The 57,671-nt window shown below is 68.7% G+C and carries 48 protein-coding genes and 4 pseudogenes (2 of these 52 cut by a window edge); 22 read left to right on the top strand and 30 right to left on the bottom strand.

Features of this window, described 5'->3' with window-relative positions; all coding sequences use genetic code 11:
* A protein-coding gene (locus tag PGN37_RS11030) for a YceI family protein (RefSeq protein ID WP_335331067.1) crosses the window boundary here: on the top strand, window positions 1-221 show its final stretch. The gene continues 322 nt to the left of window position 1, outside the view; the window shows 221 of its 543 coding nt (coding positions 323-543); the start codon falls outside the window, past its left edge; it ends in the stop codon at window positions 219-221.
* Window positions 222-238: 17 nt separating this feature from the next.
* Here PGN37_RS11030 and PGN37_RS11025 read toward each other — a convergent pair whose 3' ends face one another.
* Window positions 239-1,384 (bottom strand): NAD(P)/FAD-dependent oxidoreductase, encoded by a 1,146-nt coding sequence (locus PGN37_RS11025; protein ID WP_335331066.1) that lies wholly within the window; start codon window positions 1,382-1,384, stop codon window positions 239-241.
* Window positions 1,385-1,447: 63 nt separating this feature from the next.
* Here PGN37_RS11025 and PGN37_RS11020 point away from each other — a divergent pair, with 63 nt between their 5' ends.
* Complete coding sequence (locus tag PGN37_RS11020; protein WP_335331065.1) at window positions 1,448-2,122, top strand: DUF6766 family protein; 675 nt, start codon at window positions 1,448-1,450, stop codon at window positions 2,120-2,122.
* Here the strand turns inward: PGN37_RS11020 and PGN37_RS11015 are convergent.
* Entirely contained in the window at window positions 2,119-3,420 is a 1,302-nt protein-coding gene (locus PGN37_RS11015) for a DEAD/DEAH box helicase (protein ID WP_335331064.1), read from the bottom strand. The two genes, PGN37_RS11020 and PGN37_RS11015, sit on opposite strands and share 4 nt — an antisense overlap.
* 271 nt (window positions 3,421-3,691) lie before the next feature.
* Here PGN37_RS11015 and PGN37_RS11010 point away from each other — a divergent pair, with 271 nt between their 5' ends.
* Complete coding sequence (locus tag PGN37_RS11010) at window positions 3,692-4,621, top strand: GGDEF domain-containing protein (protein ID WP_335331063.1); 930 nt, start codon at window positions 3,692-3,694, stop codon at window positions 4,619-4,621.
* Between the two features lie 12 nt (window positions 4,622-4,633).
* On the opposite strand, the gene speB is transcribed toward PGN37_RS11010, so the two are convergent.
* Together speB and PGN37_RS11000 are read right to left on the bottom strand one after the other, a co-directional pair.
* Complete coding sequence (gene speB, locus PGN37_RS11005; protein ID WP_335331062.1) at window positions 4,634-5,581, bottom strand: agmatinase; 948 nt, start codon at window positions 5,579-5,581, stop codon at window positions 4,634-4,636.
* A 3-nt stretch (window positions 5,582-5,584) separates the two neighbouring features.
* Window positions 5,585-7,108: a purine-cytosine permease family protein gene (locus PGN37_RS11000; protein WP_335331061.1), complete on the bottom strand. Its 1,524-nt coding sequence runs from the start codon at window positions 7,106-7,108 to the stop codon at window positions 5,585-5,587.
* Between the two features lie 185 nt (window positions 7,109-7,293).
* Here PGN37_RS11000 and PGN37_RS10995 point away from each other — a divergent pair, with 185 nt between their 5' ends.
* Window positions 7,294-8,181, top strand: a complete 888-nt coding sequence (locus PGN37_RS10995; protein ID WP_335331060.1) for an Lrp/AsnC family transcriptional regulator — start codon at window positions 7,294-7,296, stop codon at window positions 8,179-8,181.
* Window positions 8,182-8,283: 102 nt separating this feature from the next.
* Here the strand turns inward: PGN37_RS10995 and PGN37_RS10990 are convergent.
* From PGN37_RS10990 to PGN37_RS10980, 3 genes and pseudogenes are all read right to left on the bottom strand, one after another.
* A pseudogene (locus PGN37_RS10990) lies at window positions 8,284-9,307 on the bottom strand (threonine aldolase family protein).
* 11 nt (window positions 9,308-9,318) lie between these two features.
* A pseudogene (locus PGN37_RS10985) lies at window positions 9,319-11,656 on the bottom strand (AAA family ATPase).
* The gene (locus tag PGN37_RS10980; protein WP_335331059.1) at window positions 11,656-12,339 is read right to left on the bottom strand and encodes a TVP38/TMEM64 family protein; all 684 of its coding nucleotides are present in this window, start codon (window positions 12,337-12,339) and stop codon (window positions 11,656-11,658) included. Before PGN37_RS10980 ends, PGN37_RS10985 begins: the two are co-directional and overlap by 1 nt.
* A 96-nt stretch (window positions 12,340-12,435) precedes the next feature.
* Here PGN37_RS10980 and PGN37_RS10975 point away from each other — a divergent pair, with 96 nt between their 5' ends.
* The 3 genes from PGN37_RS10975 to PGN37_RS10965 are packed head-to-tail and all read left to right on the top strand — an operon-like array spanning window position 12,436 to window position 16,933.
* On the top strand, window positions 12,436-12,993 hold the full coding sequence (locus tag PGN37_RS10975; protein ID WP_442932910.1) for a hypothetical protein: 558 nt from the start codon (window positions 12,436-12,438) through the stop codon (window positions 12,991-12,993).
* Window positions 12,993-16,124, top strand: a complete 3,132-nt coding sequence (locus PGN37_RS10970) for a helicase HerA domain-containing protein (protein ID WP_335331057.1) — start codon at window positions 12,993-12,995, stop codon at window positions 16,122-16,124. Before PGN37_RS10975 ends, PGN37_RS10970 begins: the two co-directional genes overlap by 1 nt.
* Window positions 16,121-16,933, top strand: a complete 813-nt coding sequence (locus tag PGN37_RS10965; protein ID WP_335331056.1) for a sulfurtransferase — start codon at window positions 16,121-16,123, stop codon at window positions 16,931-16,933. The genes PGN37_RS10970 and PGN37_RS10965 overlap by 4 nt, the downstream gene beginning before the upstream one ends.
* Here PGN37_RS10965 and PGN37_RS10960 read toward each other — a convergent pair.
* A complete protein-coding gene (locus PGN37_RS10960; protein WP_335331055.1) occupies window positions 16,904-18,286 on the bottom strand; it encodes an APC family permease in 1,383 nt (460 codons plus the stop codon). The genes PGN37_RS10965 and PGN37_RS10960 overlap by 30 nt on opposite strands.
* Before the next feature lies 1 nt (window position 18,287).
* On the bottom strand, window positions 18,288-19,913 hold the full coding sequence (locus tag PGN37_RS10955; protein ID WP_335331054.1) for an amidohydrolase: 1,626 nt from the start codon (window positions 19,911-19,913) through the stop codon (window positions 18,288-18,290).
* A gap of 95 nt (window positions 19,914-20,008) precedes the next feature.
* Here PGN37_RS10955 and PGN37_RS10950 point away from each other — a divergent pair, with 95 nt between their 5' ends.
* Window positions 20,009-20,605 (top strand): TetR/AcrR family transcriptional regulator, encoded by a 597-nt coding sequence (locus PGN37_RS10950; protein ID WP_335331053.1) that lies wholly within the window; start codon window positions 20,009-20,011, stop codon window positions 20,603-20,605.
* 8 nt (window positions 20,606-20,613) lie between these two features.
* On the opposite strand, the gene PGN37_RS10945 is transcribed toward PGN37_RS10950, so the two are convergent.
* Both PGN37_RS10945 and PGN37_RS10940 read right to left on the bottom strand, forming a co-directional pair.
* On the bottom strand, window positions 20,614-21,366 hold the full coding sequence (locus tag PGN37_RS10945) for an SDR family NAD(P)-dependent oxidoreductase (protein ID WP_335331052.1): 753 nt from the start codon (window positions 21,364-21,366) through the stop codon (window positions 20,614-20,616).
* A 13-nt stretch (window positions 21,367-21,379) separates the two neighbouring features.
* Entirely contained in the window at window positions 21,380-22,393 is a 1,014-nt protein-coding gene (locus tag PGN37_RS10940; protein ID WP_335331051.1) for an acetamidase/formamidase family protein, read from the bottom strand.
* A 48-nt stretch (window positions 22,394-22,441) separates the two neighbouring features.
* Here PGN37_RS10940 and PGN37_RS10935 point away from each other — a divergent pair, with 48 nt between their 5' ends.
* Both PGN37_RS10935 and PGN37_RS10930 read left to right on the top strand, forming a co-directional pair.
* Window positions 22,442-22,873 (top strand): nitroreductase family deazaflavin-dependent oxidoreductase, encoded by a 432-nt coding sequence (locus PGN37_RS10935; protein ID WP_335331050.1) that lies wholly within the window; start codon window positions 22,442-22,444, stop codon window positions 22,871-22,873.
* Window positions 22,874-22,927: 54 nt separating this feature from the next.
* Window positions 22,928-23,788, top strand: coding sequence for a DUF4344 domain-containing metallopeptidase (locus PGN37_RS10930; protein WP_335331049.1), 861 nt, complete (start codon window positions 22,928-22,930; stop codon window positions 23,786-23,788).
* On the opposite strand, the gene PGN37_RS10925 is transcribed toward PGN37_RS10930, so the two are convergent.
* Window positions 23,789-24,769: an esterase family protein gene (locus PGN37_RS10925; RefSeq protein ID WP_335331178.1), complete on the bottom strand. Its 981-nt coding sequence runs from the start codon at window positions 24,767-24,769 to the stop codon at window positions 23,789-23,791. It lies immediately after the preceding gene.
* 164 nt (window positions 24,770-24,933) lie between these two features.
* Window positions 24,934-26,145 (bottom strand): multidrug effflux MFS transporter, encoded by a 1,212-nt coding sequence (locus PGN37_RS10920; RefSeq protein ID WP_335331048.1) that lies wholly within the window; start codon window positions 26,143-26,145, stop codon window positions 24,934-24,936.
* 64 nt (window positions 26,146-26,209) lie between these two features.
* On the opposite strand from PGN37_RS10920, the gene PGN37_RS10915 reads away from it, so the two are divergent.
* The gene (locus PGN37_RS10915) at window positions 26,210-26,653 is read left to right on the top strand and encodes a MarR family winged helix-turn-helix transcriptional regulator (protein WP_335331047.1); all 444 of its coding nucleotides are present in this window, start codon (window positions 26,210-26,212) and stop codon (window positions 26,651-26,653) included.
* 55 nt (window positions 26,654-26,708) lie between these two features.
* Here PGN37_RS10915 and PGN37_RS10910 read toward each other — a convergent pair whose 3' ends face one another.
* Window positions 26,709-29,144 (bottom strand): glycogen/starch/alpha-glucan phosphorylase, encoded by a 2,436-nt coding sequence (locus PGN37_RS10910; protein ID WP_442932909.1) that lies wholly within the window; start codon window positions 29,142-29,144, stop codon window positions 26,709-26,711.
* A gap of 201 nt (window positions 29,145-29,345) precedes the next feature.
* On the opposite strand from PGN37_RS10910, the gene PGN37_RS10905 reads away from it, so the two are divergent.
* Window positions 29,346-31,184 carry a sensor domain-containing diguanylate cyclase gene (locus tag PGN37_RS10905; protein WP_335331045.1) on the top strand — a complete coding sequence of 613 codons (1,839 nt, stop codon included), beginning with the start codon at window positions 29,346-29,348 and terminating at the stop codon, window positions 31,182-31,184.
* On the opposite strand, the gene PGN37_RS10900 is transcribed toward PGN37_RS10905, so the two are convergent.
* From PGN37_RS10900 to PGN37_RS10880, 5 genes are all read right to left on the bottom strand, one after another.
* Complete coding sequence (locus PGN37_RS10900; protein WP_335331044.1) at window positions 31,170-32,192, bottom strand: NAD(P)/FAD-dependent oxidoreductase; 1,023 nt, start codon at window positions 32,190-32,192, stop codon at window positions 31,170-31,172. The genes PGN37_RS10905 and PGN37_RS10900 overlap by 15 nt on opposite strands.
* A complete protein-coding gene (locus PGN37_RS10895) occupies window positions 32,189-32,692 on the bottom strand; it encodes an isoprenylcysteine carboxyl methyltransferase family protein (protein ID WP_335331043.1) in 504 nt (167 codons plus the stop codon). The genes PGN37_RS10900 and PGN37_RS10895 overlap by 4 nt, the downstream gene beginning before the upstream one ends.
* 3 nt (window positions 32,693-32,695) lie before the next feature.
* Window positions 32,696-33,766, bottom strand: a complete 1,071-nt coding sequence (locus PGN37_RS10890) for a type III polyketide synthase (protein WP_335331042.1) — start codon at window positions 33,764-33,766, stop codon at window positions 32,696-32,698.
* A complete protein-coding gene (locus tag PGN37_RS10885; RefSeq protein ID WP_335331177.1) occupies window positions 33,763-36,018 on the bottom strand; it encodes an MMPL family transporter in 2,256 nt (751 codons plus the stop codon). The genes PGN37_RS10890 and PGN37_RS10885 overlap by 4 nt, the downstream gene beginning before the upstream one ends.
* Before the next feature lie 113 nt (window positions 36,019-36,131).
* Entirely contained in the window at window positions 36,132-36,836 is a 705-nt protein-coding gene (locus tag PGN37_RS10880; RefSeq protein WP_335331041.1) for a M15 family metallopeptidase, read from the bottom strand.
* 149 nt (window positions 36,837-36,985) lie between these two features.
* Between PGN37_RS10880 and PGN37_RS10875 the strand changes: the two genes are divergently transcribed.
* Window positions 36,986-37,198, top strand: a complete 213-nt coding sequence (locus PGN37_RS10875) for a hypothetical protein (protein WP_335331040.1) — start codon at window positions 36,986-36,988, stop codon at window positions 37,196-37,198.
* Window positions 37,199-37,205: 7 nt separating this feature from the next.
* On the opposite strand, the gene PGN37_RS10870 is transcribed toward PGN37_RS10875, so the two are convergent.
* Entirely contained in the window at window positions 37,206-37,769 is a 564-nt protein-coding gene (locus PGN37_RS10870; protein ID WP_335331039.1) for a TetR/AcrR family transcriptional regulator, read from the bottom strand.
* Between the two features lie 72 nt (window positions 37,770-37,841).
* On the opposite strand from PGN37_RS10870, the gene PGN37_RS10865 reads away from it, so the two are divergent.
* Window positions 37,842-38,474 (top strand): FMN-dependent NADH-azoreductase, encoded by a 633-nt coding sequence (locus PGN37_RS10865; protein WP_335331038.1) that lies wholly within the window; start codon window positions 37,842-37,844, stop codon window positions 38,472-38,474.
* Between the two features lie 32 nt (window positions 38,475-38,506).
* Window positions 38,507-39,274 (top strand): lysophospholipid acyltransferase family protein, encoded by a 768-nt coding sequence (locus PGN37_RS10860; RefSeq protein WP_442932908.1) that lies wholly within the window; start codon window positions 38,507-38,509, stop codon window positions 39,272-39,274.
* A 3-nt stretch (window positions 39,275-39,277) separates the two neighbouring features.
* Here PGN37_RS10860 and PGN37_RS10855 read toward each other — a convergent pair whose 3' ends face one another.
* The 6 genes and pseudogenes from PGN37_RS10855 to PGN37_RS10830 all read right to left on the bottom strand — a co-directional run bounded on the left by PGN37_RS10855 (window position 39,278) and on the right by PGN37_RS10830 (window position 47,189).
* Complete coding sequence (locus PGN37_RS10855; protein WP_335331036.1) at window positions 39,278-40,834, bottom strand: MlaD family protein; 1,557 nt, start codon at window positions 40,832-40,834, stop codon at window positions 39,278-39,280.
* Window positions 40,835-40,836: 2 nt separating this feature from the next.
* Window positions 40,837-41,974 (bottom strand): annotated as a pseudogene (locus PGN37_RS10850) (MCE family protein).
* Window positions 41,971-43,509, bottom strand: a complete 1,539-nt coding sequence (locus PGN37_RS10845; RefSeq protein WP_335331035.1) for an MCE family protein — start codon at window positions 43,507-43,509, stop codon at window positions 41,971-41,973. The pseudogene PGN37_RS10850 and the gene PGN37_RS10845 overlap by 4 nt, the downstream one beginning before the upstream one ends.
* 4 nt (window positions 43,510-43,513) lie before the next feature.
* Window positions 43,514-44,941, bottom strand: coding sequence for an MCE family protein (locus PGN37_RS10840; RefSeq protein ID WP_335331034.1), 1,428 nt, complete (start codon window positions 44,939-44,941; stop codon window positions 43,514-43,516).
* Window positions 44,938-45,978, bottom strand: a complete 1,041-nt coding sequence (locus tag PGN37_RS10835) for an MlaD family protein (RefSeq protein WP_335331033.1) — start codon at window positions 45,976-45,978, stop codon at window positions 44,938-44,940. Before PGN37_RS10835 ends, PGN37_RS10840 begins: the two co-directional genes overlap by 4 nt.
* Window positions 45,975-47,189 (bottom strand): MCE family protein, encoded by a 1,215-nt coding sequence (locus PGN37_RS10830; RefSeq protein WP_335331032.1) that lies wholly within the window; start codon window positions 47,187-47,189, stop codon window positions 45,975-45,977. Before PGN37_RS10830 ends, PGN37_RS10835 begins: the two co-directional genes overlap by 4 nt.
* A 215-nt stretch (window positions 47,190-47,404) precedes the next feature.
* Here PGN37_RS10830 and PGN37_RS10825 point away from each other — a divergent pair, with 215 nt between their 5' ends.
* From PGN37_RS10825 to PGN37_RS10805, 5 genes are all read left to right on the top strand, one after another.
* Window positions 47,405-48,613: a cytochrome P450 gene (locus PGN37_RS10825; RefSeq protein WP_335331031.1), complete on the top strand. Its 1,209-nt coding sequence runs from the start codon at window positions 47,405-47,407 to the stop codon at window positions 48,611-48,613.
* Between the two features lie 79 nt (window positions 48,614-48,692).
* Window positions 48,693-50,045: an extracellular solute-binding protein gene (locus PGN37_RS10820; protein WP_335331030.1), complete on the top strand. Its 1,353-nt coding sequence runs from the start codon at window positions 48,693-48,695 to the stop codon at window positions 50,043-50,045.
* Window positions 50,042-50,911 (top strand): carbohydrate ABC transporter permease, encoded by an 870-nt coding sequence (locus PGN37_RS10815; protein WP_335331029.1) that lies wholly within the window; start codon window positions 50,042-50,044, stop codon window positions 50,909-50,911. The genes PGN37_RS10820 and PGN37_RS10815 overlap by 4 nt, the downstream gene beginning before the upstream one ends.
* Window positions 50,908-51,699, top strand: a complete 792-nt coding sequence (locus PGN37_RS10810) for a carbohydrate ABC transporter permease (RefSeq protein ID WP_335331028.1) — start codon at window positions 50,908-50,910, stop codon at window positions 51,697-51,699. Before PGN37_RS10815 ends, PGN37_RS10810 begins: the two co-directional genes overlap by 4 nt.
* A complete protein-coding gene (locus tag PGN37_RS10805; protein ID WP_335331027.1) occupies window positions 51,696-52,769 on the top strand; it encodes an ABC transporter ATP-binding protein in 1,074 nt (357 codons plus the stop codon). The genes PGN37_RS10810 and PGN37_RS10805 overlap by 4 nt, the downstream gene beginning before the upstream one ends.
* On the opposite strand, the gene PGN37_RS10800 is transcribed toward PGN37_RS10805, so the two are convergent.
* Complete coding sequence (locus PGN37_RS10800; protein WP_335331026.1) at window positions 52,766-53,965, bottom strand: acyl-CoA dehydrogenase family protein; 1,200 nt, start codon at window positions 53,963-53,965, stop codon at window positions 52,766-52,768. The two genes, PGN37_RS10805 and PGN37_RS10800, sit on opposite strands and share 4 nt — an antisense overlap.
* Before the next feature lie 99 nt (window positions 53,966-54,064).
* Here PGN37_RS10800 and PGN37_RS10795 point away from each other — a divergent pair.
* Window positions 54,065-54,631: pseudogene (locus PGN37_RS10795) on the top strand (acyl-CoA dehydrogenase family protein); the annotation flags it as partial.
* A 367-nt stretch (window positions 54,632-54,998) separates the two neighbouring features.
* Window positions 54,999-55,256 carry an acyl-CoA dehydrogenase family protein gene (locus tag PGN37_RS10790; RefSeq protein WP_335331025.1) on the top strand — a complete coding sequence of 86 codons (258 nt, stop codon included), beginning with the start codon at window positions 54,999-55,001 and terminating at the stop codon, window positions 55,254-55,256.
* Window positions 55,257-55,261: 5 nt separating this feature from the next.
* On the opposite strand, the gene PGN37_RS10785 is transcribed toward PGN37_RS10790, so the two are convergent.
* The 3 genes in view from PGN37_RS10785 to PGN37_RS10775 are tightly spaced (at most 13 nt apart) and all read right to left on the bottom strand, a layout consistent with a single transcriptional unit that may run on beyond the window.
* Window positions 55,262-56,458, bottom strand: coding sequence for an SfnB family sulfur acquisition oxidoreductase (locus tag PGN37_RS10785; RefSeq protein WP_335331024.1), 1,197 nt, complete (start codon window positions 56,456-56,458; stop codon window positions 55,262-55,264).
* A complete protein-coding gene (locus tag PGN37_RS10780; RefSeq protein WP_335331023.1) occupies window positions 56,455-57,624 on the bottom strand; it encodes an LLM class flavin-dependent oxidoreductase in 1,170 nt (389 codons plus the stop codon). The genes PGN37_RS10785 and PGN37_RS10780 overlap by 4 nt, the downstream gene beginning before the upstream one ends.
* Before the next feature lie 13 nt (window positions 57,625-57,637).
* A protein-coding gene (locus PGN37_RS10775; protein WP_335331022.1) for an LLM class flavin-dependent oxidoreductase crosses the window boundary here: on the bottom strand, window positions 57,638-57,671 show its end. 1,418 nt of this gene lie beyond the right edge of the window; 34 of the gene's 1,452 nt are visible here — the last part of the coding sequence; its start codon lies off the right edge, out of view; the stop codon is at window positions 57,638-57,640.

Here is a 57,671-nt window from a genome sequence, read left to right as displayed (position 1 = left end):
GCGGCTACCAGCTCAACGGCACCCTCGAGATCCACGGCAAGACACAGCAGCGATCGGTGGACCTTCGCGTCCACGATCTAGGCTCGGCGTGGCGCATGACGTGCGACGCCGCGGTCAGCCATGAAGACTTCGATCTCACGCCGTACTCGCTGATGATGGGCGCCGTGAAAGTCGCCGATCCTGTCACCGTGTCGTTCCGCGCGGAGTACCCGAAGGACTGACGCCGAGTGTGCGCGATCTACGGCGCGGGTTTGCGCTGCGTGATGAGCTCCTCGCCGCGGTCGTAGTCGTCGTCGGCGTTGTAGGTGAGCACCCCCACAGTGGCACCGTCGGCGGTGTACCAGACGGTGAAGCCGTCGTCGTGCTCGACGAAGCGGCTGTCGTCGTACCCATCGCCCCAGGCGTGGTACTTCACGTCGGCCTCGCCGATCGTCGTCCAGAAGCCCGGGACCGCGGACCACGTCGCGTCGGCGTCACCGGCTGCCGACGCCCCGGCGGCCTCACCCTGATCGGCCGCGTCCTGCCAGTGTTCGACCGGTAACGCACGGCCCGCGCTCGCATTGACCGCCATCGCGACATCGCCGGCCGCGTAGACATCAGCGGCGCTGGTGCGCATGTGTTCGTCCACCACGATGCGGCCGTCTTCGACAGCCAGGCCCGCGGATTCGGCCAGCGCGCTGTTGGGCTTGACCCCGGTCGCCGCCAGCACGACGTCGGCTGTCAGTACGTCGCCGTTGTCGAGGTGAACCGACGTGCCGTCCAGCGACGCCACCTCCACGCCGCCGACGTAGCGTGCCCCGGTCCTCTCGACCAACTGCCGCAGGCGCTGCCCGGCTTCGTCGCCGAGACGCTTGGCCTGCGGCGCCGGATCGGGGGCGACCAGCGTGACCGACAACCCCCGCATCGCCATCGACGCCGCGGCTTCGCAGCCGATGAAGCCCGCGCCGATCACGACCGCCGACGTCGCGTCGCCCACGGCGGCGCGCAACGTCTCGGCGTCATCGAGCGAGCGGAGCTGCAGGGCATGTTCTCCGCCGGGCACCGGAAGCGGCACCGGACTCGCGCCGCAGGCGAAAACCAGTGCGCTGTAGGGGTATCGCTGTCCGTTGGCGACGACGACGTGCTCGTCGACATCGATCTGCTCCACCGTCGCGTCATGGATCACCTCGACGGCGTGCTCGTCGAACCATTGCTGCGGGTGCATCTCGACGTCGTCGCTCTCGCCGCGCAGGAACTCCTTGCTCAGCGGCGGACGGCTGTACGGATGCCTGCCGTCGGCGGTCAGGATGCGGATCGGACTGTCGGGGCGACGCTCGCGGTAGGCCTCGGCGGCGCCGAGACCCGCCGGTCCGCTGCCGAGGACGAGCAAGCCAGGATCGGTCATGAGCGGGCGATACCCCGCCGCAGACCGTCCCACACGCTCGAGAGATTGCGCGATACTGACGTCATGCGGCACCTACGGCGCGTGTGGCGCAACAACGGTCTGCTCTTGGCCTGCCTGGGTCTGTTCGTGATCTTCTTCGCCGGCATGGTGGTTTCCGGCACCGCTGCGCACAACGAGCAAGCGCGCGAACATGGTTCGGCCGATACGGTTTCGGTGATCGGTTACCTGCGCACCGGGGACTTCGTCGAGGCCACATTCGAGAACTGGGAGTCGGAGTTCTTGCAGATGGGCATGTACGTCGTCCTCACCGCATTCCTCTTTCAGCGAGGGTCGTCGGAATCCAAACCGATCGACACGGACGCGCCGCAGGACCGCGATCCGCACACGGTGCCGGTCACACCGAAGACGCCGTGGCCGGTGCGGCACGGCGGCGCGGTGCTGACGGTGTACGAGCACTCGCTGGCGATCGCGTTCTTCGTGCTGTTCTTCGCGTCATGGGCGCTGCACGCCGTGGGCGGCGTCGCGGCGTACAACGACGAAGCGCTCCAGCACGGCGAGGCCGCCATCTCCGTCTGGCGCTATCTCACCACGTCCCAGTTCTGGTTCGAGTCGATGCAGAACTGGCAGAGCGAATTCGTCGCCGTCGCCGCGATCGTCGGTCTGTCCGTCTTTCTTCGCGAGCGCGGGTCGGCGGAATCCAAACCGGTCGCCGACCCGCACCGCGACACGAGCGCTTAGCGCTGGTGCGACCGGCCCCCGGACGCCGCGGGACGGCGGGACCGTCGACGGGCAGAACCCGGCGAGCGCCGCGGCGCGGCCGGAGCCGACGGACGCGAGTTCGCGACCACACGCTCGACCGGGGCCCGGTACGGCGCGACCTCACCGGCCACCTTCTGCACGGCCTCGGAGCTGGCGGTCACCTGCTGAGGAGCCACCTGAATGCCGGCGCGCCGCAGCAGAGCCTGTGTCTCCCTGCGCTGTTCGGGCAGAACGACCGTCACGACGTCGCCTGCGCTGCCGGCGCGGGCGGTCCGGCCGGATCGGTGCAGATACGCCTTGTGCTCGGCCGGCGGATCGATGTGCACGACGAGTTCGATGTCGTCGACGTGCACGCCACGGGCGGCGATGTCGGTGGCGACCAGCACGCGGACCTCGCCGGAGCTGAAGGCCGCCAGGTTGCGATCGCGTGCCGGCTGAGACAGGTTGCCGTGCAGGTCAACTGACGGAATACCCGCATCAGTGAGCTGCTTGGCCATCTTGCGGGCGTGATGCTTGGTGCGCATGAACAGGATTCGGCGCCCGGTGCCCGACGCCAGCCGGTGCACCAGTTCCTTCTTGTCCTGCGGTCCGGCGACATGGAAGACGTGGTGTGTCATCGCCGGCACATGCGATTCGGGGGTGTCGACCGAATGCAGCACCTCGTTGCGCAGGAAGCGCTTGACCAGCTTGTCGACGCCGTTGTCCAACGTCGCGGAGAACAGCAGCCGCTGACCGCCGGCCGGGGTGGCGGCCAGGATGCGGGTGACTCCGGGCAGGAAGCCGAGATCGGCCATGTGGTCGGCCTCGTCGATGACGGTGACGGCCACGCTGTCGAGGCTGACCAGCTTCTGCTTCATGAGGTCTTCGAGCCGGCCCGGGCAGGCCACCACGATGTCGACGCCGGCGCGCAGCGCCTGCACCTGCCGGTGCTGTGAGACGCCACCGAAGATGGTGGTGACCGTGAGGTTGTTCACAGCGGCGAGCGGCGCGAGGGTGGCCGAGATCTGAGTGGCCAGTTCCCGCGTCGGCGCCAGCACGAGGCCCGTCGGATGCGACGGGCGGCGCTTGCCGCCGGCGAGGCGGCTGACCAGGGGCAGGGAGAACGCCAGCGTCTTACCGCTGCCGGTCTTGCCGCGGCCGAGCACGTCGCGGCCGCCCAGGGTGTCGGGCAGCGTCTCCTGCTGGATGGGGAACGGGGAGGTGATCCCACGCGCGGTGAGCGCGTCGATCAGGGGTTGGGACACGCCGAGATCGGCGAAGGTCTTGTCGCTGTTCAACTTTCGAGTGCCTTTCAGGCATTGGTGTGCCGAGCCGGCGCAACGTCGGGCGCGGTCCTGAACACAGGGTGGCGAGAGTGCCGGTGGGCACCATCGATCGCCGTGACACGAGCTGTGTAGGTCCACGGGCCATCGGGCGGGGCGGCCTGGCGGGATGCCGGCGCCACAGTCGATGACGAGCGTTTCACGACGCATCGGCCTGGTTTTGAACCGGCCGACGTGCCACCACTCTACCTCATGGGACAGGATGGACGCGGAAAGGGGGATGGGCATGGACTTCGCCGCGAGTCTGCAGCGCCGCATGCTGCTGGGCTATCTCGGCGTGCTCCTCGTTCTCTACCTTTTCTCCGTCGTGAGCGCGTGGGACATGGATTCTGCACGTGGCGAGATCCTTTCGGTCGCCCTGAGCGTGGTGGGGCTCGCGGCAGCGGCCCGGGCCCCGCTGGGCTTCGTGCGCTATGTGGTCGCGGTGGCGTGCCTGTGCGCAGTGCCCGTGGCGGCCATGCTCTTCCACGACGTGGACGCTGCGCAGGTCTGGGCGGTGGTCCCGTTGATGTTCAGCGCGATTTACGTCCGGGCGTGGCACCGGCCCGCCACCGCCCGAATGGTGGCGACGGCCATCGCCGTCGCGGCGGGTGTGGCGCTGGCAGTGGCGCCTGCTGACGTGCCCGCCCAGTGGTACGGCATGTTCGCCGTGTGCATCGTCGCTGGGGCCGAGATCGTCGGAGTGCTGCTCGCCGCGCTGTACGACGCGGCACTGCGCGACCCGCTGACCGGCGCGTGGAACCGTACCGGTCTGGAGCGGCGGGCGGCGGAGCTGATGTCCCGGGCGGGGCGCCGTGCGGAGCTGCTGGCGGTCATCGCACTCGACGTCGACGACTTCAAGGTGCTCAACGACCGCGCGGGCCATGCTGCCGGTGACCGGGTGCTGGCGCAGCTCGTACATGACTGGGGTCAGGCACTGCCCGATCGGGCCGTCCTCGGGCGTTTGGGTGGCGACGAATTCACTGTGGTACTCGCCGGGCACGACGAAGAGCGCGCGAGGGATCTGGCTCAGAAGCTGGCCACCGCCGGACCGGTGAGGGTCAGCGCCGGCACCGCCGTCGGGCAGCCCGTCGACCAACGCACCCTCGAGGCGCTGATGGCTCGCGCGGACCGCGAGCTCTATCGCGTCAAACGACAGCGCAAGGGCGCGGCTTAGTCCCGGCCCGCATTAGTCCTGGCCCGCCGCCCCCAGCGCCATCAGCGATACCAGGTCGTAGGCCACGTGCGCGGCTGCCACCCCGGTCATCTCGGCGTGGTCGTAGGCAGGTGCGACCTCCACGACGTCAGCACCCACCAGGTTCAGCCCGCGGAAGCCGCGCAGGATCTCCAGCAGCTCGCGGCTGGTGATCCCACCGGCCTCCGGGGTGCCGGTACCGGGTGCGTGGCTGGGGTCGAGGACGTCGATGTCGATCGACACGTACACCGGGCGCGTGCCCACCCGGGTGCGCAGCCGATCGATGACCTCCCGCACCCCCTGGTAGTACACGTCGGCCGACGTGACGATCCCGAAGCCGAAGCGGCGGTCGTCCTCGAGGTCCTTCTTCCCGTACAGCGGGCCGCGGGTGCCCACGTGGCACAGCGCCTCGGTGTCGAGGATGCCCTCCTCGACGGCGCGGCGGAACGGTGTGCCGTGGGTGTACGCCGCCCCGAAATAGGTGTCCCACGTGTCGAGGTGGGCGTCGAAGTGCACGAGGGCGACGGGCCCGTGCGTCGCCGCGGCGGCGCGCAGCAGCGGCAGTGCGATGGTGTGGTCGCCACCGATGGTCACCAGCTTGGTGTTGTCAGCCGTGAGCTGAGCCGCGGCACCTTCGATGGTCTCGATCGCCTCGCCGATGTTGAACGGGTTGGCCGAGATGTCTCCGGCGTCGGCGACCTGCACGAGGTCGAACGGCGACACGTCCATCGCCGGGTGATACGGCCGCAGCAGGCGCGACGCCTCACGCACGTAGGTGGGGCCGAAGCGAGCGCCGGGGCGGTAGGACACCCCGGAATCGAACGGCACACCGGCGACGACGATGTCCGCGCGCGTCACCTGGTCCAGGCGGGGCACTTTCGCGAACGTGGCCGGTCCGGCAAAGCGGGGGGTGACAGACGCGTCGACGGGTCCGACAGGCATGGCTCAATCCTCCGAGACGATAGGGATGTTGGCGGCGGGCCCCGCGGGCACCAGCCGGGGTCCTTCGGGGCCGAACACGTCGGCAGGCTCCGGAAAGAGCCGCAGCGCAAGCGGATACAGCACCGCGGCCAGGCCGAGACCGACGGGGATGCTCAGATCCACGCCGGCGGCGAGATCGCCGAGCGGTCCGACGAACTGGCCGGGCAGGTTGACGAAGCAGATCGACAGCGCCGCCGCGATCAGCCAGGCGCCCAGGCCCCGCCAGTTCCAGCCGTGGCTGAACCAGTAGCGGCCGCCCCGCTGACGTCGGTTGAACACCTGCAGTGCATCCGAGTCGTACCACCCGCGACGGGTGAACCAGCCCAGCATCATCACCACCATCCACGGCGCCGTGCACGTCACGATCAGCACCGCGAACGTCGAGATGCTCTGCACCACGTTGAAGGCGAAGCGTCCGACGAAGATGAACACGATCGCCAGTGTGCCGATGAACACGGTGGCCTGTACCCGGCTGAAGCGGGGAAACACACTCGAGAAGTCCAGACCGGTGCCGTAGAGCGCGGTGGTGCCCGTCGACATGCCGCCGATCAGCGCGATCAGACACACCGGGACGAAGTACCACCCCGGTGAGACGGCGAGCAGGCCGCCGACGTAGTCGCCGCCGTCGATGAATTCCGGTGCGGTGGTGGCCACGACGGTCGCGGTCACGAGTCCGAAGAAGAACGGCACGAGCGTGGCGATCTGCGCGCCGAAGGCCGCGAGCATCGGTTTCCAGGACGGGGTGTCGCGCGGGATGTAGCGGGCCCAGTCGCCCAGGAACGCACCGAAACTCACCGGATTCGACATCACGATCAGCGCGGCGCCGACGAACGACGGCCAGTACAGGGGGTCGCCCGTAGTCAGTGTGCCCGCGTAGCTGGGGTCGAAGACACCGCCGAAGGCGAAGATGCCGGCCAGGAACAGCAGGGTGGCGGCGACCACGGCGATCTTGTTGACCAGCAGCATGAATCGGAATCCGTAGATGCAGACGACGAGCACCAGGAGCGCGAACACGCCGTAGGCCACGCCGACGGCGATGTCGTTGTCCGGCAATCCCATTGCGCGGTTGGCGCCGCCGACGAGCACGTCTCCCGAGGTCCACACCGAAATCGAGAAGAACGCGACCGCTGTTAGCAGGGACAGGAACGAACCGACCACCCGGCCGTGCACGCCCAGGTGCGCCGACGAGGACACCGCGTTATTGGTGCCGTTCCGCGGGCCGAACAGCGACATCGGCGCGAGGATCGCCGCCCCCAGCAGCAGGCCGGCCAGCGTCGCGAGCACGGCGTCGCGGAACGACAAGCCGAAGATGATCGGGAAGGTGCCCAGGACCACGGTGGCGATGGTGTTCGCGCCGCCGAAGATCAATCGGAACAGGTCGAGGGGCCCGGCGGTGCGCTCCGTGTCGGGAATGGGCTCGACGCCGTGGACCTCGACCTCGGTGGCCTTCGGTGGAGCGGTGCGGCCGGTGGCGGCAGTCGACGTCATGAGTGGCTCCTGGGGGATGTGATCGGGGTAACGCTAAGACCACTCCTGGTGCTGCGCAATCGCTTCGATCGTTTCGCGGCCGACTTGCATCGTGAAGTGCCGTTCAGGCACGTCACAACCGTCATTGATGACATAATTGGACCCGTCATGCGCACGATATGGTCGCGGGGTGAGGCGGAAAATTCGTGGACGAGATTGACGGCGCGATTGTCGGCCTGCTCGAACAGGACGGCCGGCTGACCCATCTCGAGATCGCTGCGGCGGTCGGCCTGTCCCGGTCGGCGGCCGCGACCCGGGTGCACCGACTGCTCAGCACGGGTCAGGTCGTGGTCCGGGGCGTCGTGCATCCCGCGGTGCTCGGCCGCGGCGCGCTCGCTCACCTCGGCATCGTGGTGTCGCGTCGGGCTGCGCCGATCGCGCGTGAGCTGGCCGCCCGCAGCGATGTCGCATTCCTGTCGTTGACGAGCGGGCCGCACGGGATCGTCGCCGAGTTCCGGGCAGATTCGATGGCTGACATCGACCGCGCGATCGGGGAGGTGCGGACGCTGACCGGGGTGCTCGGCGTGGACACGCTGTCCTACGTGGAGGTGGTGCGCGACGTGATCGGCCCGGTCGGGGAGGTCGGTGTCACGGTCGACGACGTGGACCGCCGCCTGCTGCGTGCGCTACAGGACGACGGTCGCTCCTCCTATGTCGAGCTCGCTGCGGCTGTCGGTCTCTCGGCGGCCGGTGCGCGCCGTCGGGTGGTGCGGCTGGTGGCGAACAACGTCGTGCGCGTCGGTGCCGTGGTGCGGCATTCGGGGCAGGACCGGCAGAGCGCCCTGGGTCTGGGAATCCGGCTGGCCGGGGCGCCCGAGCCGGTGGTCGCCGCGCTGCGCGCGATGCCCGCGGCGATCTTCGTCGCGCGGGTACTGGGGCGGTGCGACGTGCTCGCCACGGTGCGGGCCTTTTCGGCGGCTCAGCTGGTGGACGTCGTCGACGACATCAGGGGTCTGGCCGGTGTCACCGCCGTCGAGAGCTGGGTGCACCTCGACGTGGTCAAGGAGAACTACGCGTCGGGATTTCCGGAGTGAATGTCGGCGCGGCCCACAGTCAGCGACAGTGTCGGTGGTTGGTGAGGTGGGCTCGGTATCCGCCGACATAGTCGCTCGGGGTGGGCCGACGAGAGGTACGCGTCAGCGGAGCGCGGCCAGCACGTCGTCGACCTCCTCGGCCGTCGTCGCCCACGAACACACCAGCCGCCACACCGGTTCCCCGAGATCGGGCTGGTGTACCTGATAGTGACGCGAGAGCAGTTCTGCCGCAGCTGGATCGAGCCGCACGAACACCTCGTTCGCCTCGACCGGGGAGGCGAGGGTGAGACCGAGACCCTCGAGACCGGCACCGAGCGCGCTCGCCATCGCGTTGGCGTGAGCAGCGCTGCGCAGCCACAGATCGTCGGAGAGCAGCGCCAGGAACTGTGCCGCCACATAGCGGTGCTTGCTCGCCAGATGGCCGATTTGCTTCTGCACGAAGCTGATTCCGGGGAAGTGCTCGGGCCGGCGAACCAGGATCGCATCGCCGAACAGCAGACCGTTCTTGGTACCGCCCCACAGACACGATGTCGGCGTCACCGACCGCGTCGATCGGTGACACCTGCTGGCTGGCAATGGCATTGGCCACGCGGGCGCCGTCGACGTGGACGAGTAAGCCGAGATCGTGGGCGTGATCGACGAAGCCCTTGATGGCCGGCGCCGACCAGACGCGTCCGTTCTCGGTCGACTGCGTGATCGTGACGATGCGTGGCTGCGAATGGTGCACCGGGTCGCGGCTGCTCACACGGCGATCCAGTTCGTCGGTCGCGATGATGCCGTCCGCGCTGGGCAGCCACGTCAGCTGCGCACCCGAGAGCCGCACCGGTCCGCCTGCCTCGTCGATCAGCACGTGCGCGATGTCGCTGCAGAGAATCTCGTGCCACGGCTGCACCGCCGACGTGAGCGCGATGATGTTGGCCGCCGTGCCGGTGTAGGCGTAGAGCACCTCGGCACCCGGGGAGTCGAACGCCTCCCGCAGCGCGGCGGCCGCCTGCGCGGTGACGGCATCGTCGCCGTAGGACGGCGCGGGTCCGGTGTTGGTACGGACCAGCGCGTCGAGGACCGCGGGGTGTGCGGGTGCGGCGTTGTCGGACGCGAAGGCAGCGGAGACAGGCACGCTCGCCATTGTGCCCCTGCTCAGCGCGCGGCGAGCCAGGCGAAGAACTCCTCGGCGTCGAACACCGGCTTGCCGTACTCGGCGGCCTTGCGCGCCTTGCCCGACTGCGTACCCCGCCTCCGCGGTGACCAGCACGTCGCAGCGTGTCTTCGAGACCGTCTTGACCGGCACCAATCCGGCAGCCGCCGCGAGCGCCTCCATCTCCGGGCGCTCGACGATGCGCCCTGCCGAATCCTGGGCGGTCCCGGTGAAACAGATGCGCGTTCCCGCCGCGAGAACGGCGCCGATGTCGGGCTCGTCGGCGTCGTCGGCGAGGTCCGCGAGGAGGTCGACCCCGAGCAGATCGGACGTGGCGTGCAGGCGCGCGCGGACGTCGGCCGGCAGGCGCACCTCGGAGGCGGCGCGGCGCAGCTGGTCGGCCACCGTCTGTCGCGCCGCCGACTCCCACGTGGCGGCCCACGAGGACCCGGCGCCCGGCGACGGCTGCGCACCCAGCAGCACCGCCCCGACGTCGCGGCTGATCCGCAGCAGCGCCGAGAGCCCCGGCAGATGGTCGGCCGCCGGAGTCGGCGCCGACGGGTCCCGGCTGATCAGCAGACCCGCGGACTCGACCGCGTCGGGCTCGTCGAACGCCGTCGACCCGTCGGTGATCTCGACGTCACGGTGGGCCTGCATCGCGGCCTGCGCCCACTCCAGCGCAGTGCGTCCCGTGACGCGCGCACCCCGTAGGTCGACGCCCAACGGCATCGCGGTGACGTAGCCGAGCCGCTTGAGCTCGAAGTCGATCAAGCCCAGCTGCTCGTCGACCCCGGGCCCCACCGGAGTGAAGCCCGCGAGCATCGGCCCGATCACCGCCCACGCCTCGCGCAGTGTGGGGGCCAGCAGTACGTCGGCGACCGAGATGCCGTACGCCGTGCGCGCATCGGCCAGATCACGCTGCGGGTTGATCAGCGTCGACACCGCCGTGCCGTCGTCGAACGCGACCGCGAGCTCCACCGGCCGCGGCCGCGACATCCGGCCCTCGTCACCCACCGTCAGCATCCCGAACGCGCAGAACCGGCGCGGCCCTGCGCCGTCGTCGCCGCCCCGCAGGAACCGCGCGATCCGCCGGTCGGTCTTCAGGTCCTTCGGCAGCACAGGCCTTTTCAGCACCAGGCCGGACAGTGTGGTGCAGCGACTCAGCGCCACGTACAGCTGCCCGGTGGAGAACATGCCGCCGGTCAGATCGACGACCACGCGGTCCAGCGTCTGCCCCTGGCTCTTGTGGATCGTGATCGCCCACGCCAGCTTGAACGGCAGCTGCGTGTAGGAGCCGATCACCTCGCGGCTCAGCGTCCCGCCGTCGAGCACCGGCCGGGTGGCCTCCCAGCTGAACGGGGCCACATCGACGCACGAGCCGTCCGGGAACTCGACCTCGACCACGGCGCCGTAGCGGTCGTAGCCGACGCCGACCACGCGACCGATGCTGCCGTTGACCCAGCGATCGGCCTGGTCGTTGTTGAGCATCATGATCTGCGCGCCCACCTTGAACCGCAGCGTCTCCTCGACCGGTGGATCGAACAGGCTCAGATCGCCGGACATCTTTGCCTGATGGACGAACTCGTCACCGGTCAGCCGCTCGAGCTGCTGCCGGTTGCGAGCAGTCACCAGACGATTGGTGGGGGCAAGCGTCAGCCAGAACTCGTCGTCGGGCGGGACGAAGTCCTTGTCGGCGCGGGCGTTGAGCTGCTGCTGGGCGTGGCCCAGCAGCACACCCTCGCGGATCTCGTTGAGAATGGCCGTCATTCGGTCATCGCCGAGCTGGCGGAACACCGTGGTCAGCGAGACCGTCGGGAAATCCTCGCGGCGGAACGACTCAGCCGAGAAGAAGTACGGCGTCTCGTATGTGGAACTGAAGTAACCGGTTTCGTGCTCGCTGACCACCGGCGGCAGCTGATACAGGTCACCGACCAGCACGATCTGCACGCCACCGAACGGGGTGCCCGGCGCGGGACCGAACCGGGACAGCGCCGCGGCGATCATGTCGAAGATGTCGGCCCGCACCATCGACGCCTCGTCGACGATCAACGTCTGCAACGACGCCAACGTCTTGGTGAACCGGCCGGGCCGGTAGTCGCCCCCGCGCACGTCGGCCAGCGTCGTCGTCGCCCGGAAACCGAACAGCCGGTGGATGGTGTACCCGTCGACGTTCAGCGCGGCGATACCCGTCGGCGCCACCACCACGACGCTGCGATCGGTGTCGGCCAGGAACCGGCGGATCAGCGTCGACTTGCCGGTGCCGGCCTTACCGGTAAGGAACACGTTCCCGCCGGCCGCGAGCCGGTCGAGCGCGTGGCGGAACTCGTCGGTCAGGACGATCACGGCTTGGACCGCCAGGCCCGCCAGCCGCGATGCGCGGCGTACGCCCCTGCGCCGGCCGTCAGGCACCACACGACGATCGCGGTGATCAGCAGCGGGGCGGAGAACGAGCCGAAGGTCGAACCCAGCGCCGTGTAGGCGAACGCCTTGGGCGCCGAGCCGATCACCGCTCCGGCCGCCATCTGCCACACCGGCACGCCGAACGCACCGAACGTGTAGGACGCCAGCGCATCGTTGATGCCCGGCACGAAGCGCTGGCCGACAACAGCCCACAGCCCGCCGCGGCGGATCAGCGCGTCGACTTTCGCGGAGCGCTCCGGCCCCAGCAGCGCGTGAGCGCTCTCCCGGCCCGCGCGCCGTCCCGCTACGGACGTCAGCACCGCCGAGCCCACCGTGGCGCCGAGGGTGACGAACGTGCCGAGCACGGGGCCGAACAGGAAGCCGCTGCCGGCGGCCAGCAGCGGGCCGGGCACCAGCACAGCACCCAGGACCGAGGACACCGCTACGTAGACCAGGGGCGCCATCGGGCCGGCGGACTCGATGAACGAGCGCACCTCGGCGACGTCGATGACCTGACGGATCGCGGTCAGGTAGAACAACACGCCCAAGACCGCGACGAACAGCGCGAGCCGCACGATGTGGCGGCGTCGCGACGTCTCGGGAGTGTCTTCGGGGTCAACCATGCCGAGAGCCATCCTGCCGTAGCCCGTTAAGTTGGCAGGGTGACTGCGACGCCGGCGGAGCTGACGGGAACCGAACGCGCGGTGCTGCTGGTCCTGATGGCCCGGGCGCGGCCCGTGCCGAATTCCGAACTGGCAGCTCTGGGCCCCGCGCTGGACAAGGCGGGACGGGACAAGTTGAACCGGTTGGGGTTGATCGATTCCGAGCGGGTCGGCAACCGGTACGTCCACGAGCTGACCGACCGCGGCTGGCGGCTGTGCCGCGAACTGCTCGACGCCCTACCACCAGCGCGAGCCACCGGTCCGGCGAAGGCATTGCAGACGATCCTCGCGGGGCTGGGCCGTTATCTCGACACCGCGCAGCTGAGTCTGGCCGATGTCTTCGGTCCGGGGCAGACGCCGACCGTGGAGGATCGTATCCGTGCGGTCTATACCGAGCTGGCGCCGCGGCCCGGCGGCTGGGTGCCGTTGCGCCGCCTGCGCGCCGAACTCGACGCGCCGCGCGATGCCGTCGACGCCGCGCTGGCCGCGCTGCACCGCTCCCCGGGGGTCAGTGTGATCCCGGAGGAGAACCAGAAACAGCTGACCGACGAAGACCGCGCCGCCGCCGTGCTGATCGGCGACCGGCCCAAGCACCTGATCGCGATCGAGGGCTGATGGACGCATCACAGCGGGAAGCGCTGACCGCGCTGCGCCTGACCTGGGCGCCCACCAGCGACGACCTGTGGCGCCCACAGGCGGCCACCCACGTCAGCGGGCTCAACGACGCCGCGGTCGACGACGTGATGGCGGCCTTCGGTGACGCGCGGGCCGACCCGGAATCCAGCCCGCTGGGCGTCGTGATCCGCGGCCCCGCCGGCTCGGGGAAGACGCATCTGCTGGGGCAGATCCGGGAGCGCGTGCAGGCCGACGGCGGCTTCTTCTTCGTGGTCGAACTGCTCGACGCAGCCAGTTTCTGGGAGTCGGTGCGCAGCGGTGTGCTGGAGAGCCTCGGCCGGCCGGGACATCGCATGGAGACCCAACTCAAGGACGTGCTCTGGGAGCTGGCCTCGCTGGCGCACGTGTCCCGCGCCGACCGGCGGGCGCTGGTCGGCGACGACGACCTGGATGCCGAGACGCTCTACCGCTTCGTGATGGCCCTGGCCAAGGAACCGTCGGCCAAAGAGACGGTGCGGCAATGCCATCAGGTGCTGCGTGCACTGGTTCTGCTGTTGTCCAACGACTTCATCGCCCACGACATCGGCGAGGGGTTCCTCCAGGGCAGCGAGGAGTTCACCGCCGAAGAACGTGGCCCCTGGGGATTGCGGACCGCGCCCGCCTCGGCGCAGGAATGCGTGCGCGACATCGCCCGGCTGGTCGCGTTGGCGGGTCCGGCCGTGCTGGCCGTCGACCAGATCGACACTCTGATCGCGCAATCGCTGGCCGCCACAGGACAATCCGCTTCTGACGACGGTGGCCGAGACGACATCGTGCTCGAACAGGTCGCCCACGGGCTGATGGCCGTGCGGCAGACCATGCGGCGGACCGTGCCGGTGGTCGCGTGCCTGCCCGCAGTGTGGGAGCACATCCAGGACACGGCGACAGCCAGTGTGGCCGACCGCTTCCGCGTCACCGGCGTGCTCACGCCACTGCCGACCGCGGACATCGGGCGCGCGATCCTCGAGCGCCGCTTCACCGCGAGCTACCGCGCGGTCGGGTTCACGCCGCCGTACCCGAGCTGGCCGATCGCGCCCGAGGCGTTCGACGACGCGCCGTCCTACACGCCGCGACAGCTGCTGATCCGCGCCGACACCCATGTCCGCGAGTGCCTCAAGCACGGCGATGTCGCTGAACTGCACCACCTGGCGGGCGATGACGTGGTGTGGGAATCGTTGTCGGACAACGAGTCCGACCAAGAGACGGCACTCCTCGATCGCCGGTTCGCCGAATACCGACGGCGTGCGGTCCCCTCGGCGGCGACCGCCTCCGACGGCGAGGACATCACGATGCCGGAACTGCTCGGTGCGGCACTGACCGCGTGGATCGCCGAACGCGACGGCGAGCAGACGTTCACCTGCGACCCACCGCCCGGAACGCACGTCACACTGCACGCGCGGCTGCGCGAGACGCTGGACAGCGCCACCGAGGACGAACGGCACTGGGCATTTCGCGCCGTCGCGGCCGACAATGCCAGCGCCGCGCTGAGTCGGGTCCGAAAAGCCATCACCGCAGCGGGTTTCGGGCCGGGTGCGGGCCGGCGGCAGCTGTTCCTGATCCGGAACACGCCGTGGCCCACCGGGAAGAAGACCGCCGAGGAGATCGCGGCGTTCCATGCGTGGGGCGGTGCGACCGTGCCGGTGTCCGAGGACGACGTCCGCACGATGGCCGCGCTGCGCGACCTGTTCGCCGAGGACGATCCCGGGCTGGCTGCGTGGCTACGGACGCGTCGGCCCGCGCACCGGATGACGCTGCTGGCCGACACCCTCGGCGACGGGGTGATCGAGGACGAGCTCGAGATCGATACCGGCAGTGAGCCTGCGGACGAGCCGGTCGACGAGACGCCCGCCGTCGACGTCCCCGACACCGAGGTGCCGCTGGGCCGCGACCTGCACAGTGGTGACCCGGTGTCGATCCCGATGTCGGCGCTGCGCACACACGTCGCGATCTTCGCCGGATCGGGATCGGGCAAGACCGTCCTGATTCGCCGGCTGGTCGAGGAGTGCGCGCTGCGCGGTGTGTCCTCGATCGTGCTGGACCCCAACAACGACCTCTCCCGGCTGGGCACCGCCTGGCCGCAGAAGCCCGACGGCTGGCAGCGGTCGGACGACGGCCGCGCCGAGGACTACCTGAGCTCGACCGAAGTCACGATCTGGACGCCGCGGCGCACCAGCGGACGCCCGCTGAGCTTCCAGCCGCTGCCCGATTTCGCCAGCGTCGTCGACGACCACGACGAGTTCTACGAAGCCGTCGAAGCGGCGTGCTCGGCGCTGGAACCGCAGGCGCTGATCACCGGCAAGACGCAGAAAGCCACCCGCGCCCGGGCCGTGCTGCGAGAAGCGTTGCAGCACTACGGTAGAACGCCCGAGCCGACGCTGGCCGGATTCGTTCGGCTGCTGGCCGACCTGCCCGAGGACGTCAGCAACATGGCCGATGCGCACGAGATCGCCGGTGACCTCTCGCAGAACCTACGGGCCGCGATGGTCAACGACCCGCTGTTCGGCGGTGCGGGCACCCCTGTTGACCCGGGCATCCTCCTCACCCCCTCGGACGGGTACCGCGCGCGGGTGTCGGTGATCAGCATGGTCGGTTTGCCGTCCGACGAGCAGCGGCAGAGCTTCGTCAACCAGCTGCAGATGGCGCTGTTCGCGTGGATCAAACGCAACCCCGCCGGCGACCGGCCGCTCGGTGGCCTGCTCGTGATGGACGAGGCGCAGAACTTCGCTCCCGCACGGGGTTTCACGGCGTGCACCCGCAGCACCCTGGCCCTCTCGTCACAGGCCCGCAAGTACGGCCTGGGGCTGGTGTTCGCGACGCAGGCGCCCAAGGGCCTGAACCTGAACATCCCCGGCAACGCGGCCACCCAGTTCTACGGGCTGCTCAACGCGCCGGCGCAGATCGAGACCGCCCGCGAGATGGCCAGGGCCAAAGGCGGTCTCGTCGACGACATCAGCCGGCTGCGAGCGGGCAACTTCTACGTCGCCACCGAGGGGGAGTCGTTCCACCGCGTCGTCGAACCGTGGTGCCTGTCCTTCCACCCGCCGAGCCCACCGTCGGCCGACGAGGTCCTGGCGCTGGCGGCGCAGCGATGAGTCAGGTCTTCATCACCGCCGGCGAACTGGCCGACATGCTCGGGCGCGGCGAGCCCGTCACACTCCTCGACGTCCGGTGGTCGCTGTCCGAACCCGACGGGACCGAGGCGTATCGGCGCGCTCACCTTCCCGGTGCGGTGTACGTGTCCCTCGACGACGAGCTGTCCGACCACAGCGTCACCGCGCGAGGCAGGCACCCGCTGCCGTCGGGCACGTCGCTGCAAGCCGCCGCGCGGCGCTGGGGCGTCCGCACCGGCGTTCCGGTGGTGGTCTACGACGACTGGAACCGGGCCGGCTCGGCGCGGGCCTGGTGGGTGCTGACCGCCGCCGGTATCCCGGACGTCCGCATCCTCGACGGCGGCCTGTCGGCCTGGCGCGGTGACATGCGTTCGGGGACCGAGGTTGTCGAGCCCGGTGACGTCACCGTGGCCCACGACGACCTGTACGACGGCGCGCTGCCGACGGTCACGGCCGACGAAGCGGCAGCGGCGCCGGCGCTGATCGATGCCCGCGCGCCCGAGCGATTCCGAGGTGACAGCGAGCCCGTCGACCCGGTGGCCGGGCACATCCCCGGCGCCCGCAACGTCCCCAGCACAAGCCTTCTCACCGACGCCGGGACGCTCCGCGACGACCTGAGTGCACGTTTCGGCACCATCGATGCACAGCCCGCGGTGTACTGCGGGTCCGGTGTCACGGCGTCCGTCGTGGTGGCCGCCCTCGCATCCGTCGGGGTGGACGCGGCGCTGTTCCCGGGCTCGTGGTCGCAGTACAGCGCCGAGTCAGCGCGCCCTGTCGCTCTCGGTGAGTGACCCCGTCTCCTCGAGATCGAGGACCGGGGTGGGCCGCTGGAAGCCGCGCGTCACGACGGCCAGCCAGACGACACCGATGGCCAGCCAGATCAAACCGATCGTCAGTGCCTCGCCCGACAGGCTGGTCCACAGCCACACCGTCAGCAGGAAGCCGATCGCGGGCAGCACCACGTTCAGCACGACGTTGCGCTGCCGCTGATCGACGAAGTAGTGCTTGATCACCGACAGGTTGACCACCGAGAACGCCACCAGCGCACCGAAACTGACCACAGACGCCAGGATCGCGAGATCGATCACCAGTGCGAGCAGCGAGATGACGCTGACCGTGATGATGGCGTACACAGGGGTGCTGAACTTGACCGACACGTGCCCGAACACCTTGCGCGGCAGGATGCCGTCACGGCCCATCGCGAACAGGATGCGCGCGACCGACGCCTGCGAGGTCAGCGCCGAGCCGAGGGCGCCGGCGACGTAGGCGGCCGTGAAGAACACGTTGGCGAACGACCCGCCCGCGGCGAGCATCACGTCCGTCGAGCCGGTGTCGACGGATTCGAACTGGTTGGACGGGAACACCAGCTGCGAGACGTACGACAGCACGATGAAGATGATGCCGGACACGATGGTCGCGCTCATGATCGCCTGCGGCACGGTGCGTTTGGCGTCGCGGGCCTCCTCGGACAGCGTCGACACGGCGTCGAAGCCCAGGAACGACAGGCACAGGATCGCCGCGCCGGCCAGGACCGGGCTCATGCCGCCCGCGCTGCCGTCGCCGGTGAAGGGTGCCATCAGATCGACCGTGCCGTAGCCGGAGATCTTCGACAGCGCCAGCGCCACGAACACCACGATGAAGATCGCCTGGATCGCGATGATCAGGAAGTTGGCCCGTGCCACCGACACGATGCCGACGATGTTCAGCACCGTGACGATCGCGATCGAGACGAGGACGATCACCCAGGCCGGGAGTGCCGGTACGGCGGCGTTCAGATACAGCCCGATCACCAGATAGTTCAGCATCGGCAGGAACAGATAGTCGAGCAGCAGCGACCACCCGGCAAGGAAGCCCACGGGCGCACCGAACGTCCGCTGTGTGTACGTGTAGGCAGAACCCGCCACCGGGATGGCGGCCGCCATCCGGGCGTAGGACAGCGCGGTGAAGACCATCGCGATGGTGGTCACCACGTAGGACGTCGGCACCCGGCCGCCGGAGGTCTCGGTGACGATGCCGTAGGTGGTGAACACCGTCAGCGGCACCATGTAGACGAGGCCGAAGAGCACCAGCGACGGCAGGCCCAGTGCCCGTTTCAGTTGACCCTCGTTGGGGTCCGCGAGGAACGCGCCCGAATCTGTGCTCATGTCAGCCCTCTCCGTTCTCGGCCACATAGGCCGGTGCGCCGCGCAGATAGGTGGCGCGGATGCCGACACCGGGAAGATCCAGCGGCGGCACGGCCCGTGGGTCGCGGTCCAGCCATACCAGGTCGGCGCTCGCCCCCGGGGCGATAACGCCCCAATCGTTATCAGCGAACGCCTGATTCGCAACGCCGGCGGTATACGCCGACAGCGCGCGCTCCACCGGCAGGATCTCGTGCGGCGTCCAGCCACCCGCCGGCTCGCCCGAGGCTGTGCGTCGCGACGTCGCGACGGCGATCCCGTCGAGCGGCGCACCGGAGGACACCGGCCAATCGGAGCCGAAGCCCAGCGGCGCACCGGAGGTGTCCAGCGTGCGGATCGGGTACTGGCGGTCCGCACGCTCCGTACCGAGCCGGGGGACCGTGAGGACCGTCATCAGCGCGTCGAGCTGCGCCCACAGCGGCTGCATGTTCGGGATGACCCCGAGCGCGGCGAACCGGGCCAGATCGGCCTCGTCGATGAGCTGGCAGTGGGCGATCACCGGCCGACGATCCCGAGGCCCGTTCTGTGCGACAACGTATTCGATGGCGTCGAGGGCCTGGCGCACCGCCGCGTCGCCGATCGCGTGGATGTGGATCTGCAGTCCGAGCTCGTCGACGCGCTGGGCCGCCCGCGCCAGCGAGTCGCCTTCCCAGTTCCGCATTCCGCGGTTCTCGTGCGCGTGCATGCCGGTGCAGTAGGGAGCCAACAGTGCACCGGTCTCGTTCTCCACGACCCCGTCGGCGAAGAACTTCACCGTGTTCGCGGTGAGCAGGGGGTTCGCGATCTCGGCCACCGCGCGCTGCTGCTCGGCGAAATGGGTGACCTGGCTGTCGAAGTGGCGCGGATCGCCGTAGAGCGCGAGGTTGAACCTCATGCGCAGGGCGCCGCGACGGGCCGCCTCGACATACGTGGCGACGTCGGCCGGTTCGACCCAGGCGTCCTGCACCCACGTCACACCGCGCGCCAGGAAGTAGTCCGCGGCGGTGCCGAGAGCCCCGATGCGGAGGTCCTCGTCGCGTGGCGGCATCACGTTCATCACGAGATCCGTTGCGCCCCACTCCCGCAGCGTTCCGAGCACGGATCCGTCCTCGCGATGCGGGATCTCGCCCAGCACGGGGTCGGGAGTGTCGGCGGTGATCCCCGCACGCTGCAGCGCCACGCTGTTGCACCACACCGTGTGGTAGTCCCAGGCACGCAACACCACTGGCCGATCCGGCACAGCCGCGTCGAGCCAGCGCGCGTCGAACAACCCGCCGGGGGCGAGGCTGCCGTCATAGGAGGCGCCGACGATCCAGTCCTCGTCGGGATGATCCTCGGCGTACTGCTTGACGGCCAGCACGATCTCGTCGACGGACGTACACGGCCGCACGGCCGGCCCGACCGCTTCCAGGCCGCCGTAGAGCGGATGGGCGTGGCCGTCGCCGAACGACGGCATCAGGAAGCCGCCCTCCAGGTCGATCGTGTCCGCCTGTGCGGCGCGGGCTTTCGCGTCGTCACCGATTGCGGCGACGACACCGTCGACGACGAGGACGGCGTCGGTCTCCGTCTCTCCCGTCCACATCGAGCCGCCGGTGAACAGCGTCGCGCTCACGCGAGCACCAGATCGAGAGTCATCGAGCTCCTAAAACGAATGAAGTTCGTTTATTGTGGACTCACTCACCCGACCGTGCAAGAGGGGAGCACGACATGGGTCGACCCCGTACGCCAAAGCTCTCGACCGACCGGATCGCCGAGGCCGCCCTGGAGCTGGTGACCAGCACCGGTGGCTTCACCATCGCCGGCGTCGCACGCAAACTGCGGGTGCGCCCGTCGTCCCTCTACAACCACGTCGGCGGCCGCGACGACGTCGTCGAACTCCTGCGCGAACGCGCGATGTCCGACGTCGAACTCCCCGCCGACGACCCCGAGCGGCCCTGGCGCGACGTGGTCGCCGACATCGCGCGCTCCTACCGCCGCAGCTTCGCCCGCTACCCGCAGCTGATCCCCCTGCTCACCGAATACGCGGTCAACAGCCCGCACGCCATCACGATGTACAACGCGTTGGCGGCCACGCTCACCCGTGCCGGCTTCGACCCGGCCGACACGCTGCGGTCGATCACGCTGGTGGATTCCTACGTGCTCGGCTCGGCGTTGGATGTCGCCGCGCCGGACCAGCCGTGGCGCCACCGCGACGAAGTGGGGCCGGAACTGGCTGCCGCGCTGGAAACCGGTTCGCCGAAACCGCAGCGCGCCGACGACGCGTTCGAGTTCGGTCTGGCGGTGCTGTTGCGCGGGCTGGGCTGACGGGCGCTCTAGAACTGCACGCCGCGCGTCAGGGCCCCGTCCACCACGAGATTGGTGCCGGTGATGAAGCTGGCGGCCGAGCTGCTGAGGAACACCACCGCGTTGGCGACCTCCTGCGGCGTGGCCATCCGGCCGGTCGGGTTCAGCGCGAGCGCCTCGGCGAACAACTCAGGGTTCTCGGTCTCGATCGTCGGCCACACCCCACCGGGGAAGTAGGTGTTGCCGGGGCTGACGGAGTTGGCGCGCACGCCTTGGGCGGCCAGCTTGTACGCGACGCCCTGCGTGTAGTGGATGATCGCCGCCTTCATCGTTCCGTACGGTCCGGCCGCGAAATCGACCTCACGGCCCGACACGCTGGAAATCGTGACGATGGAACCGGATCCGCTCGCGAGCAGATGAGGCAGCGCCGCGTCGACCAGACCGATCGTGCCCATCAGGTCGACCTCGAACGTCGTCCGCCAGTTCTCCGGTGACTCCGGGATCGCCAGCGCGCTGACGTTCGCGACCACCCCGTCGAGCCCACCGAACGCCTCGGCCGACGCGTTCACCCACGCCGTCAATGCCGCCGTATCGCCCACGTCCACGGCCGAACCCACGGCATTCGCGCCGAGTTCCTGCTGTGTGTCGGCGACCGCCTCGGGTGTGCGCGCGCAATAGGCGACGCTGGCACCCTCGGCGAGCAGACCCTCCACGACCGCCCGACCGATGCCGCGGGTCCCGCCGGTGACCGCGAAGCGCTTGCCCGTCAGGCCGAGATCCATACGCGTGTCCTCCCTAGTAGTTGATGGAGCCGAAACCGCGTGCTGCCGAACGCATCTCGCCGTGTACGCCGTCGAAGGCAGCCACAGCGGGCAGCAGTCGCTTGTCGATCTTGGTGACCGCACTGTAGTTCGTGTCGACGACGTTGGCGATCGGTGCGAGCGAGATCTGGGTGAGCAGCTGGTAGGCGTCGAGACGGTCCAGGCCGTACAGCTCGCCGAGCCACGTGATCATCTCCACCTGGCCGGCGCGCCACGCCTCCTCCAGTGGGCGACCCGAGCCCACGCACATCAGATGCGTGTCGGTCTCGATGCGTGGCCATGCCGGCCCGCCGCCCTTCACCAGCCCGACGATCGCGGTCACGTTCATCGCGCCCTCGACCGCGGTGCCACAGGACTCGCCTTCCCCCTGTCGGTAGTGCCCGTCGCCGAGGGAGAACAAGGCGCCGGGCACGTTGACCCGGAGGTAACAGGTGGCGCCCGCCGCCATCTCCGGGGTGTCCATGTTGCCGCCGAAGACGTCGGGCACCAGCGACGTCCGCACCTCGCGGTGGGCCGGTGCGACGCCGACAGTGCCCAGCATCGGGTTGGCGGGCAGCGCGAGCTCGAAGTCGCTGCCCTGCGCGGAGAACCCGACCGTGCCGGCCGCGGAGTCGTACTCGTAGATGTAGGTGCGCTCGGGAAGCGGGTCCTGCAACGTCGGGCTGGCCGGAACGCTGGTCAGCCCGCCGAAGAACGGAATCAACGTCGACGCGCCCCAGGTGCGCGCCGGTGTCAGGTCGACGAGATGAACGACGAGCGTGTCCCCGGGTTCGGCGCCCTCGATCCAGAAGGGTCCGGTCTGCGGGTTGAGGTCATCGGTGTCCAGGGCGGTCGTCGCCACATCCGCGGCACTGGTGATCCGGCCCCCATAGGCGTCCTCGGTCCACAGGGTCAGCGCCGTCGGCGGGGTGATCCTCATGACGGGTGCCGCGCCGCCGAACGTGTACGCCATCTGGTCGACGGTCGGGATGAAGGTGACGTGATCCATGCCCGCCATACTCGTCCGGCGTGGCGCGCGCCGCCATACGATCGAGGGATGGCCGATGAGATGAGCGGAGAGCGCGACTTCAATCAACGCAACATCGACGAGTTCCGGGCCAACGGCGGCAAGGTGGGCGGCCAGTTCGAGGGCTTCCCCCTGCTCCTGTTGACCTCGACCGGCGCCAAGAGTGGTGAACAACGCGTCAACCCGGTGGCCTACTTCGAGTTCGACGACGCGATCTACATCGTCGGGTCCGCGGCGGGCAGGGACTCAGATCCGGCCTGGGCGTTCAATATTCGCGCGCATCCCGAGGCGCTCGTCGAGATCGGCTCGGACCCGGCGCGACCGGTGACGGCACGCGAGTTGCCGCGCGAGGAACGCGACCGCCTCTACCCGCGGGTGGTGGAGCAGGCACCCGGGTTCGGCGACTACGAGAAGCGGACCGACCGCGTCATCCCGATCTTCGAGCTGGTTCCCGCCGGCTGACGGGTTTGCTTCAACCGGCCCCGGTGAACCTGTCCGTGTGCGACGGTGTGCACCATGCGGATACGGGGGATCGCGGTACTGTGCGCGGGGTTGATCGTCGCGGGGTGTGGCAGCGAGCCGCCCCCGGCGCCGTCTCCTCAAGCCGCCAAAGCCTCTGCCGCTCCCCAGAATCCACGCACTGACGAGGGCACAGAGGGCTCCGAGGGTGACGGCACGATGACCGTCACCTACGACGACGCGACGACACCGGATGCAGTCGCCGGACGCGCACTGCTCGAGGACAACCAGGTACTCGACGACCTGGCCGCCGACATCAACGATTCCCTGCACCTACCCCACGACATCGCGCTGCGCGGCGCGCAGTGTGACGAGCCGAATGCATTCTGGAACGCCCAGGACAGCAGCATCACGCTCTGCTACGAGGACGCCGATTCCGCGAAGAAGGTGTTCACCGCGCTCGGCGATCCCGACCCGACGGCCGCCGCAGTCAATTCCGAGTACGCGACCTTCTATCACGAGGTCGGCCACATGGCGATCAGCATCTACGACCTGCCGATCACGGGCCGTGAGGAAGACGTCGCCGATCAACTCGCCGCGTTCGTGCTGCTGCAGCCCGGGGACGACGGCAAGCCGGATCCCGAATCCATCAAAGCCGTCAAGGATTTTGCTCGCACCTTCGAGGCCTCGGGCGCCGAACGCGAGCAGCTCGGCGCCGCCGACTTCGCCGACGTGCATTCCCTCGACGAGACCCGGATGTTCAACCTGCAGTGCTGGATCTACGGCGCGGACCCTGACGCGAGCGCCGATCTGGTGACCTCGGGCGAGCTGCCCGAGGATCGCGCCGACGGCTGCGCCGACGAATGGAACCAGCTGGACAACGCGTGGTCGACCCTGCTGGATCCGCACCTCAAGTGATCAGCGCGGCGCCGGTGCCGGCTGGGGCGGCGGCAAGGGTGCCGGCGGTGGCGGCGGCGGTGGCGCAAGCAGCCGGACAATGTCGGGTTTCATCTGCTGCAACTGTGCACCCCAGTAGCCCCAGCTGTGGGTGCCGTTGGGCGGGAAGTTGAAGATCGCGTTGCGCCCGCCGGCGGCGAGGTACTTGTCGCGGAACTCCTTGTTCGTCGCGATCGTGATCGTCTCCAACGAACCCGCACTGAGGTTGATGCCCAGATCCGTTCCCGTGTCCAGGTCGGAGGCGACGCCGTTGCCGCAGTAGATCCACAGCGCGGTGCGGTTGGCCACGAGCCGGTTGATGTTGAGCATCGGATCGGCCCGCTTCCAGGCCGGTGAGCCCGACGGTCCCCACATGTCGAACGAATCGAAACCGCCCGCGTCCTGCATCGCGATGTCGATCAGCGGCGGCCAGAACTTCTGCGACGGCGCCAGGTAGCCCGACAGGGATGCCGCGAACTTGTACTGACGCGGGTAGTAGGCGGCCATCGTCAACGCCGCGCCGCCCGACATCGACAGCCCGACAACGGCATTGCCGAACGGATCCTGGCCGCGGTTGGCGGCCAGCCACGTCGGCAGCTCGTTGGTCAGGAACGTCTCCCACTTGTAGGTCAGGACGCCGTTGCGATTCTTCGCGGGCCGGTACCAGTCGGCGTAGAAGCTGGACTGCCCACCGACCGGCATGATCACCGACACTCCGGACTCGTGGAACCATTCGAATGCGGCGGTGTTGATGTCCCAGCCGTTGAAGTCGTCCTGGGCGCGCAAGCCGTCGAGCAGCAGCACCGAATGCGGCCCGCCGCCCTGGAATTCGACGCGGATCGTGCGGCCCATCGACGGCGATGGCACGTCGAGCTGTTCGATCGGGAGGCCCTCGCGGGAGAACGCCTGCGCCTGCGGGGTGACGGTCAGTGCGGTGGCGGCGAGCAGCGCCGCGACGGCGATGCGCCGGAACCGCTGGCCCAAAGAGATCACGCGCGCGAACCTATTCGCGACGCGGGCGCAGGGCCCTACGGCGCGCGCGGCGGTGACCGGGTTGTTATCCACCTGCGATTTCGGCGTGTTCGTCGTCGCTGAGCGACGATAAGCACGCCGAAATCGCCGGGAATTCAGCGGCGTGCGGCCGCGAAGCCTGCGACCGCCAGCGTCGCAGCGCACACCATCGCGATGCCCAGCGGTGTCGCGGTGTGCTCACCGCCTAGACCCACGAGCGGCGACACGACTGCCGCGAGCCCGAACTGCGTGGCGCCGAGCAGTGCGGACGCGGTGCCCGCTGCCCGGGGCGCGGCGGACAGCGCCAACGCGGTGGTGTTGCCGAACACCAGGCCCATGCCCGCGACGGCGAAGAACAGGGGGAGCGCGAGCCAGCCCGCGGCGACACCGGCGACCGAGAGTGTCAGCACCGCGATGCTCGCGGCCAGGATGAGCGCGAGCCCGGCGCCGGCCAGCCTGCGCGGCTCGACGCGCGCTGTCAGCCGTGCACTCGCCGCGCTCATCAGCAGCAACCCGCAGGCGTTGACGCCGAACATCGCGCCGTACTGCGCCGAGCTCAGCCCCATCATCGTCTGGTAGACGAACGGCGAGGCCGAGATGTAGGCCATCATCACCGCGAACGCGAAGCCGAATGCGACCAGATGGCCGAGGTATTCGCGGCGGGTCAGGTCTCGTAGCGGGGAACCCTTGGCGGCCTTCTCCGCCCGCAGCGCGGACCGGCGTTCCTCGGTGTGGGTTTCGCGGATCACCACCAGCGCGGCGACGAGCATGGCGACGACGAGGGCCAGGATCACGGCGAGCGCACCGCGCCAGCCGAGCGGCTGCACCAGGAACCCGCCCGCCAGCGGTGCGGCGATCGGGGCGATACCGCCGACGATCATCATGAGGCTGAACGCGCGAGCGGCGGCGCGTCCGGTGGCCAGGTCCGAGATGATCGCCCGGCCGATCACCATGCCCGCGGCGCCCGTGAGCCCCTGCGCGAGCCTCGCTGCGACCAGCACCTCGATGGTGGGGGCGAGGACCGCGACGACGCTGGCCAGCACGCACACGGCGGCGCCCAGCACCAGAGGCTTGACGCGCCCGAATCGATCGGACAGCGGACCGAACACCAGCTGACCCGCGGCCAGGCCGACGAGGAATGCGGTCAGCGTGAGCTGCACATTCGTCGGGGAGGTGTGCAGGTCGTCGACCATCTGCGGGAAGGCCGGCAGGTAGAGGTCGGTGGCGAACGGCGCGACGGCTGAGAGCAGGGCGAGCGTGACGAGCAGCCCGACAGTGATCTGCGGCGCGGCCTGCCGGCGCGCCGTCGTGTCGACGGTGGAGGTCATGGGTCTCTCCAAGTAGTTATCAGAAGATAGTTATCAATTAATAACTATCAGGTAGGGTGGATTCGTGCAAGCCAGCCCGCCCCGCGCCGAGCAACTCGCAGACCTCGCCGACGTCGTCATGGCCGTCGCACGCGCGGTCAGATCGCAGGCCGCCGCGCAACCCGACCTCGTCGAACTGTCGGCGACCGAGATCACGGTGCTGCGCTACATCGACCATCACCCCGACGTCAGAGCAGGCGCCGTCGCCGCCGGCACGGGCCTGCAACGCAGCAACCTGAGCCGCGCGCTGCGGGATCTGGAAGCCAAGGAACTGGTGCGTCGAACGGCCGACCCGACCGACAGCAGGCAGGTCGTCTTGCGCTCGACTCGGCGCGCCGAGGAGAACCTGGCGCGGTTACGCGTGATCTGGGCGACGCTGCTGGGCGATGCGCTCGCCGCGTCAGGGGAGGAGCACGACGTCGCGTCAGCGCTGGAACTGCTCCACGCGCTCGAGCGACACCTCTACTGACGCGCGATTTCGGCGTGTTCGAGATCGCTGAGCGACGGCAAACACGCCGAAATCACTAGAGATCGACCGACATCGGGCCCACGCCCCAGATCTCGTCGCAGTACTCGCGGATCGCCCGATCGGAGGAGAACATCCCGCTGCGGGCGGTGTTGCGGATCGACATCCGCGTCCACACCTCGTCGTCGAGCCACACCCGCGACACCTCGGCCTGTTTGTCGACGTACGCCCGGTAGTCGGCGAGCACCAGGAACGGATCGTGGGCGATCAGGTTGTCGACGACGGGCCGCAACACCTCGGTGTCGCCGTGGGTGAACGTGCCCGCCGCGATCAGTTCCAGCACCGCGGCCAGCTCCGGGTCGCGCTCGACATAACTCTGCGGCCGATACCCGTCGGCCTTGACCGCCGCGACCTGATCCTCGGTCAGCCCGAAGCAGAAAAAGTTCTCCGAGCCGGCCTCCTGGCGGATCTCGACGTTCGCGCCGTCGAGCGTGCCGATGGTCAGCGCGCCGTTGATCATGAACTTCATGTTGCCGGTGCCCGAGGCCTCCTTGCCTGCGGTCGAGATCTGCTCGGACAGGTTGGCCGCCGGGTACACCAGGTGCGCGCTCTTGACGTTGAAGTTCGGCAGGAACACGACCTTCATGTAGCGATTGACGTCGGGATCGTTGTTGATGGTCGCCCCGACCGCGGTGATCAGCTTGATGATCCGCTTGGCCATGTAGTAGCCGGGTGCGGCCTTGCCGCCGAACAGGAACACCCGCGGCGGGATCGTCAGTCCCGGATTGGTCTTCAGCCGGTGGTAGAGCGCCACGATGTGCAGCACCATCAGATGCTGTCGCTTGTATTCGTGGATGCGCTTGACCTGCACGTCGAACATCCACATCGGGTCCAGCTCGATGCCCGTCGTCGAATGCACGTACTCGGCGAGGCGAGACTTGTTGGCGCGCTTGACCTCTCGCCACCGCTCGCGGAAGCTGGCGTCGCCGATGAACGACTCCAGGCCGTGTAGGCGATCCAGGTCCGTCAACCACCCGGGCCCGATCGCCTCGTCGAGCAGTCCCCGCAGACCGGGGTTGGACAGTGCGAGGAACCGCCTGGGGGTGACGCCGTTGGTGACATTGCCGAAGCGCTCCGGCCACATCTCGTAGAAGTCCTTGAGCACACTGGCTTTCAGCAGCTCGGAGTGCAGCGCGGCGACGCCGTTGATCGCGTGGCTCCCGACGGTGGCCAGGTGCGCCATCCGCACCGACTTGCCGCCGTCCTCGCCGATCAGCGACATCCGGCGCACCCGCTCCTCGTCACCGGGAAACTTGTCGCGCACCTCGGCGAGGAACCGGTCGTTGATCTCGTAGATCAGCTCGAGGTGGCGCGGCAGCGCCTCGCCGAACAGATGCAGCGACCACGTCTCCAGAGCCTCGGGCAGCAGCGTGTGGTTGGTGTAGCCGAACGTGCGCACCGTCAGATCCCAGGCGTCCTCCCACGCGAGGTGGTGCTCGTCGAGCAACAGCCGCATCAGCTCGGCCACCGCGATGGAGGGGTGGGTGTCGTTGAGCTGGATCGCCCACTTGTCGGGCAGCCCCGACAGCGGCAGACCCGCCCGCTCGACGTGGATGTTGAGGATGTCCTGCAGAGAGCACGTCACGAAGAAGTACTGCTGCAACAGGCGCAGCCGCTTGCCCGCCTCGGGCTCGTCGTTGGGATAGAGCACCTTGGAGACGGTCTCGGAGACCACCTCCTGGTCGACGGCCTTGTAGAAGTCGCCGCTGTTGAAGGCGTCGAGGGCGAACGATTCGACCGCGCGGGCACTCCACAGCGTCAACGTGTTGCAGGTGTTGACCCCATAGCCCTGCACCGGGGTGTCGTACGAGACGCCCTTGAGGACGCGCTGCGGCACCCACCGCACCCGCAGCCTGCCGGCCAGATCCTCATAGGTCTCGGTGTGCCCACCCCAGTTGACGAAGTAGCTGGCATCGGGCTTGTCGATCTCCCAGGGGTTGCCGTGCACCAGCCAGTTGTCGGTCTTCTCGACCTGCCAGCCGTCCTGGATCTCCTGGGTGAAGATGCCGAACTCGTAGCGGATGCCGTAGCCGATCGACGGGCGCTCCAGCGTGGCCAGCGAATCCAGGTAGCAGGCGGCCAGCCGACCCAGACCGCCGTTGCCCAGCCCGGGCTCGCCCTCGCAGTCGAGGATCTCGTCGAGGTCCTGACCGAGATCGGCCAGCGCCTGTCGCGCCTCGTCCTCGATGCCCAGATTCAACAGGTTGTTGCCCAGCTGCGGCCCCATCAGGAACTCCGCCGACAGATAGCAGGTGACCTTGGCCGACAGGTCCAGCCAATCCTGTGTGGTCGCCATCCACCGCTTCTGCATCCGGTCGCGCACCGCCAGCGACAGCGCGCGGTAGTAATGCTCGGGCTGCAGCACCGCGGGCGGGCGGGCGATCGAGTACACCAGGTGGTCGGTGACCGCCGCGCGCAGGGCATCGGCGGTCATTCCCGTCCTGGTCTGCCCGGTGGGCCCGGGCTGCCCGCCAGCGACCTGGGCGGATTGATCGGTGGGGACGTTCACGAGGTCGGTCACCGCGTCATTGTGGCGGGTCCATGTTTCGGAAATGAATCCTGACCGTGAACGACACCTGTTGACGGTTGTGCGCAAACCTCGGCGCGCCGGTAATCGGCGCGGGAGACTATTGCGATGGCGACGCGCGCGCACCCCTGGGTGACGGGCAGTGCTGCCTCCGCCGTGCCTCCGATGTCGCGGCTGCTCGGGTGGACGCTCGCCGTCGGTGTCACCTGCTTCGCGGTCCGCGGGCTGGTCTTCCTGGACAGCTGGTCCTACGCGATGGTGTGGCCCGCCGTCGCGCCGCAGCTGGTCGCACTGCTCACCTCCCCGCGCAGGCAGTGGCCGGTCTATCTGGTCGCGTTCATGGCCGTCCAGATCATCCCGGCACGCATCGTGCTGGGGCTCGCCCCGGAGATCGGCGTCGTGTCCACTCTCGCTGCCGTCGTGTTCGCCGCCGCGATGCTGCACCGCGACCAGGACTGGGTGTCCGGGCACAGCGACTCGTTGCGCAGCTGGCAGCGGTTCCTGCTCTACGGCGTCTACCTCGCGCCGGCGCTGGCCAGCCCGATCGGTGTCGCCGGACTGGTGGTCAACGGAGAAGTCGGTACCCGACCGGGAGAGCTGCTCCACGCAGCGATGGCGTGGTACCTGACCGAGGCTGTCGGCATCGCGTTCCTCGTGCCCCTGATGCTCCGGTGGCGGCACTACGTGCGCCGGCACACCTGGCGCGACGCGGCATGGTTCGCGACGATGAACGCGGTCACGGTGGGGTTGTGCGCGGCGTCGGCGAGGATGACGAGCTTCGTCCTGGTGTTCCTGTCGGGTCTGCCCGCGCTGCTGGTGCTGATCCGGTCCGGCATCGCTGCCGCGTTCGCCGCGATGGCAGTCGGTTCCGCGTTGGCGCTCGGGGGCACCTTCGCCGGCTACGGCCCGTTCGCCCTGTCCATCGAGAGTTCCGGCCAGGCACTGATCTCCGTGCAGGTCTTCGTCCTCGGCGCGTTCACGATGCTGGTGCTCGTCGCCGCCGCCCTCGAGGATCGGATGCGGCTGGTCGCTCTCGAGGACGTCAGCCACAAGGCCTACGAACTGATCGCCGATCTGACCGGCGATGTGGTGATCCTCGTCGACGCCGACGGCACCGTGCTGCACCGCGCGAGCCAGGGGCACGAGATCCTCGACATCCCCGAGGGTCCGATCGCCAAGGCATCGTGGTTGAGCCAGGTCCACCCCGACGACCGAGCGGTCCTCGCCGATTTCCCGGCCGCGATCGGGACCGTCGTGAAAGGCGCGTCGGAACCTTTCCGCGTTCGGCGGACCGACGGATCGTGGGGGTGGTACGTGCTGCACAGCAGGCGCACCGCAGACGGCCTGACCGCCGCGATCATGCGCGACGTGACGCTCGAGCACGAGGTGCAGGAATCTCTGACCGACATGGTGAACACCGATCCGCTGACCGGGTTGGCCAACCGCCGCGGACTGGACGTGCGCGCCGGCGAGATCTGGCTGCGGGCCAGTGCCGCCGGCGAGCAGGTGACGGCGTTGTTCGTCGACATCGACCACTTCAAATCCTTCAACGACCTCTACGGTCACCAGGCCGGCGATGAGTGTCTGCGGCACATCGCCGGCGTGCTGGCCCACCTGGCCGACCCCAGCGTGTGCGTCGCGGCGCGGTACGGCGGCGAGGAATTCGCGGTCGTGCTCTCCGGGTGCGACGATCCGGCCGGTTTCGCGAAAGGCGTGGTGACGGCCATCCGCTCACTGTCGATACCGCACGCCGGTGCCGCGACGGGGACCGTGACGATCAGCGTCGGAGTGGCGACGTTGCGGCCGTGGCGGCAGACCGTCCTCGATGCCGACCTCGCGATATGGGACCTGCTCGAGCGTGCCGACAAGGCGCTCTATGCCGCCAAGAGCGACGGCCGCGACGCGGTGTCGGTCTACCGGGAGGCCGGGGTCCTACTGGGCGAGTAGGTTGACCGCCCGGCCGAACACGGAAGGTGACGCCTGCGCGGCCGGGACGATAGCGCGCCGCACCGGTGATGCGCTGGCGCGCAGCATCATCGATGTCATCAGGCGGTAGCGGCGGGTGGCTCTACACCAGAGTCGCTCGTAGGCGTCGGGCCGGTCGGCGGCCACGCACCCGGCCAACGCCCGGGCCGCGGCGAACGACAGTCCCAACCCCTCACCGGTCAACGCGTCGACGTACCCGGCGGCGTCGCCGACGAGCATCACCCGGCCGGCCACCCGACGCGTCACGTGCTGTCGGAGCGGCCCGGCAGCGCGGTCGCCACCATGCGGCGATCCCGAGAGACGTTCGCGCAGCGCAGGGAACGCCGCGAGGTGATCGTCGAATCCGCCGCGGCGAGAGGTCAGGATCGCGATGCCGACGCAGTCGTCGGCGACCGGTGTCACGTAGGCCTCCCCGGCCTCGGGATCCGTGGCCCAGTACACCTCGACCCGGTCGGTCCACGGCGCGATGCCGACATGACGGGTCAGCCCCCACCGGCGCCGCGCAGCCCGGCGATGCTGCAGACCCAACTGCGCCCGGATCGGCGAGTGCAGCCCATCCGCCGCTGCGAGGTAGCGCGCTCGAATTCCGTTCACCGACACACTGTCTCGGCTCTGCTCGAGCGTGCCCGCCGTCGCGTTGACGACACGCACGCCCGCCGACACGGCGGCGTCGAGCATCGCCTGCTGCAGCACCGTGCGCCGCACCCCCAGGCCGGGGCCGGCGGCGAACGTCGCGGTGACCGCACGCCTGCCGTCGAGATAGGTCACACCGTGGAACGCCATCCCGTCGGGGTGCACGCCGAGCGCGGCGAGATGCCGCACGGTGTGCGGCATCAGTCCCTCGCCGCACGCTTTGTCGATCGGGGTCTGCCGTCGTTCCATCACGACCGTCTCCAGACCGAGACGGGCGGCGGCCACAGCGGTGGCCAGACCCGCGGGCCCGCCGCCGACGACCGCCAGGTCGATCACGAGAGCCGCTCCAAAGCCTGGTTCTCGCAGGTGATTCGGGTGTGGAGCAGGGCCGCGTTCAGGGCGGTGAACACGACAGCGGTGACCCAGGCGGTGTGAACCAGCGGCAGTGCGATGCCTTCGGCGACGACGGCCACGTAGTTCGGATGGGACAGATACCGGTACGGCCCACCGGTGACCCGGCCGGCGCCGGGCACCACGACCACCCGAGTGTTCCACTGATGGCCGAGGGTGCTGATGCACCACCATCGCAACCCCTGCGCGGCCAGCACCACGCCGAACATCGGCCACCCCAGTGCGGGCAGGAACTCCCGGTGCGCCGCCTCGAGAAGGCAGGCGGCGAGCAGTGCAGTGTGCAGCACCACCATCACCGGGTAGTGCCGAGCCCCGAACTCGACCCCACCCCGCTCCCGGCTCAGGCGCAGATTGCGTTGCGAGACAACCAGTTCAGCTACCCGCTCCAGCGCGACCGCGGCGATCAGCACGGTGTAGGCCAGCACAGTTCACCGCCAGCCCAGCAGCACGAACTCCGAGCAGAAGCCGGGCCCCATCGCCATCAACAGGCCGGGTCGGCCGGCCGGTGGCTTCTTGGCGATGGTGTCGCGCAGCACGTGCAGCACCGACGACGAGGACAGATTGCCCACCTCGGCCAGCGAGCGCCACGTCAGCTCCAACGCGTCCGGCCCGAGCTCGAGAGCAGCCGTGATGGCTTCGATGACCTTGGGGCCGCCGGGATGTGACACCCATGCCGCGATGTCGCCGACCTCCAGATCGTGGGCACCGAGAAACGCGGTCACGTCGTCGGCCAGGTACCGGTCGATGAGTTCGGGCAGGTTCGCCGACAACACGAGTGAGAGACCGCTGCCGCCCACCCGCCAGCCCATGGTGTCCAACGAGTCCGGGTAGAGGCGGCTGCGGGAGTCGATCACCGCCGGACCGTGCGGGTCCAGGCGCCGTGCGCGCTCCTCGCCGACGGCGACCACGGCGGCCGCCCCGTCGCCGAACAGTGCGCTGCCCACCAGGCTGGCCATCGTCGGTTCCACGGCCGGGAACGTCAGGGAGCACAGCTCGACCGAGATCAGCGCAGCCGTGTGGCCGGGTGCGCCCCGCAGGTAGTCATGCAGGCGCGCGATACCGGCTGCCCCTGCGACGCAACCCAATCCGAACAGGGGAAGACGGCGCACATCGGCGCGCAGCCCGAGTCGGGTCGCGATGCGCGCGTCCAGGGAAGGCACCGCGATACCCGTCACCGTGGTGGTCATGATCATGTCGAGATCGGCAGGGCGTAACCCGGCCTCCTCCAGCGCCGCGGTGAGCGCCTCGCACGCGAGATCCGCGGCGTGCTCGAGGTACAAGTCGTTGGCCTCGCCGAAATCCTTCAGCGTCTGGTACCTCTCGAGCGGCAACACGAAATGCCGGCTGGCCACTTTGGCGTGTTCGTGCAGCGCACCCACCACATCGGCGAAGCCGGCGAAAGCGGGCATCGCGAGGAAGGCCTCGGTGATCTCCTGTTGGCTGTAGCGGTGTTCGGGCAGGGCGCCGGCGACGCCGGCGATGACACTGACAGGGCTCATGGGGCTATCCGTTCCGTGTGTTCTCGAGTAGGCACCGCCGGCGCCTCGGTGAGACCGAGGCGGCGGTGAATCCGGTTGAGCCACGCTGGGGCCCACCAGTTCCTGCCCCCCATCAACCGCATGAAGGCGGGTACCGCCACCATGCGCACCAACGTCGCGTCGGCCAGCACCGCCAGCGTCAGCCCCAGGCCGAACATCCGCATGACCGACGTGCTGGCGGCGATCAGCGCCGCGAAAGAAATGGACATGATGAGCGCCGCGGCGGTGATGATGCGCCCGGTGTGGGCGATACCCAGTGCCACCGACTCGTCGGAATCCTGGGTGTGCAGCCAGATCTCGCGGATGCGGGCCACCAGGAACACCTCGTAGTCCATCGACAGGCCGAAGGCGATGCAGAACAACAGCACGGGCATGTTCGCGATCAGCGTGCCCGTCGGCGTGGTACCGAGCCCGCCGAGATGACCGTCCTGGAACACCCAGACCAGCGCGCCGAACGCGGCGCTGAGCGAGAGAACGTTCAGCACAAGAGCTTTCAGTGGAACGACAAGACTGCCGGTGAGCAGGAACAGCAGCACGAACATGATCGCGCCGATGAGGCCGAGCACCAGCGGCACGGTGGACGTGATGGCGGTGACGCTGTCCCGGTTGGCCGCGGCGGTGCCGGTGAGCTCGACCGCGCGCCCGCCCGGGCCCGGCACCGCCTCCAGGCGGTCCAGTTGGGTCTGCGAGGCGTCGGAGAACAGCGGCGCGCTGCTGACCACGGTCAGATAGGCGGCTCCGTCGCGCTCACCGGTCGGGGCGGACGGCGGGCCCGCCGGGCGGCCGTCGATGTAGGTGCCGGTGGGTGCCGAGACCGCGACGACGTCGGGCACGCGGGACAGGTCGGTGGCGTAGGTCGACAGCTCGGGCCTACCCAGTCCCTCGGTATCGGGCAGCACGATGGTGACTGCGGTGTCGGTGTTCTCGGTGAACTCGTCGCGCAGCCGGTCGCCGACCTGATGTGCTGACGAGGACCGCGGGAGGACGCGGTCGTCGGGGAAGCCCCACCGCACGCCCAGGAACGGCAGGCCCGCGACGACCAGCAGGAGGACGACGGCCAGACCGAGAGGAACGGCGCGGCGCATCACGGCCCTCGCGCAGCGGTACCAGAAACGCTGCTGGACGGCGACGGGCTCGGGCTCCGGACGGCGCAGGACCCGACGCACGAGGCGGCCCACGTCCAGCGCGGTGTGCCGATCGCCGAGCAGCACCAGCGCGGCCGGGGTGACGATGACTGCCGACGCGGCGGCGAATGCGACCGTCGCCACGCCCGCGTAGGCGAAGGACTTCAGGAAGTGCATCGGGAACAGGACCATCGCCGACATCGACAGCGCCACCGTCGTCGCCGAGAAGATGACCGTGCGTCCCGCGGTGCCCATCGTCTTCCGGATCGCCTGCGCCCGGTCGGCGCCCGTCGCGAGCTCGTCGCGGTACCGGCTCAGGATCAGCAGGGTGTAGTCGATGGCGAGTGCCAGGCCCATCGCGGTGGCGAGGTTCAGCGCGAAGATCGACACGTCGGTGAAGACCGTGACCGCTCGCAGCACCGCGAGTGCTCCGACGATCGCCATCACCCCGATCGCCACGGGCAGGGCGGCGGCCAGCAGTCCGCCGAACACCCACACCAGGACCAGGAAGCTCAGCGGGATCGCAAGTCCCTCCATCAGCAGCAGGTCGCGCTGCGAATGGTCGGTGATCTGGACGTTGACCATCGCGGTGCCGCCGGTCTGAACGGTCACGCCGTCAGGCACGTCGCGGGTGACCTGCTCGTCGATCTGCGTGGCATAGGTCTGCTGCTCGGCTTCGGTGCCGCTGATGCCGACGACGACGAGCCCCGCGGTCCGGTCGCGGTTGACGAGGCCGGCCTGATCGTTCGGCGGTGTCGTCGGTGTGCCCCAGGCCGACGACACGGTGGCGACGTGGGGTGCGCGGCTCACCTGCTCGGTGATGCGTTCTCCGGTCCGGCGCGCGGCCGGGCTGTCGACACCGTCGGGCGAGGAGACCACGATGACCATCGCCACATCGCCTTGACCGAAGGTGTCGGCGAGGGTGCGCGACGCCTTCGCGGATGCGGAGCCCGGGTCGGCGAAGCCGCTGGGGGAGAGGTGGGCGGCGACCGGCACACCGACGATCGCGAGCAACGCGGTGAGGACCGCGGCCGCGGCCACGATCCGGCGCGGGGCGGTGAGGGCGAGCGACGCGATTCGGTTCAGCAGTGTCGTCTCCTGTCCGATCGAAGGCCTGAACGGGACACGACGGGGCTGCCGGTTCGGTTCACGGTCCGGCGAAGGTGTGACCTACGTCATCGTGGGAGGGTCATGTCGGGAGTTCACCGCGGGAGCTCGACGTGCTGGTAGTCGATCGGCGTACGCCAGTGCCCGCCCCAGCGCCAGCCCCTGGTCACGAACGCCTCCACCACGGGGTCGCCGTCGTGCAGCATGCCGGCGTCGCGGCGGCTCCGGTCCAGCCACGGTGTGCCGGTGGCAGGTTCGACATGTCCACGGGCATCGACATAGGGATTCACGAGTGGGTTGATGTCGACCGCCCGGCCGTACGCATGCCAGGACCAGCTGGTGGACCCCGGGATGCCGCGACAGTTGAAGGCCGAGGTGTTGTTGTCGCGCATCGACAATTCGTCCTCCGCGCCCGGATAGCGGTTGGGGCTGTTCATCTTCTCGATCGGGAAGCGCAGCGCAGCAAGGCGGGCGAACACGTCGATGACGGCATCGGTGATCGCGGCATCGACCACCAGCTCCCCGCGATGCAGGCGGCCATCCGACCCCCAGAAGTCGAGCTCGACGCGACGCAGCTGATCCGGGGACACCGGGCAGCCCGGCCGCCAGGTTGCGCCGAGGTCGGCGGCGGTGACCGTGTCGACGGTGGCCGGTCGAGGCTCGGGTGTCGTCAGCGTGGTGGTCGGCGCGGTGGTTGTGGTGGTGGTCGTGCTGGGCGGTGTCGGTGGCGCGGGCGCCGGCGCGCACTGCACGAGGACGGCCGTCAGGGCCGTCAGCGGGACGAGCCTGCGCAGGCGCACACCTGCGAAGGTACCGAATCTCCAACACCCGCTTAGGCCGTCTAATCGCTTTTGTTAGAGCGGCTTTCGATGTGCGAGCTTGCCCGTTGTTGCTGTGATCTGCGTCATCGCCACGTTATAGTGTGTCGGTCATCACAGAGAGGACGATCATGGCCGGAATCGGCGAGGGCGCAATGGTCCCGCAGGAGATGAAGCCAGCGCGCTCCTCTCACCCCGTGAATTGGCTGATCGGGTTCGTGATGGCGACGGTGCTCATCGCCGGCATCGCGGGAGTGGTTCTCGCGTTGTCCAGCGGGATGCCGACCGTCGCGATCCTCGTCGCGCTCGTGACCGGAGCGGTGTTCGCGGGCTCTCTCTGCTGAGGCGGCCTCACGGCCGGAGCATGAAGTCCACCAACTCCTGACGCCGCTTCAGGGGGAACCGCGGGGACTTCGCGTTGGACAGATGAAGCGCACCGACGCCGATCGCGAACAGCCACTGCGAGCGTTCCTCGGCGGTTTTCCTGTCGAATCCGATGTCGAGAAACGCCTGCCGCACTGCCGCATGCGCCCGGCGGTCGGCGGCCCGGACGCTGCGCGCGGCGGCAGGGTCGGAACGTCCCCACTCACGCATCGCGCGCTCGAGCATCCACTGTCGGGGGCTGACGAGAAACGCCGTCATCTTGATGAGTCGTTCCCGCGGTGGCAGCGCGCCCAGCTCGCTGAACCGCCGATGATCGTCGTCGCGCCACTGGGCCCACGCCGACACCAGAGCGGCCTTGTAGGCCGCCATGTCGGTGAAGTGCCAGTAGAAGCTGCCTTTCGTGATGCCCAGTCGCGCCGAGAGGTTGTCGATCTTCAGGGCGGTGAAGCCGTCCTCGGCGAGCAGCGCGAAACCGGCCTGTAGCCACTCGTCTGACGTGTTGCGCCCGGTGCCCCGGTGCTCGGCTGCCACCCGAGTCAGCGTAGTGCTCTGCTCGAGGACGGGCGGGGTCGCCTCGGCATACTTTTTGGTATGGTGACCGCCGTGCGCACTCTCTGGGTCGAGGCATCCCCGAAAGGTCGAGCGTCGTTGTCGTCGGAGGCCGCTCGCGCCTTTCTCGACGCCGCCGGCGGGGGGACGGTGGATCATCTCGATGTGTGGGCAGAGGACGTGCCGACCTTCGATCGTGAGGCAGCTACCGCGAAGTTCGCGCCGCTGTTCGGAGAGACGCTCACCGAGTCCCAGGAGGCGGGGTGGGAGCGGGTTCGCGCCGGCATCGATCGCGTGCGGGCGAGCGACAGGGTGGTGATCTCCTCGCCCATGTGGAACTGGTCCATCCCTGCCCCGCTGAAGAATTGGATCGACGTGATCGTGCAGCCGCTCCTGACGTTCACTCTCGACGGCGACGGCCGCCACGTGGGCACCCTCGGAGAGGGGCGACCGCTGCACCTGATCCTCACGCGCAGCAGCGCCTACGACGGCAGACATCCCGAACTGCAGGATTTCCAGTTGCCGTACCTGGAGTACGTCTTCGGGCTGCTCGGCTACCGCGTCGATTCCCTTGTGCTGGAACCCACCACGCGGTGGACCGCGCAGGAACGGGAGCAGTTCCGGGTGGAAGCCCTTGCGACGGCTCGTCAGCGCGGTGAGCAAGCAGCCAAGGCGTCGCCGGTGTGACGCAGGCACCCGACACGCCTGCCCCGGACGTGATGGGACGGACGGTGGCAGCGCTGGCGCCGGTGCGGCGTCTGATCCGTCCGAGAGTCTACGGAATCGACGAGATCGACCTCACGCCATCACTATTCGTCGGCAATCACACGCTGCTGGGTGTGCTGGACGTCCCGCTGATACTCGCCGAGTTGTGGGAGCGAGGCATCCCGGTGCGGGTACTCGGTGATCACGCCCACTTCGCGCTTCCGCTCTGGCGGGATCTGCTGCACGCCGTCGGGGTGGTCGATGGCACCCGAGCCGTCACCGAAGCGCTGATGGTCGACGGCCAGAACGTCCTGGTCTTCCCGGGGGGTGGACGGGAGGTGGCGAAACGCAAAGGCGAGAAGTATCAGCTGATCTGGAAGAACCGGGTCGGTTTCGCACGGCTCGCCATCAAGCACGGCTACCCGATCGTGCCGTTCGCCTCGGTCGGCGCTGAGGAGGCACTCGACGTCGTGGTCGACAGCGACAACCCGGTGATGGCCCCGTTGCGCTCCGCGTTCGAGACGATCACGGGCAGCCCCGATCTGTGGCCGGTGGTTCGCGGCGTCGGACCGACGCCGATCCCGCGACCGGAACGGCAGTACTACTGGTTCGGCCCGGCCATCCCCACCGACGACCTCGCCGGCCGCCACGACGACGACCGCGCGGTCCGGCGCGTGCGCGAGCGCGTCCGCCGAGCCGTCGAGGATGGCATCGCATTCCTGCAGGACCAACAGCGCAACGATCCGCAGGCCTCACTGGTGTCGCGGCTCATCGGGCGGTGACGATCACCCTGCCGGTGCGAGCATGCCCTTCCACTCGTCTCCGGTGATGGGTGGCGATGACACGCTGAACACCGTGCCGTCACTGGCCGTCACCTGCCCCCGCGCGACGTCGTACATCGCGGAAGGGATGTCGGCGGGAACGTAGGTACACGAATTCGGCTGCTGCCCAGTGCATGTCGTCGTCCCCGACCTGGGCGCCGTCACCGGGTCCCGGGTCCCGCCCGGGGAGGGTGAGAGCGCATCGGCGGGCGCGGGATTGCGCCCGTTGTTCACACTCGGGGCCGGGACCACGATGCCGGGCCGGACGGGTTGATCGCACCGGCCCGCGGGGGCGGGGCAGGACAGCACCTGCTCCGGGTCGCCGTACCACGGGTTGGTGCCCGTCGGTCGGTAGGGCTCGTCACTGCGGCACTCTTCCGGACTGGCCGCCCGCTTGCCGGGGACGTCGGCGCAGGGGTAGTTGCGTGCTCCCCGAACCACGTTGCCCTGGAACTCTTTCGGGATCTTGCAGTACGCCCGTACCGGGGGATCGATCGTGGTGGTCTCTGCCGGCGACCTCCACTCGGAGGCCGGCAGGAAACCGGTCATGCAGGGAGGTGGCTGGTTGATGGCGAGCCGGAAGTCGAGCACCGCGGCGTTGGGGTACGGAGCCACCACGGCCTGCGCGATCGAGGCGCCCTGCGGAAGGAAGACCAGACCCTGTTCGAGGCCGGCGTGGTAGCGCTTGAGCATGTCGAACACCACAGCGGTGTTGGCGAGCACCTGGGGAAGTGCCTCGCGCACATCGCCGAAGAACGTGTTCAGCTGGTCCGCGGTCGGCGCCGCATTCTGCAGGACGGCCTGGACGGAATCGTCTTCCTGCTGTGCCTGACGCGCCAAGTCCCGTACGTTACGTGCCCACGTGTTGATCGCCGCGCCGGTCGAGACCTGACTGTCGAGCAGCGGTCCCGAGTTGTCGATGATCGCGTCGATGGCGTCGGCGTTGGCGGCGAGATCCCCGCCGAGGGCCTGGGCGGAGTCGACGAGACGCTGCAGGGTGGGGCCGATTCCACCCACAGCCGTGGATGTCTCTTTCAGCACTGCGGCGAGCTCGTCCTGCGGCAACGCGTCGACCGCCCGGTTGGTGGCATCGAGCAACGGACCGATCGGTTGCGGCACGGTGCTTTTGGTGATCGTCTGGCCCGCTGACAACACGGTGGCGGAGGTGGCATCCGGGTCGTCGGCGACCAGTTCGAGGTATTGCTCGCCGACGGCGGAGATCGAGTGCACGTCGGCCGTGACATCGCCGGGCACGCGGACGTCGTCGTCGAGAGACAGGACCGCGCGGACCCCGCCGCTGACCGGCTCGACAGAGGTGACCGTGCCGATGGTGCTGCCGCGGAAAGTGACGTTCGCCGTGGGATAGAGACCGCCTGACGACGGAAGGGCCACGGCGACGGAATAGCGACCGATGCCGACCAGCGCAGGCAGGCGCAGATAGTAGGTGCCGAGCACCGTGATCGACACGACGGTGAGAACCGCGAAGATCATGAGTTGCCGACGGCGGCCGCGGGGAAGCATCTCTACTGCCCCCGTTCCGGTGGGAGGTCGGCAGGATTCGGGGTGTAGCGCACGTCGGGGATCATCGTCGCCGGGTCGCGCCCCCACGACTGTTCCAGCGCGCGCAAGGATCCGGAGACGCCTGTTCCGCTGAGAAGAGCGTTGTCGATCGAACTCAGCGTCAAGTCGATCACCCCGGAGATGTTGACGTAGTCGCCGCGAATCACCTTGGGAACGTTGTCGATGTTGAACGGTGCAGTCAGCAGCACTTTCAGGGCGCCGGCCACATAGGGTGCCGCGCGGCCGAGCTGACGCAGTGGCCGCTGCAGCAGACGAAGATTGGTCTCCAAATCGGCGCGCGGCGCAGTGAGCGCGTCATCGGTCACGCGCGACAGGCGCCCGAGTGCCGTCGTCGCATCGGCGAACAGCTCCCGCTTGTCGTCGAAATGCGCTATCAGCGGGGGCAATTCGATCAGGGCTTGGTCGATGACGTCGCGTCCGGCAGCCAGTGTACGCAGGAGTTCGTTGGTGGAGTCCAGCGCGCGGTTGATCCCGTCGCGTTGGTCGTTGAGCGAGGTGGTGAACGTCGCGAGCTGGGAGAGGAAATCCCGGATCTGTTCAGCCCGGCCGCTGAACACGCGATCCAGCTCGGTCGAGATGGACTCCAGGTTGGAGACACCACCCCCCGCGCAACACCGTGGCGATCGTGGCCAGCGTCCGTTCGGTCGTCGGAAACGCCGAGGTCTGCGACAGCGGGATGGTGTCACCGTCGCGCAGCGGTTGCCTCGACGGATCGGGCGGCGCGGCGAGTTCGACATGCTGGCTGCCCAGCACGCTGGTCTGACCGACTTTCGCCGTCGCGTTGCGCGGAAGACTGATTCCGGGTTCGAGATCCAGCGTCAGCAGAGCCGACCAGTGCTGCACCTCGATCTTCGACACTCGGCCGACGAAGACATCGGCGACGCGTACCCGGCTGTTCACGTTCAGGGCCAACGTGTTTCGCAGCTGCACGTAGATCGTGGTGTGCCCGGGGCCGCTGCCTGGTCCCCCAGGCAGCGGCACGTTCGCCAGTCCCCGCCACGAACCGCACCCGGTCAGCAAGACGACCCCGAGCAGCACCGCGGCGACTCGCTGCGCGCCGCGGCTCAGCGTGCGGGTCACGGTGAGGCACCTTCGGCCGGCAGCAACGGCGTACCGGGCGGCCCGGGAGCCGGGGTCGGCGGAGGCTGCGGATACCACGGGGGCGGCAGCGGATTGTTCTGGTCGTAGGCGTTGGGCGGTCCGGGTGCCCGGGCGCCCGCCGGGGGTGGCGACGCGTCCGGCCCGCCCATCATCTCTGCCAGCGACTCCGGGGTGAGCATGTTCTGGGTGAGTTGCTGTACCTCGAGACCCTGCATGCCGGGGGCGACCACCCAGCCCGGCTCATGATTGCCGTGGGAGAACGGGGTGTCTCGTGCCCACACGCCGGGCACGGTGGTGTCCTTGTAGCCCGCCGGGGGCCGCAGGCGATCCTCGGAGTAGCCGATGTACTTCGGCAGTGTCGAGGCGGTGGTGGCGGGGACGACGCCGAACGGCAGATAGTTGAACTTGATGGCGTCCAGGACGGGTGCCAGGTACTGGGCGCACAGTTCTGCGGATTCCTGATAACCGAGCCGGCTACCGGCCTGAATACCGCTGCACAGCAACTGAAGTGGATTGGAGAAGTTGTTCACCACCGGCACGGCGGTCAGCGACCCGTTCACCGGGGAATAGATGTTGACGAAGTTCGCGCCGAAGGTGGGCAGCACGTGCAGCGTGTTCTCCAGACCCTTGAGGGCGTCCGGTTGCAGCAGCGCATCGGTGACCTCCCGCAGATTCTTCACATCGGTGGCCGCCACCTCACCGTTGCGGTCCAGAAACGTGCGGGTTGTGTCGAGCAGGGTGCGGAAACCACGGACGCCGCGCGCCAGTTCCTGGTCGGAATCATGCAGGGCTGTGGTCAGGGTGGCGAGGTCGGTGTTGAACGCCGCGAACTGCTGGTCGCTGGCGCGCAGCGTCGTCACGAACAACGCGAGGTTGCGCACCACCGAGAACAGGTCGCCGCGTCCTTTCTTCAACGCGGACAACGCGTCCGACAGACTTCGGAACGTGTCGTTGAGTTGGCGCCCCTTTCCGCTGAGGCCGTCGCCGAATGCTGCGATGACGTCCCCCACGGGTCCTCGTGGTTGTGCCGGGGTCGGACCCAGACCGGTGACCAGCTCGGCGAGTTGCTTGCGCAGGTCGTCCCACTCGACCGGTACCTGAGTGCGTTCGACGGGGATGACGGCTCCGTCGGCCAGTGCCGGCCCACCTTCGTATGCCGGCCCCAGCTGGATCGCTCGCGAGGCGACCAGGCTCGGATTCAGGATGGACGCTGTGGCGTTGGCTGGGACCATCACCGAATGGTCGAAGTGCAGAACCACTTTCGAACGGTCGCGCTCGGGGACGATCGAGTCGATGGCACCGACGCGCACACCCATCACCAGGACACGGTCCCCTGGATACAACCCGACGGTCTCGGGGAAGTACGCGGTGACCGTCGTCGTGGTCAGTGACCGGTAGGCGCGGTAGCCCGCGTACCCGGCGAGTGAGACGAGCAGGGCGAGCACCGCCACGACCGCGACGACGACAGCGACACCGCGTCGGGAACGCAGTCGGTGGCGCACGGCGGTGGTCATCACATCACTCTCCGTCGGGCGGGGTCGGGACGGTGCGGGCGCCGGGCGGTGCCGGCGGCAGCGGGACGGGGGCGCCAGGCACCGCGGGCGATGTCTGTCCGGGTATCGCGGCCGCCGGAATGCCCGGTGCCGGAGCAGTATCCGGCGACGGTGCTGATGCGGCGACGTCCGGCGGCCCGTAATCGGGACCGTAGGGGTTAGGTCCGAACGGTCCCACGGTCTCGCGGGCGCACGGCAGCGGGTCCGCCGGGGTGGGCAGCGCACCGGGTGCGGGCGTGTAGGAGCAGGGAGAGCCCTTCTCCACCGCCGGCCCCGGGTACTCCGGGGTGCCCTCGAGGACGCCGGGCGCGGGAGGCGGGGCACCGTTGGGGAATCGCGTCCCGTTGGGGTCCGGGAACCGGAACGCGGGCAGGCCCGCGTCGCCCCAGAACTTCTGCGGATCGATGCCGCGCTTCTTGAACGCGGAATCGATGAAGGGCTGCAGGAACTGGCCGGGAAGAAGATTGGCGATCATCACCTTGAAGAAGGGTCCGGACGCCACTGCTTCGGAGATGGCGCCGACGAACCGGTCGACACTGGCCAGCGTGCGGGTCAGGTTCGCTTTGTTGGCCACCAGCGTCTCGGTGAGCTGCCGCAGCTGCACCAACACGGTGTCGAGGTTGGGATTGTCGGCGATGAATCCACTGATCTGGGCCGAGACGGCGCTGACGTTGCCGAGCAGTGCGTCGATCTCTGCCTGTCGGTCGTTGACCTTCGACAGCAGGGCCTGCGCGGACACCATGAGTTCGTTGATCTGGCTGCTTCGGGAGCCCAGAACCGTGGCGACCTGGTCGGCGTTGGACAGCAGCGTCGTCAGCTGATCGTCGCGGGTGCCGATGGTGTCGGAGAACCGGGCGACCCCGTCGAGGGCCGCCGACAGCTGCGGTGCGCTGGCGGTGATGGTCTCCGACAGCACGTCCAACGACGTCCTCACACTCGTGATGTCCCATCCGCCCGTTGATTTCGTCAGATCGTCGATGGCCTCGGACAGCTGGTAGGGCGTCGTGCTCTGGTCCAGCGGGAGCACCCCGTTCGCGGCGAGAGGTTCTGTCCCGCGGGGTTCGACCTCGAGGGTCTTCTTGCCGAGAATCGTGTCGGTGCGGATGCTCAGCCTGCTGTCGGTGCCGATGCGCGCCGACCCGAGCGTGAAGCCCACTCGTACGCGGTCACCGGCCACCACGATCGTCTCGACGGTTCCGACGTCCATTCCGTTGAGGCGCACCACGTCGCCGGGGCCGAGCCCGCCGCCGTCGGCGAACTGTCCGTAGTACTCGGGTGTCGCAAAGAGCATGGGCACTGTCGTGAAGCCCTGCCCCACGCCGGTCAGGAGGACGGTGAGGACGACACCCATCAGGCCGGTGCGGACGCGCTTGCCGGAGTCGAGGACCCTCACTTCGGGGTGCACCTTCCCGAGGGCTGCCCGATCAGCTTGACGGTACGGACGGGACCGCCCGGCTGCAGGCCGTTGAGTTTGAGGCTGGCATCGCACAGGTAGAAGTTGAAGAAGTCGCCGTAGATACCGCCCGTCCTGGCGAGGATCGCCAGCGCGTCGGGCAACCTGGTGAGCAGGTCGGACAGTTCGTCACGTTGAGCGAGCAGCGGCTGCTGCACGGTCTGCAGGCCGACGATGGTGCTCTGCAGGACGGGCCGGTTCTCGGTGAGGAGATCGGCCAATGTCCCTGCGGCATCGCTGATGTCCGCGACACCGGCGGCGATCGAATCTCCCCGGCTGTTGAGTCCGACGATCAGACTGCGCAGGCGCAGCACGGTCTGGTCCAGTTCCTTCTGGTGCGCGGCGGTTGTCTGCAACACCGTGTTGAGATTCGCGATGACCTCGCCGATGACCTGATCGCGCTGGGCCAGGGACTGGGTGAGTTGCGCTGTCTGCGTGAGGATCTGATCGATGGTGCCGCCCTGATCCTGGAAGACGGTGACGAGCGACTGGGCGATGGTGTTGACCTTGTCGGGGTCCAGGGACCGGAACAGCGGCTTGAAACCCCCGATCAGCGCGTCGAGGTCGAGCGCGGGTGCCGTGCGCTCTTCCGGGATGACCCCGCCAGGCGGCAGCGGACGGTCCGCACCCGGACCGTCGCCGTGGGTCAATTCCAGGAAGCGGTTGCCGATCAGGTCGGCGTAACGGATCTCCGCCCTGGTGGCCTCGTCGAGCGGCATCGCGTCGTCGACGTCGAATCCCACGAGGATGGTGCGCCCGTTCGCATCGAGTCGGACGTCGCGCACCTTGCCCACTTCGACACCGGCGATGCGGACGAATTGGCCGGCGCGGATTCCGCTGGCGTTGGTGAACCGCGCGACGTAGTCGTGGGTGCGGTCGAATCGCAGTTGACCGAAGACGACGATGATGAGGCCGGTGAAGGCGAGGAGGACAAGCGAACTGGCGCCGAGGCGCAGGGCGGTTCCAGTGATTTTCACGGGTTCACCGTGTGTTCGCCGAACTGACGTCCCCAGACGTATTCGTTGAGCAGCGGCTGCCCCAGCTCGAAGTGGTTGTAGGGGGCCAGCGACGCGCCGGTGTCCATCACGAGATACGGAGCGGGCCAGAGGTCTCGCGTGATCGACTGCCAGCACCCGGGAGCGCCTCCCGGGCCTCCGTGGGCGTTGGTCCTCGGCAGGTTGTCCGGGTAGACGTATGGGTTGGCCGCACCCAGGATCTTGGTCTCGGTCACCGCGGAGTAGCCGTTCTTGCCGAGTGCATCAGAGACCTTGGGCGCCACGTCGTGGAAGTTGCGGATGGTGCACAGCAGCGACGGCGAGTAGGTGTCGAGGAGTTGCGCGCTCGGTGTCAGGTCGGCCTGTCCGCGCGTCAGGAAGGGGGTCGCCTGCTCGAGCGTGTCCGCAGCTGTGGTGGCGAAGCCGACCGCGGACAGCAGTGCCGCATCGAGTCGATCGCGCCCCGCGTAGAGGGTGCGCGTGGTGGTCAGACTGGCACGCAGACCGTCGAGTAGGGGTTGTGCCGCGCCCTGGTAGACGTCGGCGAGATCGGCCAGGGCGGTGACATCGTCACGCACTCGTGGCATGCGGGGATTCACCCGGCGCAACACCATGTCCGCATCCACCAGTGAGCGCCCGAATTTGTCGCCCAGCCCGGTCAGCGCATCGGCGGTGGCCTGCAGGGTCATGTTGAGCGCAATCGGATCGACCTTCTCTGCGATCGCGGTGACCGACTCGAAAAGGGTGTTGAACTCCGTGGTCACCGAACCCGGCTCGACGCGTAGGACATCGGAGGAGGTGACCGGACGGTCGGGAACCGGCGGCGAGGTGAACGCGACGTATTTGTTGCCGAAGACCGTGGACGCGGTGATGGTCGTCTCGATGTTGCGCGGCAGGAGATTCAGATAGCGAGTCTTGACGTCGACGAGGATGCGCGCCGACGGGAGCGCGTCCGTCGAGTCGGGGCGGACCTCGACGACGCGGCCGATGGGCACCCCGTTGAGCGTGGCCTTCGAGCCGGGGTCGAGTACGAGGCCGGCGCGGGGGGCCAGCACGGTCAGCCGCACCGTCGGTTCCAACTTGCCGCGGAACTGGAGGTAGACCAGCGTGCCGGCCACGGCCGCGACGACGAGCAGCACCGCTCCGGCGCTGCGATACCGCCGGCGGCGCGACCTGTCCCTGGCGCCGGTCACGACTGCCTTCGCACAACGCCGGACGGCGCGGGTAGGTCTGCCCACCGACTGCGTTGCATGATCCGCTCCGACTTCCGACTATCGGGTGCCGCCGACCGTAACATACTTTTTCGTACGGACATGGAGTGATTGTGCGAATGCGTTCTGACCGTTGGTGGGGCTCCCTCACACAGCGTTCACATGTCGGCCCTGACATGTGTGCCATACTTCGAAGTATGGACTCTGCGGTGGACCCCTCTGTCCTCAGTCCGTTCTGGGACACCGACCTCGAGACTCGGCTCGACGCGTTCCGTAGGATGCGTGAGCGCAGTGGTGGCGTCGAATTCGTCCCGCAGCAGCAGGGGCCCGGCTTCTGGTCGGTGACGTCCTACGCCGGGGTGCGGGCGGTGACCCGCGACGCGAAGACCTTCACCAGCACCCGCGGCTTCTCGCTCGACGACATGCCGCCCGAGCTCCTCGAGATGCTCGGCTCGATCATCGTGATGGACGACCCGAAGCATCAGCAGTACCGCCGCCTCGTGCAGGTGGCCTTTTCTCCGCGAGCGATTCGCCGCATGACCGACTACGTCGGCGAACTGGCTGCAGCAGTGGTCTCCGACATTCGCGAGCGTCGCACCTTCGACTTCGTCGAGACCGTCGGCGCCAGCTTGCCTTTCCAGGTCATCGCGGACCTACTCGGCATCCCGGTCTCCGACCGGCCGCGGTTGCGCGAGCTCATCGACCTGATCCTCGGTGTCGGCGACGGTCAGGTCAGCGACGTCGACACCAGCCTGCGGGCGGTCAGCGAATTCTTCGAGTACACCATCGACCTCGGCCGCCGGCGTCGACAACAGCCCGGTGACGACATCACCTCCGCCCTCATGCAGGCTGAAGTCGACGGGAAGCGCCTCAGCGCAACAGAATTCGGATCGTTCGTGATACTGCTTGCCGCCGCGGGCAACGACACCACCCGCACGGGTCTGGCGTGGGCGGTGCATCTGCTCAGCCAGCACCCCGACCAACGAGATGCGTTGGCCGGCGACTTCGACGGACTGCACGCCAACGCCATCGAGGAGATCCTGCGCTGGTCGTCGCCTGTCCTGCACATGCGGCGCACCGCGACGACGGACACCGTTCTCGGTGACACCGTGGTCAGTGCAGGAGACAAGGTGGTGGTCTGGTACCTGGCCGCCAACCACGATCCCGCCGTCTTCCCCGACCCGACGCGCTTCGACATCACGCGGTCCAACGCCCGAGATCACCAGGCCTTCGGTGCCGGCGGCCCCCACTTCTGCCTCGGAGCAGGATTGGCGCGCATGGAGATCCGAGTGGTACTCGGCGCACTGCTGTCCGCATTCCCGACGCTGCATGCCACCGCACCGCCGGACCCGCTGCGTTCGATGTTCGTGCACGGCATCAAAGCCCTGCCCTGCAGCGTCGACTGACTCAGCACCTCCACCAGCAAGATTCGGGCTGAGTTTTTCTCTTACGAACACTCTGTGAGTCTTCGTAGCGTGTCCCGTTGTGACCGTTCCTGCCTTCTCGCGTCGTCGTGCGCTTCAGCTGCTCGGCCTCGCCGGCAGCGCGGCTGTCCTCGCCCCGGCACTGGCCGCGTGCGGCTCATCGAGTACCAGTTCCGCGCTTCCGTCCACCGCGCCGCTGTCGGGCCGCTTCGACGGTGTCACGCTCAAACTGCTCGTCAACCAGCCGCACGTCACGTCGTTCCGGGACGTCCTCGCCCCGAAGTGGGCGGCGGCCACCGGCGGCAAGCTCGAGGTGACCGCATCGCCCTACGATCAGCTGACCAGTAAGCAGATCCTCGATGTGCAAAGCGGCACCGGTGAATTCGATGTCTTCGACTACTTCTACTTCGGCCTCGGCGACCTCGTCGACGCGGGGGCGCTGACCGAGCTGACACCGTGGATCGATGCCAACGCGACACAGATCGGCGTCGACGGGTACCTGCACTCGGTGTATGACCCGTACACATTGCTCGACGGCAAACGATACGGACTGCCGTACGACGGTGACATCCACATCCTCTTCTACAACGCCGAACTGCTGGATCGGTACGGGGTCACGCCGCCCACCACGTGGGACGACTACGACGAGGTCGCCGCGAAGATCACCACCGACGCACGCGGTGCGGCATACGGCGCGATCGTGTCGGGCCAACAGGTTCCGATGATCCTCGGCTGCTCCTACATCAACCGGCTCACGGGCTACGGCGGAAACCTGGTCGACGCCAACGGAAAACCCACGTTGACCTCCGACGCCTCGATCGCCGCACTCAAGCACCTCGTCGACGTGGCGCCGGCTGCCCTGCCGACCCCGCTGCAGATAGGATTCGACCAGGCGAACACCGCGTTCCTCACCGGCCAGGGCGCGCTGCTGGACACCTGGACCGACATGGCTCTGCGGGCCGAGGATCCGACCGCCTCCCAGATCGCCGGCAAGTGGGGTGCGGTCTCGCTGCCCGTCGGCGGCACCAACACCACGCCCCGCACCGCGTTGGACGCGGGCTTCGGGCTGGGCATCTCGACCGCGACCAAGAACGCCGACGCGGCAGCCGCATTCGTCAACTGGGCGACCGCAGCCCCGCAGAACCTCGTGGTGTCCTCCACGGCGGGCGCCGGGATCGACCCCGTACGCACGGAAGTGCTCGACTCCGACGGCTACGCCAAAGTCGTCACCAAGGCGATCGCCCCCATCCGGCAGGGTCTCGGCGGCGATCCGCTGGTGTGGCCGAAGCAAGCCGGTGCGCCGAAACTGTTGCAGGACTTGGTCGATCAGCTCGCGCTGGCGATCAGCGGCAGTCAGACCGTCGAGCAGTCGTTGGACAACGCGCAGCGTGGATGGGAGAGCGCCGCGACATGACACGGCGCGTTCCGCTGTGGCTGGCCGCGCCCGCGATCGCCGGACTGACGCTGTTCCTGGTGTACCCCACGGTCTATCTCGTCGGGTTGGCGCTGACGAAATCGTCTCTGGCACATCCATTGCGCAGTTTCACCGGTGTCGCCAACTTCGAGACGGCGTTCGCATCACCGGCCTTCGCCCCGTCCCTGTGGAAGTCGACACTGTTCGCTCTCGTCGTCGCCGCGGCGACCACGGCCCTCGGACTCGCCCTGGCGCTGCTTCTGCGCCACCGTGGTGGCGGCTTCGGGATCGCCGGAGCGTTGCTGCTGCTCCCGCTGGTGACCGCACCCGTGCTTGTGGGCGTCGCCTGGAAACTGTTGCTGGCGCCGGTCGGCGGCGGTTTGGCCGCGATCTTCGCCGCCATCGGTCTGGGTGGTGTGAACCCGCTGGGCTCCGGGTGGGGAGCGCTGATCGTGTTGATGGTCATCCACATCTGGCAGTGGACCCCGTTCGCGACGTTGATCGCGTTCGCCGCTCTCGGTGTCGTGCGGCCCGAGCTCCTCGAGTCGGCCCGGATCGACAACGCCGGACGGTGGCGGACGTTCACGACCGTGACCTGGCCGGCGATCGGCCCGACGGTGTGGGCCGTTGCGGTGCTCGAGCTGGTGATCGGCTACAAGGTGTTCGATTCGATCGTCGTCATCACCTCGGGCGGGCCCGGATTCTCCACTGCGTTATCGCCGTTCGTCATCTACCAGACCGGTCTGCGGGGCAGCTTCGACATGGGCACCGCCGCCGCGCAGACCCTCGTCTTCGGCCTGGTGGTCGGTGCCGTGGCGACCGTGGTCACCGCGCTGCGGGCGCGCGCGGTGAAGGCCGACGGGTGAGCCGCCGCATCGCGCTGGCCGGCGCCGTGATCGTTGCGCTGCTGCCCATCGCCTACCTGGTGTCGCTGGCACTGCGGCCCGCCGGTGACGTACTGAACTCGAGCCTCCTGCCGGATGCGTGGACGTTCGACAACGTCGTGAAAGTCTTCGACACCATCGAACTGGGCACGATGCTGCAGAACTCGTGGGTCTCAGCCGTGGGCGCCGCCCTGCTCGCTGTCGTGATCGCAGCCCCCGCAGCGTATTTCACCGCCCGGCATGTCCGCGGCGAGCGCTTGCTCACCGTCCTGCTCGCCAGCTACTGCGCGCCGCCGATCGTGGCCATCATCCCGCTGTTCTTCCTGCTCCGCTCGGTCGGTCTGGTCAACAGCATCGGGGGGCTGATCCTGGTCAACGGTATCGCGGGCGTGCCCGTCGCGGCGTGGCTGCTGGACGGCTTCGTCCGCCGCATCCCCGTCGAGATCGACGAGGCCGCCGCCATCGACGGGCTGGGGCCGGCGGCCATCTTCGGCAAAGTCGTCGTGCCGCTGCTCCTGCCGGGCGTGGTCGCGGCGCTGCTCGTCGTGTTCTTCCTCAGCTACAACGACTTCCTGTTCGCGGTCTACCTCGCCGTGACCAAGGAAAGTCAGACGTTGACCGTCGGACTGTCCCTGTTCCAGGGCGACCGCAACGTCCAGTTCGGTCAGCAGGCCGCGGCCGGCCTGCTCGGCATCCTGCCGGTCTATGTGCTCGCGCTCGCCGCCCAGCGGTACCTGGTGGGCGGGCTGACGACAGGAGCCATGAAATGAGTACCGTCGAACTCCGCGACATCACCAAGACATTCGACACGTCGACGGGACGGACCACGGTCGTCGACGAGCTCACCCTGTCGCTGCCCGACGGATCGATGACCGTTCTGGTGGGACCGTCCGGCTGTGGGAAGTCCACCACCCTACGGATCGTCGCCGGCCTCGAAGCCGCCGACAACGGCGCCGTGCACATCGACGGGCGTGACGTCACCGCCGCGACACCGTCACAGCGGGACGTGGCCATGGTCTTCCAGAACTATGCGCTCTATCCTCACCTGAGCGTCGAGCGCAACATCGCCTTCCCGCTGCGCAACAGCGGTGTGCCCAAAGACGCCACCGCCGAACGTGTTCGGCACGCCGCCGAGCGGGTGGGCATCACCGCGCTGCTCGATCGCAAACCCCGCCAGCTCTCCGGCGGTCAACAGCAGCGGGTGGCGATCGCCCGCGCGCTGGTGCGCACCCCCTCGCTGTTCCTCTTCGACGAACCGCTGAGCAACCTCGACGCCAAGCTGCGCGTCGAGCTGCGATCCGAGATACGGCGGCTGCAGCAAGACTCCGGAATCACCGCGCTCTACGTCACCCACGACCAGGAGGAGGCGATGACCATCGCCGACCAGCTCGTGGTTCTGCGTGCCGGACGGATCGTCCAGGCGGGCACTCCGGCCGAGCTGTACCGACGGCCGGCCAACACCTTCGTCGCAGGCTTCATCGGCTCGCCGAGCACCAACCTCATCCCCGGTGCGGTGCACGACGGTCTCTTCGGTGCCGCAGGACTGCGCGTCCGCGTCCCGAGCACCGACCACGACGCCGTCACTCTCGGCGTGCGGCCCGAAGACCTCACCGTCACCCCGGACGCGGCGGGCAACGGGACGCTGGAACTCGTCGAACTACTCGGTCCCCGTTATGTTCTGATCGTCCGGCTGGGGGAGCTCCGCGTGACGGCGGTGGTCGAGGCCGCCGCGGTGGCGAAGTGGCCCGACGCGCCTGCACCCGGGGACACCGTCGCCCTGGACGTGCGAGCCGACCACGTGCACCTGTTCGACACCGCCAGCGGCGACCGGCTCGACTAGCTGTCGCGCTGGGTGCGGCCGATACCCCAGGCGTACGGCGGGGGAGTGCCGTTGACGGCGTGGGCTCCCAGCACCTTCGCCTTGAACAACCGCGGATTGTGCGAGGCCACCGTGCGGGCGTTGCGCCAGTGCCGATCCAGCCCGCGGGCGCGTGAGGCCGCCGACGCGCCGAGTGTGTCGAAGAGGTCGGACGCGGCTTCGATCGTCAACCGCGACGCGGTCAGTTGCGCAGCGGCCGCCTCGAGTTCGGTTCGTTCGGCGGCCGCAGGCAGCGCCTCGTCGTCGGCGATCGCGGCCGCGTCGATGGCCTCGGCCAGTCGCGAGGCCACCGCCTCGGTGGTGTAGGCCGCCGCCCAGATGTCGCCCACCCGGCCCAGGACCTGTCCGTCGTCGCGCACTCGAGCGGCGTTCGCGTGCGAGTAGTTACGATCACGGCGCTGGACTTCGGACGTCACGTCGGCCAGCACCGCCCGAGTGATGCCGGCGAGCGTCGCCACCAGATTCAGCTGGTACAGCCCCGTCTGGTAGGGATGCCTGCGCTCGAAGGGAATGACATCGTCGGCGACCGCGTCCGTGAACTCGGTGGTGCCGGTCCCGGTGCCTCGCTGGCCGAAGCCGTCCCAGTCGTCGTGCACCACCACGCCGGGTTGGCGGGTGTCCACGACCGCGGTCGCCCAGCCGTCGCTGTCCTTCACGTACACATCAGCCCACTCGGCGAAGATCGTGCCGGTCGTGTAGTACTTGCGCCCGTTCACCACATGACGTCCGTCGCGGTGCGTGACCGTCGTCTGCGCATCGCCCATGGCAGTCGAGCCGGTCTCGGTCCATGCGTTCCCCGCGATCTCGCCCGCGACGAAGCGGGCGAACCAGCGGGACTGGTCCTCGCCGCGACGGTGCCGGAACACGATGTCCTCGACCAGGACGAAATGGCCGCGCAACGCCTGTGCCAGATTGGCGTCGGCCGCTGCGAGGTCGATCCACAGTGCCGTGATCTCGGTCCAGTCCAGCCCCCAACCGCCGAACTCGACAGGGACCCGCAAGGTTCCGAAGCCTGCGTGCTTCAACAGGGACACCGCCTCGAACGGCAGCACACCGGCCAGTTCCCGGTCCCGTGTCCCGGCGGCGATCTCGGCGAACACGTCGGCGAAGTGGACGCGGGCCTGCGCGAGCCTGGAACGGGTGGCGATATCGGTCACGACCGCACAGTCGACCACATCTGCACCGCAGCGCACCGATTTGACTCCAACAGAACAGAAGTCGGTTCAATCCAGGCACACGTCCGTACAGTGTCCGCGATGCCCCGCACGCCCTGGACCGAACCGCTGACACCCGCCGAAACTCAGCACTGGGACGCGATCGCCGACGACGTCGCCTCCACGCTGGCCCATGACGTCCTCGAGCGTGACCGCGCCAACCGGCCACCCGAAGCGGAACTGAAGCTGCTCAAGGAGTCTGGGCTCGCCGACCTGCTGATCCCGGCCCGCTACGGCGGCGCGGGAGGGCACTGGTCCACCGGACTGCGCGCGGTGCGCCGCCTGGCCCGCACCGACGGCTCGATCGCGCAGCTCCTGAGTTACCACTACTGCAACCAGGCCAGCATCGTGTTCTTCGGTGACGAAGCGCGCTGGGAACACTGGTTCACCGCGTCGGCGCGCGGCAGCTGGCTGTGGGGTGATGCGGTCAACCCCGTCGATCCCGACCTCGTTCTCACCTCCGACGGTGACGGGTACCTCCTCAACGGCCGCAAGCGATTCGCCACCGGGGCTGCCACCGGCGACGTCACACTGGTGATGGCGTCCACGGGTGTGGCCGTGCTGGCGTCCGTCGTCGATCACGACCGGCCGGGGGTGCACTTCGGCGACGACTGGGACGCCCTGGGGCAGAGACTGTCGGCCAGCGGCACCGTCGAGTACAGCGACGTCCGGATCGCCCCGGGCGACGTACTCGGCGAGGTCGGTGAGGAACCGTATTCGACGCTCGTCACGCCGGGGGTGCAGCTCGGCTTCGCCAACCTGTACCTCGGGATCGCCGAGGGCGCCCTGTCGCGGGCGCGCGACCTCACCCTGCAGCGGCGCGGCGCATGGCTGCTCAGCTCAGCCCCGCACTATTCGCGAGACCCGTTCGTGCAGCGCACCTTCGGCGAACTCCTAGCTCGCACCGCCGCTGTCGAGGCACTGGCCGACCGGTGGAACGCCGAGTTCGACGCCGTGATCGCCCCGCGGCGCCGACGTGACCGCCGACGACCGCACCGAGGTCGAAATCGGTGTCGCCGCGCTGAAGATCGTGGCGACCGAGACCGCGCTCGAGGTGGCTCACCGGGTCTACGAGGTCACCGGCGCCAGTTCGACGCTGAGTTCGGTCGGGCTGGACCTGTACTGGCGCAACATCCGCACCCACTCGCTGCACGACCCCGTCGACTACAAGAAACTCGAAGTCGGGGCCCACTACCTGACCGGCGACGTGCAGCCGATCACGCTCTACACCTGAACGACTCAGATCTGCCCGTGCCGCGGCGGCACGGTGCCCGAGAGGGTGTAGCGGCCGATGTGCTGCAGCTTCCACCGCGTCGGATCGTGCAGCGTGTGCGTGCGGGCATCCCGCCAGAATCGCGACAGGTTGTCCGATGCGGATGCGCTTCTCGTGCCGCCCAGCTCGAACAGCCCGTTGGACGCCGCCAGCGCCGCGCGCACCGCGCCCACCTTGGCGGCCGCCACCGCCACCGATGCCTCGGCGGCGGACTCCTCCGTCAGATGCGCCGTGGCCTCGTCGATGCGGCGGGCCGCCTCGGACAGCAATGCCTGGGCCGAACGCACCGTGACGGCCAGCTCACCCGCTGCGTTGATCACCGTCGGGTCCTCGACCGCCGCGGGTACCCGCGCCTCGAAATGTGCTCGGGCGCGACCAGCCTGGTGCACGCCGGCCGCGAGCGCGCCGGTCGCGATGCCGACGTCGATGGCGCTGTGCCACAACTGCGCCCGAGCCCCGTACACCGTCGGCTTCGAGAAGATCGGACTGAACGGTACGACATGGGATGCCGGCACCACGACGTCGTCGAGCGTCACCGTCCCGGATGCCGTGGTGCGCTGACCCATACCGTCCCAGTCGTCGACGACCTCCAGTCCTTTCGCGTCGCGCGGTACGAATGCGACCGCCTTCGGCGTGGACGCCACCGGGACCTCGCCGGAGCCGTCGCTGCACGATGCGCGGACGACCACCCAGTCGGCGAACAGCGCTCCCGTGCTGTAGAACTTGCGGCCGGCCAGGACGTAGTCCCCGCCCACACGGGGTGTCAACGTCGTCGCATCCACGTCGATGGGATGCGGACCCCGCTCGCTCTGCGCGTTGGCCACCAGCGCGCCGGCGAGGACCTCACCGAAGAACAGCTCGTGCTGCTCGACGGTGCCCTGAAGTCGGAGCGCTTCCAGAAAGGTGAAGTGCGAGTGCGGGATCTGAGCCAGCGACGGGTCAGCGTGGGCGAGCGTGCGGAACACCTCGGCCACCACCGTGGCCGGGGCGGCGATGCCACCGCACCGCTCGGGCACCGTGATGGCCAGCAGGCCGGAATCTTTTAGTGCCTTGATCTCGGTGTGCGGCAGGAGGCGATGAGCGTCACGCTCGGCCGCACCGGCGGCGACATCCTCGGCAACCGATCGCGCAACGGGCAGGACGTCGTCGACGGAGGTGATCACCGGCTCGACCCCACGAACGGGATCGACGGCGCAGCAGTGCTTTTCGTCTCTGCTGTGAACAGGCCCCGGTCGCGCAGGATCGGCACGACACCCTCGCCGAACCAGTACAGCTCCTCGAGATGCGGGTAACCCGAGAAGATGAACTCGTCGATACCCACCTCCGCGTACTCGGCGATGCGATCGGCGACCTCTTGGTGACTGCCCACCAATGCGGTGCCCGCACCACCGCGCACCAGGCCGACGCCCGCCCACAGATTCGGCGCCACCTCCAGAGACCGCGCGTCGTGCCAACTTCCGTTGCTGCGATGCTGTTCGTGCAGCGCGAGCATCCGCTTCTGCCCCTCGGACTGACTGCGGTGCAGGCCATCCTGCGCCTTGCGGACCGTCTCTTCGTCGAGCGCGGCCACCAGACGGTCGGCCTGCTGCCACGCCTCGTCTGCGGTGTCTCGCGAGATGGTGTGCAGGCGGATACCGAAGCGCACCGGGCGGCCCTCGTCAGCGGCGAGCTTGCGAATCCAGCCGATCTTCTCGGCTACCGCGGCCGGCGGTTCGCCCCAGGTGAGGTAGACGTCGGCGTGCTTGGCGGCCACCGGGCCCGCCGCAGCGGAGCTGCCCCCGAAATACAACGGCGGCACCGGGTCCGGCAGCGTCGCCAACGCGGCGTCGTCGACGCGGATGTGTTCGCCCTCCAGCGTCACCCTCTCCCCGGTCCACAGGCGACGCACCACCTCCAAGAACTCGTCACAGCGCTGATAACGCCCGTCCTTGTCCAGGAAGTCGCCGAAGGACCGCTGCTCGTGAGCTTCTCCGCCGACGACGACGTTGAGCAGCAGACGCCCCGGGGCGTGGCGGGCGAACGTGGCCGCCATCTGCGCCGACAACGTCGGACTGACCAGCCCCGGCCGGAACGCGACCAGGAACGCCAGCGACGTCGTCTCCCGGGCCAACAGCGCCGCGGTGACGAACGCGTCCTCGCACCAGGCGCCGGTCGGGATCAATGCGCCTGTGAAGCCGAAAGACTCGGCGGCGCGCACGATCGAGGCGAGGTAGTCGATCGAGGCGTCACGGTCGCTGTGTGCGGCGCCGGCCGGCGTGCCGTGGCCGCCGCCGACGATCAGGCGGCTGTCGCCGTAGGTGGGCAGGAACCAGTGCAGACGAAGAGACATGATGTGAATCCTTTCAGCGGCCGCGCGCGGGTTGGGCCGCAACGGAA

The organism is Mycobacterium kyogaense, assembly GCF_036946525.1.
Taxonomy (GTDB): domain Bacteria; phylum Actinomycetota; class Actinomycetes; order Mycobacteriales; family Mycobacteriaceae; genus Mycobacterium; species Mycobacterium kyogaense_A.
The sequence above is the reverse complement of the archived record's forward strand: the minus strand, read 5'-3'. Positions and strand labels throughout refer to the sequence as shown.

Coding starts and splice junctions, on each gene's coding strand:
- PGN37_RS10960 (WP_335331055.1), bottom strand. CDS start 18,286: ATGAGCACAGATTCGGGCGCGTTCCTCGCGGACCCCAACGAGGGTCAA.
- PGN37_RS10860 (WP_442932908.1), top strand. CDS start 38,507: ATGGGACGGACGGTGGCAGCGCTGGCGCCGGTGCGGCGTCTGATCCGT.
- PGN37_RS10940 (WP_335331051.1), bottom strand. CDS start 22,393: ATGGATCACGTCACCTTCATCCCGACCGTCGACCAGATGGCGTACACG.
- PGN37_RS11025 (WP_335331066.1), bottom strand. CDS start 1,384: ATGACCGATCCTGGCTTGCTCGTCCTCGGCAGCGGACCGGCGGGTCTC.
- PGN37_RS10875 (WP_335331040.1), top strand. CDS start 36,986: ATGGCCGGAATCGGCGAGGGCGCAATGGTCCCGCAGGAGATGAAGCCA.
- PGN37_RS11020 (WP_335331065.1), top strand. CDS start 1,448: ATGCGGCACCTACGGCGCGTGTGGCGCAACAACGGTCTGCTCTTGGCC.
- PGN37_RS10920 (WP_335331048.1), bottom strand. CDS start 26,145: ATGACCTCCACCGTCGACACGACGGCGCGCCGGCAGGCCGCGCCGCAG.
- PGN37_RS10825 (WP_335331031.1), top strand. CDS start 47,405: ATGGACTCTGCGGTGGACCCCTCTGTCCTCAGTCCGTTCTGGGACACC.
- PGN37_RS10780 (WP_335331023.1), bottom strand. CDS start 57,624: ATGTCTCTTCGTCTGCACTGGTTCCTGCCCACCTACGGCGACAGCCGC.
- PGN37_RS10855 (WP_335331036.1), bottom strand. CDS start 40,834: ATGCTTCCCCGCGGCCGCCGTCGGCAACTCATGATCTTCGCGGTTCTC.
- PGN37_RS10975 (WP_442932910.1), top strand. CDS start 12,436: ATGGCCCGGGCGCGGCCCGTGCCGAATTCCGAACTGGCAGCTCTGGGC.
- PGN37_RS11000 (WP_335331061.1), bottom strand. CDS start 7,108: ATGACGTCGACTGCCGCCACCGGCCGCACCGCTCCACCGAAGGCCACC.
- PGN37_RS10905 (WP_335331045.1), top strand. CDS start 29,346: ATGGCGACGCGCGCGCACCCCTGGGTGACGGGCAGTGCTGCCTCCGCC.
- PGN37_RS10935 (WP_335331050.1), top strand. CDS start 22,442: ATGGCCGATGAGATGAGCGGAGAGCGCGACTTCAATCAACGCAACATC.
- PGN37_RS10910 (WP_442932909.1), bottom strand. CDS start 29,144: ATGACCGCCGATGCCCTGCGCGCGGCGGTCACCGACCACCTGGTGTAC.
- PGN37_RS10930 (WP_335331049.1), top strand. CDS start 22,928: ATGCGGATACGGGGGATCGCGGTACTGTGCGCGGGGTTGATCGTCGCG.
- PGN37_RS10950 (WP_335331053.1), top strand. CDS start 20,009: ATGGGTCGACCCCGTACGCCAAAGCTCTCGACCGACCGGATCGCCGAG.
- PGN37_RS10965 (WP_335331056.1), top strand. CDS start 16,121: ATGAGTCAGGTCTTCATCACCGCCGGCGAACTGGCCGACATGCTCGGG.
- speB (WP_335331062.1), bottom strand. CDS start 5,581: ATGCCTGTCGGACCCGTCGACGCGTCTGTCACCCCCCGCTTTGCCGGA.
- PGN37_RS10970 (WP_335331057.1), top strand. CDS start 12,993: ATGGACGCATCACAGCGGGAAGCGCTGACCGCGCTGCGCCTGACCTGG.
- PGN37_RS11010 (WP_335331063.1), top strand. CDS start 3,692: ATGGACTTCGCCGCGAGTCTGCAGCGCCGCATGCTGCTGGGCTATCTC.
- PGN37_RS10845 (WP_335331035.1), bottom strand. CDS start 43,509: ATGACCACCGCCGTGCGCCACCGACTGCGTTCCCGACGCGGTGTCGCT.
- PGN37_RS10890 (WP_335331042.1), bottom strand. CDS start 33,766: ATGAGCCCTGTCAGTGTCATCGCCGGCGTCGCCGGCGCCCTGCCCGAA.
- PGN37_RS10815 (WP_335331029.1), top strand. CDS start 50,042: ATGACACGGCGCGTTCCGCTGTGGCTGGCCGCGCCCGCGATCGCCGGA.
- PGN37_RS10805 (WP_335331027.1), top strand. CDS start 51,696: ATGAGTACCGTCGAACTCCGCGACATCACCAAGACATTCGACACGTCG.
- PGN37_RS10945 (WP_335331052.1), bottom strand. CDS start 21,366: ATGGATCTCGGCCTGACGGGCAAGCGCTTCGCGGTCACCGGCGGGACC.
- PGN37_RS10980 (WP_335331059.1), bottom strand. CDS start 12,339: ATGGTTGACCCCGAAGACACTCCCGAGACGTCGCGACGCCGCCACATC.